56 protein-coding genes and 1 riboswitch (2 of these 57 only partly in view) are annotated in these 54,784 nt (G+C 74.2%); of the genes, 27 read left to right on the plus strand and 29 right to left on the minus strand.

Going from position 1 to position 54,784, the window contains the following annotated elements:
* The 6 genes from meaB to F593_RS0103785 form a co-directional block, all read left to right on the plus strand.
* On the plus strand, positions 1-447 hold the final stretch of the coding sequence (gene meaB, locus F593_RS0103760; protein WP_022927424.1) for a methylmalonyl Co-A mutase-associated GTPase MeaB. The gene continues 564 nt to the left of window position 1, outside the view; 447 of the gene's 1,011 nt are visible here — the last part of the coding sequence; its start codon lies beyond the left edge, outside the window; its stop codon occupies positions 445-447.
* A 57-nt stretch (positions 448-504) separates the two neighbouring features.
* Positions 505-1,605, plus strand: coding sequence for a DUF11 domain-containing protein (locus F593_RS0103765; RefSeq protein ID WP_022927425.1), 1,101 nt, complete (start codon positions 505-507; stop codon positions 1,603-1,605).
* Positions 1,606-1,760: 155 nt separating this feature from the next.
* On the plus strand, positions 1,761-2,531 hold the full coding sequence (locus F593_RS22250) for a type 1 glutamine amidotransferase domain-containing protein (protein ID WP_022927426.1): 771 nt from the start codon (positions 1,761-1,763) through the stop codon (positions 2,529-2,531).
* Positions 2,532-2,818: 287 nt separating this feature from the next.
* Positions 2,819-3,688, plus strand: a complete 870-nt coding sequence (locus tag F593_RS0103775; RefSeq protein WP_022927427.1) for an ABC transporter substrate-binding protein — start codon at positions 2,819-2,821, stop codon at positions 3,686-3,688.
* A 39-nt stretch (positions 3,689-3,727) separates the two neighbouring features.
* Positions 3,728-4,621: an amino acid ABC transporter permease gene (locus F593_RS0103780; RefSeq protein ID WP_084629427.1), complete on the plus strand. Its 894-nt coding sequence runs from the start codon at positions 3,728-3,730 to the stop codon at positions 4,619-4,621.
* Positions 4,618-5,400 carry an amino acid ABC transporter ATP-binding protein gene (locus F593_RS0103785; RefSeq protein WP_022927429.1) on the plus strand — a complete coding sequence of 261 codons (783 nt, stop codon included), beginning with the start codon at positions 4,618-4,620 and terminating at the stop codon, positions 5,398-5,400. The genes F593_RS0103780 and F593_RS0103785 overlap by 4 nt, the downstream gene beginning before the upstream one ends.
* 57 nt (positions 5,401-5,457) lie before the next feature.
* On the opposite strand, the gene F593_RS0103790 is transcribed toward F593_RS0103785, so the two are convergent.
* On the minus strand, positions 5,458-5,715 hold the full coding sequence (locus tag F593_RS0103790; RefSeq protein ID WP_022927430.1) for a KTSC domain-containing protein: 258 nt from the start codon (positions 5,713-5,715) through the stop codon (positions 5,458-5,460).
* A 79-nt stretch (positions 5,716-5,794) separates the two neighbouring features.
* Between F593_RS0103790 and F593_RS0103795 the strand changes: the two genes are divergently transcribed.
* From F593_RS0103795 to F593_RS0103810, 4 genes are all read left to right on the plus strand, one after another.
* A complete protein-coding gene (locus F593_RS0103795; RefSeq protein WP_022927431.1) occupies positions 5,795-6,373 on the plus strand; it encodes an RNA polymerase sigma factor in 579 nt (192 codons plus the stop codon).
* Complete coding sequence (locus tag F593_RS0103800; protein ID WP_022927432.1) at positions 6,366-7,109, plus strand: hypothetical protein; 744 nt, start codon at positions 6,366-6,368, stop codon at positions 7,107-7,109. The genes F593_RS0103795 and F593_RS0103800 overlap by 8 nt, the downstream gene beginning before the upstream one ends.
* 75 nt (positions 7,110-7,184) lie before the next feature.
* Positions 7,185-7,574, plus strand: a complete 390-nt coding sequence (locus F593_RS0103805) for a hypothetical protein (protein WP_022927433.1) — start codon at positions 7,185-7,187, stop codon at positions 7,572-7,574.
* Positions 7,574-8,131: a hypothetical protein gene (locus tag F593_RS0103810; RefSeq protein ID WP_022927434.1), complete on the plus strand. Its 558-nt coding sequence runs from the start codon at positions 7,574-7,576 to the stop codon at positions 8,129-8,131. The genes F593_RS0103805 and F593_RS0103810 overlap by 1 nt, the downstream gene beginning before the upstream one ends.
* A gap of 54 nt (positions 8,132-8,185) precedes the next feature.
* On the opposite strand, the gene F593_RS0103815 is transcribed toward F593_RS0103810, so the two are convergent.
* A complete protein-coding gene (locus F593_RS0103815) occupies positions 8,186-9,067 on the minus strand; it encodes a MerR family transcriptional regulator (protein ID WP_022927435.1) in 882 nt (293 codons plus the stop codon).
* Positions 9,068-9,201: 134 nt separating this feature from the next.
* On the opposite strand from F593_RS0103815, the gene F593_RS0103820 reads away from it, so the two are divergent.
* On the plus strand, positions 9,202-9,984 hold the full coding sequence (locus F593_RS0103820; RefSeq protein WP_028721408.1) for a PRC and DUF2382 domain-containing protein: 783 nt from the start codon (positions 9,202-9,204) through the stop codon (positions 9,982-9,984).
* Between the two features lie 123 nt (positions 9,985-10,107).
* On the opposite strand, the gene F593_RS0103825 is transcribed toward F593_RS0103820, so the two are convergent.
* Positions 10,108-10,896: an SDR family NAD(P)-dependent oxidoreductase gene (locus F593_RS0103825; protein WP_022927436.1), complete on the minus strand. Its 789-nt coding sequence runs from the start codon at positions 10,894-10,896 to the stop codon at positions 10,108-10,110.
* Positions 10,897-10,974: 78 nt separating this feature from the next.
* Here F593_RS0103825 and F593_RS22255 point away from each other — a divergent pair, with 78 nt between their 5' ends.
* The gene (locus F593_RS22255; protein WP_022927437.1) at positions 10,975-11,517 is read left to right on the plus strand and encodes a TetR/AcrR family transcriptional regulator; all 543 of its coding nucleotides are present in this window, start codon (positions 10,975-10,977) and stop codon (positions 11,515-11,517) included.
* 73 nt (positions 11,518-11,590) lie between these two features.
* Here F593_RS22255 and F593_RS22260 read toward each other — a convergent pair whose 3' ends face one another.
* Complete coding sequence (locus tag F593_RS22260; RefSeq protein WP_022927438.1) at positions 11,591-12,508, minus strand: LysR family transcriptional regulator; 918 nt, start codon at positions 12,506-12,508, stop codon at positions 11,591-11,593.
* 147 nt (positions 12,509-12,655) lie between these two features.
* Between F593_RS22260 and F593_RS0103840 the strand changes: the two genes are divergently transcribed.
* Together F593_RS0103840 and F593_RS0103845 are read left to right on the plus strand one after the other, a co-directional pair.
* Positions 12,656-12,868, plus strand: coding sequence for a hypothetical protein (locus F593_RS0103840; RefSeq protein WP_022927439.1), 213 nt, complete (start codon positions 12,656-12,658; stop codon positions 12,866-12,868).
* A gap of 53 nt (positions 12,869-12,921) precedes the next feature.
* On the plus strand, positions 12,922-13,521 hold the full coding sequence (locus tag F593_RS0103845) for a flavodoxin family protein (protein ID WP_022927440.1): 600 nt from the start codon (positions 12,922-12,924) through the stop codon (positions 13,519-13,521).
* 170 nt (positions 13,522-13,691) lie between these two features.
* On the opposite strand, the gene F593_RS0103850 is transcribed toward F593_RS0103845, so the two are convergent.
* Together F593_RS0103850 and F593_RS0103855 are read right to left on the minus strand one after the other, a co-directional pair.
* On the minus strand, positions 13,692-14,630 hold the full coding sequence (locus F593_RS0103850; RefSeq protein WP_022927441.1) for an alpha/beta hydrolase fold domain-containing protein: 939 nt from the start codon (positions 14,628-14,630) through the stop codon (positions 13,692-13,694).
* A 100-nt stretch (positions 14,631-14,730) separates the two neighbouring features.
* Entirely contained in the window at positions 14,731-15,582 is an 852-nt protein-coding gene (locus F593_RS0103855) for an enoyl-CoA hydratase/isomerase family protein (RefSeq protein ID WP_022927442.1), read from the minus strand.
* Positions 15,583-15,626: 44 nt separating this feature from the next.
* On the opposite strand from F593_RS0103855, the gene F593_RS0103860 reads away from it, so the two are divergent.
* Positions 15,627-16,016 carry a winged helix-turn-helix transcriptional regulator gene (locus F593_RS0103860; RefSeq protein WP_022927443.1) on the plus strand — a complete coding sequence of 130 codons (390 nt, stop codon included), beginning with the start codon at positions 15,627-15,629 and terminating at the stop codon, positions 16,014-16,016.
* Between the two features lie 142 nt (positions 16,017-16,158).
* Here F593_RS0103860 and mmsB read toward each other — a convergent pair whose 3' ends face one another.
* The 4 genes from mmsB to F593_RS0103880 form a co-directional block, all read right to left on the minus strand.
* On the minus strand, positions 16,159-17,100 hold the full coding sequence (gene mmsB / locus F593_RS0103865; RefSeq protein ID WP_022927444.1) for a 3-hydroxyisobutyrate dehydrogenase: 942 nt from the start codon (positions 17,098-17,100) through the stop codon (positions 16,159-16,161).
* Positions 17,097-18,212, minus strand: coding sequence for an enoyl-CoA hydratase/isomerase family protein (locus F593_RS22265; protein WP_022927445.1), 1,116 nt, complete (start codon positions 18,210-18,212; stop codon positions 17,097-17,099). Before F593_RS22265 ends, mmsB begins: the two co-directional genes overlap by 4 nt.
* Positions 18,213-18,285: 73 nt before the next feature.
* Positions 18,286-19,455 (minus strand): acyl-CoA dehydrogenase family protein, encoded by a 1,170-nt coding sequence (locus F593_RS0103875; RefSeq protein ID WP_022927446.1) that lies wholly within the window; start codon positions 19,453-19,455, stop codon positions 18,286-18,288.
* Between the two features lie 4 nt (positions 19,456-19,459).
* Positions 19,460-20,986 carry a CoA-acylating methylmalonate-semialdehyde dehydrogenase gene (locus tag F593_RS0103880; RefSeq protein WP_022927447.1) on the minus strand — a complete coding sequence of 509 codons (1,527 nt, stop codon included), beginning with the start codon at positions 20,984-20,986 and terminating at the stop codon, positions 19,460-19,462.
* A gap of 155 nt (positions 20,987-21,141) precedes the next feature.
* Here F593_RS0103880 and F593_RS0103885 point away from each other — a divergent pair, with 155 nt between their 5' ends.
* A complete protein-coding gene (locus tag F593_RS0103885) occupies positions 21,142-21,576 on the plus strand; it encodes a VOC family protein (protein WP_022927448.1) in 435 nt (144 codons plus the stop codon).
* Positions 21,577-21,689: 113 nt separating this feature from the next.
* A complete protein-coding gene (locus F593_RS0103890; protein WP_022927449.1) occupies positions 21,690-22,235 on the plus strand; it encodes a DapH/DapD/GlmU-related protein in 546 nt (181 codons plus the stop codon).
* Between the two features lie 42 nt (positions 22,236-22,277).
* Here F593_RS0103890 and F593_RS22270 read toward each other — a convergent pair whose 3' ends face one another.
* Genes F593_RS22270 through F593_RS0103905 form a run of 3 tightly spaced genes read right to left on the minus strand, consistent with a single transcriptional unit; the run spans position 22,278 to position 24,566 of the window.
* A complete protein-coding gene (locus F593_RS22270; protein ID WP_084629326.1) occupies positions 22,278-23,414 on the minus strand; it encodes a Gfo/Idh/MocA family protein in 1,137 nt (378 codons plus the stop codon).
* The gene (locus F593_RS0103900) at positions 23,411-23,716 is read right to left on the minus strand and encodes a DUF4286 family protein (protein ID WP_028721412.1); all 306 of its coding nucleotides are present in this window, start codon (positions 23,714-23,716) and stop codon (positions 23,411-23,413) included. Before F593_RS0103900 ends, F593_RS22270 begins: the two co-directional genes overlap by 4 nt.
* A 34-nt stretch (positions 23,717-23,750) precedes the next feature.
* Positions 23,751-24,566 carry an alpha/beta fold hydrolase gene (locus F593_RS0103905; RefSeq protein ID WP_022927451.1) on the minus strand — a complete coding sequence of 272 codons (816 nt, stop codon included), beginning with the start codon at positions 24,564-24,566 and terminating at the stop codon, positions 23,751-23,753.
* A gap of 168 nt (positions 24,567-24,734) precedes the next feature.
* Between F593_RS0103905 and F593_RS22275 the strand changes: the two genes are divergently transcribed.
* Positions 24,735-25,319: a TetR/AcrR family transcriptional regulator gene (locus tag F593_RS22275; protein ID WP_022927452.1), complete on the plus strand. Its 585-nt coding sequence runs from the start codon at positions 24,735-24,737 to the stop codon at positions 25,317-25,319.
* Between the two features lie 328 nt (positions 25,320-25,647).
* A complete protein-coding gene (locus F593_RS0103915) occupies positions 25,648-26,991 on the plus strand; it encodes a hypothetical protein (protein WP_022927453.1) in 1,344 nt (447 codons plus the stop codon).
* A 12-nt stretch (positions 26,992-27,003) separates the two neighbouring features.
* On the opposite strand, the gene F593_RS0103920 is transcribed toward F593_RS0103915, so the two are convergent.
* On the minus strand, positions 27,004-28,176 hold the full coding sequence (locus tag F593_RS0103920; RefSeq protein WP_022927454.1) for a helix-turn-helix domain-containing protein: 1,173 nt from the start codon (positions 28,174-28,176) through the stop codon (positions 27,004-27,006).
* Between the two features lie 101 nt (positions 28,177-28,277).
* Between F593_RS0103920 and F593_RS27730 the strand changes: the two genes are divergently transcribed.
* The 3 genes from F593_RS27730 (at position 28,278) to F593_RS0103930 (ending at position 32,232) form a co-directional block, all read left to right on the plus strand.
* The gene (locus tag F593_RS27730) at positions 28,278-29,750 is read left to right on the plus strand and encodes a proline dehydrogenase family protein (protein ID WP_051160388.1); all 1,473 of its coding nucleotides are present in this window, start codon (positions 28,278-28,280) and stop codon (positions 29,748-29,750) included.
* Positions 29,747-31,327: an aldehyde dehydrogenase family protein gene (locus F593_RS27735; protein WP_051160389.1), complete on the plus strand. Its 1,581-nt coding sequence runs from the start codon at positions 29,747-29,749 to the stop codon at positions 31,325-31,327. The genes F593_RS27730 and F593_RS27735 overlap by 4 nt, the downstream gene beginning before the upstream one ends.
* A gap of 179 nt (positions 31,328-31,506) precedes the next feature.
* Positions 31,507-32,232, plus strand: a complete 726-nt coding sequence (locus F593_RS0103930; RefSeq protein ID WP_022927455.1) for an SDR family oxidoreductase — start codon at positions 31,507-31,509, stop codon at positions 32,230-32,232.
* Positions 32,233-32,297: 65 nt separating this feature from the next.
* Here the strand turns inward: F593_RS0103930 and F593_RS0103935 are convergent, their stop codons facing one another.
* From F593_RS0103935 to F593_RS22285, 3 genes are all read right to left on the minus strand, one after another.
* The gene (locus tag F593_RS0103935) at positions 32,298-32,699 is read right to left on the minus strand and encodes a type II toxin-antitoxin system VapC family toxin (protein WP_022927456.1); all 402 of its coding nucleotides are present in this window, start codon (positions 32,697-32,699) and stop codon (positions 32,298-32,300) included.
* Positions 32,690-32,905, minus strand: coding sequence for an AbrB/MazE/SpoVT family DNA-binding domain-containing protein (locus tag F593_RS0103940; RefSeq protein ID WP_022927457.1), 216 nt, complete (start codon positions 32,903-32,905; stop codon positions 32,690-32,692). The genes F593_RS0103935 and F593_RS0103940 overlap by 10 nt, the downstream gene beginning before the upstream one ends.
* Before the next feature lie 109 nt (positions 32,906-33,014).
* Complete coding sequence (locus F593_RS22285; protein ID WP_022927458.1) at positions 33,015-33,680, minus strand: YigZ family protein; 666 nt, start codon at positions 33,678-33,680, stop codon at positions 33,015-33,017.
* Positions 33,681-33,836: 156 nt separating this feature from the next.
* Between F593_RS22285 and F593_RS22290 the strand changes: the two genes are divergently transcribed.
* Positions 33,837-34,286, plus strand: coding sequence for a MaoC family dehydratase (locus F593_RS22290; RefSeq protein WP_022927459.1), 450 nt, complete (start codon positions 33,837-33,839; stop codon positions 34,284-34,286).
* Between the two features lie 144 nt (positions 34,287-34,430).
* On the opposite strand, the gene F593_RS0103955 is transcribed toward F593_RS22290, so the two are convergent.
* Positions 34,431-38,210 (minus strand): SdrD B-like domain-containing protein, encoded by a 3,780-nt coding sequence (locus tag F593_RS0103955; protein ID WP_033205290.1) that lies wholly within the window; start codon positions 38,208-38,210, stop codon positions 34,431-34,433.
* A 362-nt stretch (positions 38,211-38,572) separates the two neighbouring features.
* On the opposite strand from F593_RS0103955, the gene F593_RS27740 reads away from it, so the two are divergent.
* Complete coding sequence (locus F593_RS27740; protein ID WP_022927461.1) at positions 38,573-40,825, plus strand: LuxR family transcriptional regulator; 2,253 nt, start codon at positions 38,573-38,575, stop codon at positions 40,823-40,825.
* 10 nt (positions 40,826-40,835) lie between these two features.
* Here the strand turns inward: F593_RS27740 and F593_RS0103965 are convergent, their stop codons facing one another.
* On the minus strand, positions 40,836-41,753 hold the full coding sequence (locus F593_RS0103965) for a serine hydrolase (protein ID WP_022927462.1): 918 nt from the start codon (positions 41,751-41,753) through the stop codon (positions 40,836-40,838).
* Complete coding sequence (locus F593_RS0103970; RefSeq protein WP_022927463.1) at positions 41,750-42,661, minus strand: LysR family transcriptional regulator; 912 nt, start codon at positions 42,659-42,661, stop codon at positions 41,750-41,752. The genes F593_RS0103965 and F593_RS0103970 overlap by 4 nt, the downstream gene beginning before the upstream one ends.
* 83 nt (positions 42,662-42,744) lie before the next feature.
* Between F593_RS0103970 and bla the strand changes: the two genes are divergently transcribed.
* Positions 42,745-43,728, plus strand: coding sequence for a class A beta-lactamase (bla, locus tag F593_RS0103975; RefSeq protein ID WP_022927464.1), 984 nt, complete (start codon positions 42,745-42,747; stop codon positions 43,726-43,728).
* A gap of 2 nt (positions 43,729-43,730) precedes the next feature.
* On the opposite strand, the gene F593_RS22300 is transcribed toward bla, so the two are convergent.
* From F593_RS22300 to F593_RS0103990, 3 genes are all read right to left on the minus strand, one after another.
* Positions 43,731-44,501: a CbtA family protein gene (locus tag F593_RS22300; protein ID WP_022927465.1), complete on the minus strand. Its 771-nt coding sequence runs from the start codon at positions 44,499-44,501 to the stop codon at positions 43,731-43,733.
* A 31-nt stretch (positions 44,502-44,532) separates the two neighbouring features.
* Positions 44,533-44,760: a CbtB domain-containing protein gene (locus tag F593_RS0103985; protein ID WP_022927466.1), complete on the minus strand. Its 228-nt coding sequence runs from the start codon at positions 44,758-44,760 to the stop codon at positions 44,533-44,535.
* Between the two features lie 32 nt (positions 44,761-44,792).
* Positions 44,793-44,909: riboswitch (cobalamin riboswitch) on the minus strand.
* A gap of 69 nt (positions 44,910-44,978) precedes the next feature.
* A complete protein-coding gene (locus F593_RS0103990) occupies positions 44,979-46,214 on the minus strand; it encodes a GNAT family N-acetyltransferase (RefSeq protein ID WP_022927467.1) in 1,236 nt (411 codons plus the stop codon).
* A gap of 58 nt (positions 46,215-46,272) precedes the next feature.
* On the opposite strand from F593_RS0103990, the gene F593_RS27745 reads away from it, so the two are divergent.
* Complete coding sequence (locus F593_RS27745; RefSeq protein WP_022927468.1) at positions 46,273-48,399, plus strand: MFS transporter; 2,127 nt, start codon at positions 46,273-46,275, stop codon at positions 48,397-48,399.
* Between the two features lie 100 nt (positions 48,400-48,499).
* Here the strand turns inward: F593_RS27745 and F593_RS0104000 are convergent, their stop codons facing one another.
* Positions 48,500-49,198: an SDR family oxidoreductase gene (locus F593_RS0104000; protein ID WP_022927469.1), complete on the minus strand. Its 699-nt coding sequence runs from the start codon at positions 49,196-49,198 to the stop codon at positions 48,500-48,502.
* Positions 49,199-49,315: 117 nt separating this feature from the next.
* Between F593_RS0104000 and F593_RS22310 the strand changes: the two genes are divergently transcribed.
* Positions 49,316-50,323, plus strand: coding sequence for an AraC family transcriptional regulator (locus tag F593_RS22310; RefSeq protein WP_022927470.1), 1,008 nt, complete (start codon positions 49,316-49,318; stop codon positions 50,321-50,323).
* Here F593_RS22310 and F593_RS0104010 read toward each other — a convergent pair.
* The 5 genes from F593_RS0104010 to F593_RS0104030 form a co-directional block, all read right to left on the minus strand.
* A complete protein-coding gene (locus tag F593_RS0104010) occupies positions 50,310-51,221 on the minus strand; it encodes a MaoC/PaaZ C-terminal domain-containing protein (RefSeq protein ID WP_022927471.1) in 912 nt (303 codons plus the stop codon). The two genes, F593_RS22310 and F593_RS0104010, sit on opposite strands and share 14 nt — an antisense overlap.
* A gap of 4 nt (positions 51,222-51,225) precedes the next feature.
* A complete protein-coding gene (locus F593_RS0104015) occupies positions 51,226-52,638 on the minus strand; it encodes a 3-oxoacyl-ACP reductase (RefSeq protein WP_022927472.1) in 1,413 nt (470 codons plus the stop codon).
* 25 nt (positions 52,639-52,663) lie between these two features.
* Positions 52,664-53,947, minus strand: a complete 1,284-nt coding sequence (locus F593_RS0104020; protein WP_022927473.1) for an acetyl-CoA C-acetyltransferase — start codon at positions 53,945-53,947, stop codon at positions 52,664-52,666.
* Between the two features lie 502 nt (positions 53,948-54,449).
* Entirely contained in the window at positions 54,450-54,782 is a 333-nt protein-coding gene (locus tag F593_RS0104025) for a hypothetical protein (protein WP_022927474.1), read from the minus strand.
* Positions 54,779-54,784 carry the end of an RHS repeat-associated core domain-containing protein gene (locus tag F593_RS0104030; RefSeq protein WP_022927475.1) on the minus strand. 3,033 nt of this gene lie beyond the right edge of the window, so only the last 6 of its 3,039 coding nucleotides appear in the window; the start codon falls outside the window, past its right edge; the stop codon is at positions 54,779-54,781. Before F593_RS0104030 ends, F593_RS0104025 begins: the two co-directional genes overlap by 4 nt.

Below are 54,784 nucleotides of genomic sequence, written 5' to 3' on the forward strand. Positions count from 1 at the left end.
CGCGGGATCGTCGAGGTCGCCGACCTCATCGTCGTCAACAAGGCCGACGGGGATGCCGTCCGGGCCGCCAAGCGCGCCGCGGGCGACTACCGCCACGCGCTGCGGATGCTCCCCGAGGCTACCCCGGGCTGGAAGACCCCGGTCCTCACCGCGAGCGCCGCCGAGGGGATCGGCCTGGCCGAGACCTGGCAGGCCGTCGAGGACCACCGCACGCACATGGAGTCCTCCGGCGAGCTCGAGCGCCGCCGCGCCGCCCAGCAGCTCGGCTGGCTGCGCCAACAGGTCGAGGAGGTCGTGCTGGCCGCGTTCCACGCGCGCCCGGGCGTCAAGGAGGCCCTCGACGACGCCCGCGAGGCGATCACGAACGCGACGGCGACGGTGCCGCAGGCCGCCGCGCGGGTGCTCGAGGCCGGGTTCGGGGTCGAGGGCGCGCCGCCCGTGGAGTAGGCCCCGTACACCCAAATCCGATTCATGCGGGAGCCCGCGGATGCCGATGAATGGCGCATGCCCTTCTCCCGGCCCATCGTGGTCGCGTTCGCGTCCGCGATGTTCTTCGCCACCCCCGCGCTGGCCTCGGCCGCCACGGCCGACCTCGGCGTGACGAACCCCGTCATCACGGGCGAGACCCGGCCGGGCGCCGAGATCACGCTCGCCTACACGGTCTCCAACGCCGGCCCCGACGCCACGGCCGTGACGGTCGACGACGCGCCCAGCGAGGGCACGCAGCTCCTCAGCATCACGCCGTCGCAGGGCTCCTGCACCCCGAACGCCGGTCGCTCGCTGTGCGACCTCGGGGTCGTGGCTCCCGGCTCCACGGTCGCCATGGCCGTCAAGGTGCGGCTCGGCGCGGCCGGCAACTACCAGCACGTCGCGTGGGTCCGGCCGACGAACGCGGACCTGGAGAACCAGACCCAGGACCCGAACCGGGACAACGACTCCGGGGGCATCAACTTCAACGTCGAGGAGCCCTACGTCGAGCCGGTCGAGGTCCAGACGCCCGCCGTGTCGATGAGCGCCGGCTTCCGCCGCACGCAGACCACCGTCGGCGTAGGCGCCGAGCTGACGCCCTACGGCGCCGGCACCCTCCACTTCGAGTACGGCACGACGAAGACGTTCGGCAAGAAGACCGCCGCCGTGAAGATCAGCGGCGACAAGCTCGAGCGCAAGGCCACGATCCGCGGTCTCGGGATGAAGACCAAGATCTACTGGCGCGCGGTCATGGTCGTCGGCGGCAAGACGTACCGCGGCAAGACCCACAGCGAGACGACGCTGGGCAAGCTCCTCTTCCCGCTGATCACCCTGAAGGCGACGAAGCGCACCGCGTCGAGCACCACCTACGTCGGCACGATCGGCGACGGCTTCGCCGACGCGCCCGGGGCATGCAAGGGCACCATCCAGATGGACGTCTACACCGCGTCCGGTGGCGACGTCCTGCGGCGCCGGACGACGGTCAACGCCAAGACCTGCAGCTACAAGATCACCATCCCGTTCGGCACGAAGGACGCGCGCAAGTACGGCCGCAAGGGCAAGGGCGTCTACGTCCAGGCCGGCTTCTCGGGCTCGAAGGCCGTCGCGGCCACGCGGTCGAGCGCCGAGCGCCCGTAGGCGACGCTCCCCCGGGCCGCCCCGGGGGAGCCGTCCCGGCACCCCGCGGTCCGCGCGAACCGCCCTGCTACGGTCGTTCTCTCGGCAACCACCGCGTCGGCGCCCGGTCTCCACGACCGCGACGCCGCCGCGCATCACCGCCCCCGGAGGACCCCATGACCAAGCTCCTGATGCTCCTCACCGGCGCCGACGAGTGGACCCTCGTCGACGGCTCGAAGCACCCCACCGGCTTCTGGGCGGAGGAGTTCGTCGCGCCGCACAAGATCTTCCGCGAGGCGGGGTGGGACATCACGATCGCGACGCCCGGCGGGGTCGTGCCGCCCGTCGACGAGGGCAGCCTCGCGCCCGAGACGGTCGGCGGGCACGACGAGTCCGACGCCCTGCGCAAGTACCTGGACTCCGTCGCCCTCGAGCTCGCCACCCCGGCGAAGATCGAGGCGATCGACCCGCTCGAGTTCGACGTCGTGTTCGTGCCCGGCGGCCACGGGCCGATGGAGGACCTGGCCGTCCACGAGCCGACCGGCCGCATCCTCACGCGGATGCTCGACGACGACATGAAGCTCGTCGCGGCGGTCTGCCACGCGCCCGCGGCGCTGCTGGCGGCGAAGCGCGGCGACGGCTCGTGGCCCTTCGCCGGCTACACGCTGACGGGCTTCACGAACGAGGAGGAGCACCAGGCGGGTCTCGGAGAGATCGCAGTCTGGCTGCTCGAGGACCGGCTCCGCGACGGCGGCGCGCAGTTCGAGTACGGCGACCCGTGGAAGCCGTTCATCACGGAGGACCGCAACCTCCACACGGGCCAGAACCCCGCGTCGTCGGCCCCGCTGGCCGAGCGGCTCGTGGGCATCGTGCAGGCGCGCGAGGAGGCCCTGAAGGCCGCTGCCGAGGCGGAGGCCGCGGAGGCCGCCGGGGGCAACGAGGGCTGATCGGGACGCGGGACGCGCGACCTCGGCCACCGGGGCCGCTCGCCCTGCCCCGCCAGGCGCGGCTCAGGCCGCTTCCCGATCGCCCGTCCACCCGGGGGACGCCGTACGCGCCAGCGCGCCCCCGATCGCCCGTCCAGGACGGGCGATACCGCCCCTAGGGGCCGGCCCGCACCGCGGTACGCTTGCCTGCCGAAACCGGACCGGGGGTACGTGGAGCTCGACGCCTCGTCGACCGCCGCGCGGGGCCGCCCGCGGCCCAAGCACCGGTCACCTCGATCGAGCCTTCCATGCCGCATTCACGCCTCCTCGCCGTCCTCGCCCTGGTTCCCGCCCTCGCCCTCGCGGCGTGCGGCGAGCCGAAGGACGACGCCTCGACCTCGTCCACCGAGACCACCGCCGCCGCGTCCGCGCAGACCTGCACGAAGGACCAGCTCGCCCTCGTCTCGGGCGGCAAGCTCACGATCGGCACGGACAAGCCGGCGTACCCGCCGTACTTCGAGGACGACGATCCGACGAACGGCAAGGGCTTCGAGAGTGCCGTCGGCTACGCCGTCGCCACGAAGCTCGGGTTCGAGAAGAGCGAGGTGGAGTGGAAGACCGTCCCCTTCAACTCCGCCTACGCGCCGGGCAAGAAGAGCTTCGACTTCGACCTCAACCAGGTCTCGATCAGCGAGGCCCGCGAGAAGGCCGTCGACTTCTCGTCCCCGTACTTCGAGGCCCCGCAGGCCGTCGTGGTGCCGAAGGGCTCCAAGCTCACCGACGCCACGCTCGCGGCCCTGAAGGACGCGCGCCTCGGCGTGCAGATCGGCACCACGAGCCTGGCGGCCGTGAAGGCGTCCATCGCCCCGAACGACGAGCCGAAGGTGTTCGACACCTCCAACGACGTCGTCACCGCGCTGAAGCAGAAGCAGGTCGACGCGGTCGTGGTCGATCTGCCGACCGCCTTCTACCTCACGGGCGCGCAGGTCGAGGGCTCCTCGATCCTCGGCCAGTTCGAGTCCCCGGGCGGCGACCGCTGGGGCGCCGTGCTCGCGAAGGGCTCGAAGCTGACCCCGTGCGTCACGTGGGCCGTCGACGAGCTGCGCTCGAGTGGCGAGCTGCAGAAGATCAACGACCGCTGGCTCAGCGAGGGCGCCGACGCCCCGACGCTGCGCTAGGCGGATCGGGACGCGGGGCGACCGGCCGTGTGGTCGATGATGCGGCCGGACCCCCAGCGGGCCGGTGAGGACCCGGCGGGCGACGCGTCCGCCGGCGGCCCCACGCGCCAGGAGGTCCGCGCGGACGCGAAGCGCCGCCGGGCCACCCGCGACCGGCTCGTCGCGTTCGTCGCGGCGGTCGTCGTGCTCGGCGGTCTCGCGGCCGTCGTCCTGACGAGCCCGGGCTGGCCGAGCGTGAAGGAGCTGTTCTTCAACCGGCAGCAGTTCTCGGAGCACTTCCCCGACGTCCTCGGCGGGTTCTGGCTCGACATCAAGCTGTTCGTCGTCATCGAGATCGGCGTGCTGCTGCTCGGGCTGCTGCTGGCGCTGATCCGCATCACGCGCCTGCCCGTCCTCTTCCCGCTGCGGCTGCTCGCGACGGTCTTCATCGACGTCTTCCGCGGCGTGCCGACGGTGCTGCTCGTCTACCTCTTCGGCTTCGGCATCCCGGCGCTCGAGCTCTCGGGCCTGCCGACCGACCCGATGATCTGCGGCGGCATCGCGCTGTGCTTCTCCTACAGCGCGTACGTCTCCGAGGTCTACCGCTCCGGCATCGACTCCGTGCACCCCGCCCAGCGCTCGGCCTCCCTGGCGCTCGGCCTGTCCGAGTCGCAGACGCTGCGCCACGTCGTGCTGCCGCAGGCCGTGCGGCGCGTGATCCCGCCGTTGCTCAACGACTTCATCGCCCTGCAGAAGGACGTGGCGCTGCTCGGCATCGTCGGCGTGATCGAGGCGTTCCGCCTGGCGCAGATCGCCGCCGCGGAGCAGTTCAACTACACGCCGCTGCTGGCCGCCGCGCTGCTCTACCTCTGCGTGACGATCCCGATGGCCCGCGGGGTCGACGTCCTCCAGAAGCGGCGCGCCCGCCGCCAGAACGCCGCGGGAGCCGCATGAGCACCACGGACGCCGACCTGCAGCACGGCCACGGAACCCCGGTCCTCGAGCTGCGCGGGGTGACGAAGGCCTACGGCGGAACCCCCGTGCTGCGCGGGATCGACCTGGCGATCCACGAGCACCGCGCGGTCGTGCTGATCGGCGCCTCCGGTTCCGGCAAGTCGACGCTCCTGCGGGTGGCGGACCTGCTCGAGGAGCTCGACGACGGCGACGTGCTCGTCGACGGCGAGGTCGTCACGGAGCCCGGCGTGCGCCCGCTCGAGACGCGCCGCAAGCTCGGGATGGTGTTCCAGTCCTTCAACCTGTTCCCGCACCTGACGGTGCTGGAGAACATCGTGCTCGCGCCCGTCAAGGCGCACGGGATGGCGCGCGCCGACGCCGAGGAGCACGCCCGCACGCTGCTGAGCCGGTTCGGCCTGGCGGGCCGCGAGGGCGAGTACCCCGACCGGCTCTCCGGCGGCCAGCAGCAGCGCGTCGCGATCGTGCGCGCGCTCGCCACCCGCCCCCGAGCCCTGCTGCTCGACGAGATCACGAGCGCCCTGGACCCGCTGCTGGTCGGCGAGGTCCTCGAGGTCGTCCGCGAGCTCAAGCGGGAGGGCATGACGATGGTCATCACGACCCACGAGATGCACTTCGCGCGCGAGGTCGCCGACGAGATCTGCTTCCTGCACGAGGGCCAGATCGTGGAGCGCGGCGCCCCGGACCAGCTGTTCGTGGACCCGCAGCGGGACGAGACGAAGCGGTTCCTGCAGCGCCTGCTCGAGGCGCAGCGGCCCTAGCCGCACGGGCCCACGGGACGCACGGGCGCGACGGGACGCACCCGCGCGACGGTCGCCCTACGACAGGACGGGCACCACGCGCCGACGGCGGAAGCGGTAGCGGCCCTTCACGTGCGCGCGGAAGTAGCCGTGGACCGCGTCGCCGCCGGAGCCGTCGCCGCGGACGGCTTCGGCGGTGAGGCCGTCGAAGATCTCGCGGGGGACGTCGACGAACTCGTAGGTGCCCACCCAGCGGAAGACGACCTGCAGGGTGCCCGTCGCGGCGTCGAACCCGACCTCGGCGATGTTCCGCGAGCCGACGGGGGTGCGTTCCATATCTGGAGTTCGCTCGGCGACGGGGGAAAGTTCGCGGCCGCGTCGAACTTTCGGTGCGCCCCGAGCGAAGTACAGCCAGATGTCCGCCCACTCCGAAGACGCTCGAGCGATCGAGCGGTCGCTGCACGAGCCTGAGGCGTTCGCGGCGGTCTACCGACGTCACGCGGGCACGATCCTGCGGTACACCCGATCGCGGTTGAGCGCCGAGGTGGCGGAGGACGCGGCGCACGAGGTGTTCGTCCGCGCGTTCCGACAACGCCGGACGTACGAACCACGGTCGGCGACGGCGATGCCGTGGCTCTACGGCATCGCGGCGAACGTCATCGCCGACCTGCACCGGCAGGAGGCCCGGCACCTGCGCGCGCTGGAGCGCATGGTCTGGGACCGCGTCGACGACGCCGCACCCGAGGGTGCGGGCCCCCGCCGGCCGATCGCGCCGGAGCTCGTCGCCGCGCTGCAGGACCTGTCGTCCGCGGAGCGCGAGACGCTGCTGCTCGCCGTCTGGGGCGAGCTGTCCTACGACGAGATCGCCACCGCGCTCGACATCCCGTCGGGCACCGTCCGGTCGCGCGTATCCCGCGCCCGGGTCCGACTGCAGGCGGCGCTGGGCCGCCCCGAGACTTCCCCCGCCCAAGAGAACGGAGAGGCGCATGCCTGACGACCATCTCGACGACCTGCTGCGTGAGCTGCGCAGCGTCGCCGACCCGGACGGACCGGGGGCCGACGCGGAGCGCCGGCTCGTGGACCGCCTCGACCGCACCCTGGGGGCGCAGGATCGCTCCCTGCGTGCCGGGTTCCGCAACGCCCGCCGCGCGGTGCTCGCGATCGTCGCGGCCGCGGGCATCGCCGCGGGCGCGGCCGGCGGCGCCGCCGTCGCCCTCGCCGCCGGGGGGACCGGTGCGACCGAACAGGCGCAGGGCGAGGAGCTGCGCGCCGACGCGGCCAACCCCTCCCGGGTCGCCTACACCGCCGTCACCCGCAGCGAGGTCCGCCCGACGGGCCGCACCCGCGTGCTGCTGCGCGTGCTCGCCCGGCGGTTCCCGGACGTCGACCTCGCCGCCGCCCGCGGCATCGAGGCGGCGGACGGCACCCGCGCCTGGGTCGTCCCCGGCCGCAAGCACACGTGCTTCGGGGCCGAGAACGACGACGGCACCGGCTACACCTGCGTGACCAACGCCCGCGCCCGGCTCGGAGCCCTCTCGACCGCCGCGGTCGGACCGGACGGGCGCATCCGTGCGATCTACCTCGTGCCCGACGACGTCGACCGGCTCGAGGCCGACGGCCAGGCGTTCCGGCCGCGCGGCAACCTCGTGATCGCCACCTACGGCGAGCAGGCCCCCGTCACGATCGTGACCGGATCCGGGCAGGCCACGACGATCGAGGGACGCCCGTGATGCCGCGCCACCCCGCAATGGACACTCGTCCGGTGTGTGTCCCGTACACCCGGCGAACGGGAATAGCTTCGCGCCATGTCCCGCATACGCACCGTCCCACGCCTCCTCGCCCTGCTGCTGATCGCCGTGGCCGCCAGCCTCGCCACCGGCCTGACCTCCGCCCCGCCGAGCGACGCCTACTGGGTCTGCGCCCCGCACGCCCCCGTCGTCCGCGCCCCCGACTTCCGGTGCAACGGCGACTACAACCCCGGCATCGCCTACGTCGAGAAGAACAGCTCGCCGCGCGCCTACGGCGTGTACCGCTCCAGCACCTTCGGGGGTGGATCCGTCTCCGGGCAGGAGTACTTCAGCGGCAGCAGCGACTACTTCATGCAGGACTTCGGCTGCGGCGCCGGCTTCCCGAACGCGCACAACCGCAACACGACCACCAACACCGTCCAGTACACCCACGCGGGGAGCTGCTGATGCCGCTGCGAAGCCGCGTGCGGTTCGCCCGCACCGCCGTCGTCGTCGCCGTGGCCTCGGCCGGCGGCACCCTCGCCGCCGGGGCCCTGGCTACCGCGGACGCGCCCTCCGGGCTGAACGCCACCCCGTCCTACTCCGCCGTCGAGCGCAGCACGCAGGGCCCGACGGACCGCGTCGAGGAGATGGTCGCGGTCATGGCTCGACGGTTCCCCGACGTCGCCGGCGTGGAGCCGCAGGGGGTGCAGGCCGACGACGGCACCCAGGCCTGGGTCGTGGCCGGCGAGCGCACCACGTGCTTCGGCGCCGAGAACGACGAGGGCACCGGCTACACGTGCGCCCCGAACGCCGTCGCCGCCTCGACCGCCCTCTCCGTCATGGAGCGCGGCGACGACGGGGCCACGCGCGCGGCCTTCCTCGTGCCCGACGCCGTGCGCGCCGTCGCCGTCGACGGGCGGCAACTCGCCCCGTCGCACAACGTCGTGGTGGTCGAGTTCGGGAAGACCGCGAAGGTGCAGGCGCTGCGCCGGGACGGAACCGCGGTCACCCTCGGCCACTGAGCAGAGCGGGGCAGGCGCCGGGGCCAGCCCGCCCGAGCGGGTTGGCCCGCCGCTTCAGGCGGCGAACTGCGCGGCCGCCGTCACCGGGTCCTCCGCGAGCCGCCGCGCGCCCAGGTCGCGCGCCAGGTCGTCGTCGGCCCCGGCGCCCGCGATCGCGCACGGCCAGCGGCCCGCCAGTCGGCGCAGCGCGTCGTCGGCGCGCAGGCGGTCCGGGTCCGCGGCGGCCAGCACCACGAGGTCGGGGGTCAGGCGCCCCGCCGCGCCCTCGACCATCGAGACGGGCGTGTCGGCACCGAGCCAGACGATCCGCCAGCCGCGGGCGTGCAGGGCGATGCCGAACGCGAGGAGCCCGAACGTGTGGCGCTCGCCGCCGGGGCAGGCCAGCAGGGCCCGCGGGCCGGTGCCGCGGTCCCAGCCCCGCGACAGGGCGGAGAAGCGCGACTCGAAGAACGCCGTCGCGAAGTGCTCCTGCGCGACGGACACGTGCCCGGACGCCCACCGGTCGCCGACCTCGCGCAGGTACGGGAGCACGACGTCGCGCAGCACGGCCAGCGGCTGGTGCGCCGCGAGCAGACTCTCCAGCACGCGCTGGGCCGCGGTCTCCTCGAACGCGTCGAGCGTCGTCTGCAGGCCGTGGTGCGCGCGCTCCACCTCGGCCGCCGGCACGGCCGGGTGCTCCCCCGGCGGCACGCCGAGCCGCAGCGACGACGTGAGCTCCGCGGCCTGGGCGGCCGAGCGCCCCGCCTCGAGGTGGCGCAGCATCACCCGCACCCGGTGCTCGTCGACGGTGGAGTAGAGCCGCTGGTTGCCCGCGGTCCGCCGCGGCCGCAGCAGGCCGTAGCGGCGCTCCCAGGCGCGCAGGACGTCGGTCGTCGTGCCCGTCCGCCGGGCGAGCTCGCCGATCTTCAGCCACTCCGTCGCGCGCTGCTGGGGCACCCCCATGCGATACCCGGACAAGACCTGGACGATGCGGATGCACCCAAAGTCGCGGGGTAGCCGAACCCCCGAACGACGCGTCGCCCGACCGGGCGGCGCACCTCGCAAGAGCAGTCACAGACGGAGGAAACGCCATGCCGAACACCACCGACGTGCAGCACTGGGAGGGCCAGCACCTGCTCGGCCAGGACGGCTCGAAGATCGGGAAGATCGACGCCATCTACCTCGACGACCACAGCGGCGAGCCCGAGTGGGCGCTCGTGAACACGGGCCTCTTCGGCACCCGCTCCTCGTTCGTGCCGATCGCGCAGGCGTCGTCCAACGGCGATGGCGTGACGGTGCCCTTCGACAAGGACAAGGTCAAGGGCGCCCCGAACGTCGACGAGGACGGCCACCTCTCCCCGCAGGAGGAGGCCGAGCTCTACCGCTACTACGGGCGTGACGACTACGACCGCGCCGGCGGGACCGCAGGCACGACCGGCACGGCCGACCACGACCGCGCGGCGGATCGCGGCGACGCACACGGCACCGTCGGCCACGACACCTCGGGTACGAACACGGACGACGCGATGACGCGCTCCGAGGAGGAGCTGCGCGTCGGCACCCGCGAGCGCGAGACCGGCAAGGCCCGCCTGCGCAAGTACGTCGTCACGGAGCAGGTCACCAAGACCGTCCCGGTCTCCCGCGAGGAGGTCCGCGTCGAGCGTGAGCCCATCACGGACCAGAACCGCGACGCCGCCACCGACGGCCCCGCGATCTCCGAGGAGGAGCACGAGGTCACGCTCCACGCCGAGGAGCCCGTCGTCGAGAAGACCGCCGTCCCGAAGGAGCGCGTGCGCCTCGACAAGGACGTCGTCCAGGACGAGCGCACCGTCACGGAAGAGGTCCGCAAGGAGCGCATCGACACCGATCGGTGAGGGGGTCGGCGTCCGACACGTCGCGCGCCGGTCGGATCCCACAGCCCGCGCGTGCCGCACCGGTACGCGACGGGCAGTGGTTGCCCATGACGATCAGCGCGATCGTCGGCGGCGCGCCCGCGCTCAGGCCTTGTGGCGCATCATCCGCTCGGCCGTGCGCAGGCCGAAGCGCTTCGGAAGGATCCGTGTCGAGACGGTGGCGAGGATGCTGTTCGCACGACCGTCCACGACCGACGGCTTCCGGCCGGAGAAGGCCTTCCACGTCGTGTCGACGACCTGCTCCGGCTGGCGCTTGTTCTTCGCGGGCCCCGCGTTCATCGGCGTCTCGGTGTCGCCGGGCGACACCGCGAAGATGCGCAGTCCGTGGGCGCGGTTCTCCTCCGACAGCGCCTCGGTGAGCATCAGGACGTAGGACTTCGACGCCGCGTACGCCGCGAGATGTGGCATCGGCTGGTGGGCGGCGGCGCTGGCGACGTTGACGATCGTCCCGTGGCCTGCGGCGCGCATGCGGACGACCGCCGCGCGCGTCAGCAGGGTGAGGGCGGTGACGTTCAGATCGACCATTCGACGAAGGGCACGCTCGTCGGCGTCGGCGAGGTCGCCCTCGGGGGAGACGCCGGCGCAGTTCACCAGGTGGTCGATCCGGGGGAGGTCGTCCGCGATCCTGACGGTGAGGGCCGCGACGTCCGCGGCGTCGGCGAGGTCGGCGCCGTGCACCTGGACGGCGACCCCGTGCTCCGCGGCGAGGCCGTCGGCCAGGGTCTGCAGCACGTCCACGGAGCGGGCGACCAGGACGAGGTCGTATCCCTCTCGGGCGTAACGGCGGGCGAACTGCTCGCCGATGCCGGAACTGGCGCCTGTGACGAGGGCGACGGGGCGCGCGGGTGTGGGCGGGTCAGTCTGGTGGGCCATGCCGACATCCTAACCGGAATATGTATCCGAATAGATTATTCATCCGTTCGGATTCGCCATCCGGGTAAGATCTGGGTCATGGACGGACTGCGGAAGGACGCGGCGCGCAACCGCGCACGGATCGTCGAAGCCGCGGGCGACCTCGCGGCGCGAGGCGAGCCCCTGGCGTTCAACACCGTCGCGCGCATCGCGGGCGTGGGTGTCGGGACCGTCTACCGACACTTCACGGCGATCGAGGAGCTCGAGGAGGCTCTCGTCTGGGAGCGGTTCGACGACCTCGACCGGATCCTCCGCGACACAGGACCAGCGGAGCTTGAACGCGTGCTGACGGCGCACTTCACCCTGCTCACCGAAGATGCCCTCTTCGAGAAGGTGACCGAGCGCCCAGAGCCGGCCCTTGAGCAGACGGTGACGAAGCGGACGGCCCTCATCGGCCGACTGTCGGAACTGATGGGACGCGCCCGGGAGCACGGGGACCTGCGCGCCGACATCGACGCGCAGGGGGTGTTGCTGCTCGTCTGCGGACTCGCTCATGCGGCGCGCAGCGCCGGCGTCGCGGCCGACAGCCCGGAGGCCCGGATCTTGCTGCGCGTGGCGTTCGACGGACTCCGCGTGCCCTGAGCCCGCGACGGTCGCCCCGCACGCGGCCACCGGCCGGGTCCGGGCGCACGCGCTTACGCCCGATGCGCTCCGTTCAGGCGCGGGTACCGTGAGCGAGCGCCGGGAGTCGGCCGGCCTCGGCCGCCTCGCGCGCGACGGCGATGAAGGCTGCGGCCGGCGCACTCGGCCCGACGCCGCGCCAGACGAGAGAGACGCGGGTCTCGGGCTCGGGCCTGGGGAGCCGGCGCACCGCGAGGCCCGGGACGTCGAGGGGAGCGTTGTCCTCGATGGTCAGGAACCAGCCGGCACCGGTGGCGACCAGGGCCTCTGCCTCCTGGAGCTCGCGGAGCGGCGGGCCCAGGGTCGGCTCGACCCCGAACGCACGGCACAGGTCGAGGATCTCGTCGTGCATGGCGGGGTTCGCCCGACGGTCGAGCAGGATGAGCGGCAGCGTGGTCAGCTCCGAGGGGTCCGCGACATCGCCGGCGGCGGCCGCGTGGGAGGCCGGGATGACGGCGAGCATCCGCTCGCGCCACAGCAGCTGCGTGCGCAGGCTCCCGTCCCGGATCGGAGCGCGCACGAACGCCAGATCCAGGTCGCCGGCCTTCAGGGCGGCGAGCTTGCGGTCCGTGGCCGGTGTGTCGAGGTCGACGCTGACCCGGGGGTTCCTCGCACGGAAGGTCGCGAGGAGCAGGTTCAGGCTCGGCCCGATCCCGGGGGTCGTTCCGATGCGGAGCCGGCCGGCGCCGCCGGTCGCAATCGCTGCCGCTGCTTCGGTGAGCTCTTCGGCCGCGGCCAGGATGCGCCGCGCGAGGGGCAGCAGTTCGGCGCCCGCCGACGTCAGGGTGACGTGATGGCTCGAACGCTCGAACAGCGGAACGTCGAGGGCGCGCTCCAGGCGGCGCACCAGTTGGCTCACGGCGGGCTGGCTGATGTCCAGGCGCTCCGCGGCGCGGGCGAAGTGCAGCTCGGCCGCGACGGCGTCGAAGGCGGCGAGCTGACGGAGGTCCACGACGCCGACGATAACCATTCGTGATCGCCACCAGAGGATCCGACCCATTGCCCGGCGCGACGCCGGGCCGTTCAATGGGTTCACCGGAACGTCGGACTCGGCGCTGACCGCTTCGGTCTTCCACTGGATCACTCAAGGAAAGACGCCATGCAGACGCGCATGATCGGCACGCAGGTGCTCGCGCAGGGCGACGACGTCGTCGCGCTCCCGGGCACCGAGCGCCGCGCCTACCTCGAGCAGAACGTCGCGGCCGCCGCGATCGACCTCGACGCGGACACCCTCGCCGCCCTGGACGACGCGATCCCGCCGGCCGCCGTCGCGGGCCAAAGGTACGCATCGATGGACGAGATCGACGCATGAGCAGTGCACCCACCCTTCCCAGTCACATCCGCAGCAACAACGGAGTTTCCACCATGAGTACCGTTTCGATCGCCATCCCGTACTTCTCGGGCTACGGCCACACCGCCCGATTCGCCGACGCCGTCCGTGACGGCGCCGCGAGCGTCCCCGACAGCGTCGCGCACCTGGTCAACGTCGCCGAGCTCGACGACGCCGACTGGGCGCGGCTGGACGAGGCCGACGCCATCATCTTCGGCTCGCCCACCTACATGGGCACCGCCGCCACCGCCTTCCACGCCTTCGCCGAGGCGACGAGCAAGCGCTGGATGGAGCGGGCGTGGCAGGACAAGCTCGCCTCGGGCTTCACGAACTCCGGGTCGATGAGCGGCGACAAGCTCAACACGCTCCAGTACTTCGCGATGCTGGCCAGCCAGCACGGGATGCACTGGGTGAGCCTCAACCTGATGCCCACCTGGAACACCACGGGCGGCAGCGATCTCGAGGACAACCGGCTCGGCTTCTACCTCGGCGCGGGCGCCCAGACCCCGGTGGACGCCGCTGCCGACGCCGTTCACCCGGCCGACCTCAGCACCGCCCGGCACCTCGGCCGCCGCGTAGCCGAACAGGCCCACATCTATACCCGCGGGCGGGAGGTGCCGGCCCTGGCCGCGTAGACGTCGGCCGGGCCGTGTCACAAACGGTCGCTAGCGAGACGAACGACCATGGGATGACCTCGCACACCGGCGAGTCACAAACGGGCGGTTGAGCGACGGATTCGAAACCGCCTCAGAACGGTCCCTTTGTGACGCTTCGCTCGGCCTGCCAGCCGCTTCTGAGGCCGGTGTCAGAGGGAACGAAGGACGCGGTAGCGGTCTTGCAGGGCGCGCTGAGTGACGCCTGCGTGCTCATCCAGCCATTCGTAGGCGTGCGGCGTCCCGGGATGAACGTGGAGCTCGAGCGGGACGTCAGCGGCCGACAACTTCAGCGCGTAGGCGATGCTCTCGTCCCGCATCAGATCGAGATCGCCCACCTCGATGTACGCAGCCGCCAGACCACGGGCGTCGACCAGGCGCGCGGGAGAGGTCGTCTCCGACACCGGGCCGTCGGCACGTGCGTTCCAGGAGGTCGCGTTCATGGTCGCGGTCCATGCGAGGAAGGGCGAGAGCGCCTCGCTGGCGGTGGCTACCCGGTCGTCGAGCATGGCGTAGATCAGGATCTGCTGGGCGATTGCGATTCCACGATCCCTGGCCATCACGGCGGCAGCCGCCGCGAGCCCGCCGCCGCCGCTGTCACCCATCACAGCGATGCGGGCATGATCCACCCCGAGCTGGTCTGCGTGCTCGATGAGCCACGTCACCCCGGCGAAGACGTCCTCGCTGAGCTGCTGACCTTGACCTTCGGGGGCCACGCGGTAGCCGACCGACAGGATCGGGACGGACGTCTCAGCGACGTAGACCCGCATTCTGCGGTCGTAGTGATCGAGGGTGCCAGCCACCTGGCCGCCGCCGTGGGCATAGACGACGGCGGAACCGGGACGGGCGTCTCCCTTGGTGTACCAGCGGGCCTCGAGCGTGGCGCCGTCACCGACCGAGAGAGTGACGTCCTCTCGGTCGACACCCTTCGGGACGGGCGGCGCGAGCTTCCCCATCTCCGTGTACTGGTAATTGATCACGTCTCGCAGCGCCTCCACGTCGTTCGCCGGAGGCTCCGGCGTGTTCATGAACTCCGGAGGCAGTTGAGCAATCGCCTGGGCGAACTGCTCATCAAGCTGATATCCGGTCATTGGTCGTTCTCCTCAAGTTTTTGGGTGGCGGAAGGGTCCGCCAACCGGGGTGGAGCTCCGTTCACCCCGGGCGGAGATCCGTTCACCCCGGGGTGGGGTTTCAGACCTTTCGGGCGAGGTTTGCCCGCAGGACCTCTTCAAGGTTGAGCTCGACCTCGCGGGTGTGCGCGCCAGCCGCAAGTGCGGCCTTCGCGAGTTCCCCGGAGGCAGGGGTGAAGGTCTCTCCGAGGTAGCGGTCCTCTGCGCGAAGTGCATCTTCGAGGGGACCGTCGGCAGCGTCGATCGCCTTGGTCGCTGCGACACGCACGCCTTCGGGCAGGTTGGCGATGGTCAGTGCGACCCAGTCGACGTAGGCGTCCAGCTCCGCGGCGGGCAGGGCTCGGTTCACCCATCCCCAACGCTCAGCTGTCGCCGCGTCGACGAGGCCGCCGGTGAGCACGATCTCGAGGGCTCGAGCGCGCCCCACGAGACGGGGCAGGTGGGCAGTTGCGCCAGCGCCGGGGACGATTCCCGTGAGGGTCTCGAACTGGCCGAAGGCGGCGGTCTCGAGGGCTGCGAAGCGGAGGTCCAGGCTGGCGATCATCTCGGGACCGCCGCCACGAGTGAGCCCCGCGACCTTCGCGATCGTGGTCTGGGGCAGGCGCCGCCAGCGCTCGTGAAGCCGCATCATCGGGCCGGTTCCCACGAGCGTCTCCTCTGCGATGGGCAGGGCGGCGTACGACTCAGGGTTCTCGACGAACGTCAGGTCGCCGTGGGCCAAGAAGAACTCCGGGTTGGCGCTCTGGATGACGATGACGTGCAGGTCGGGGTCGTTCTCGGCCGACGCAGCAACGGCGTCGAAGTCGAGGAGGAGCTGGGCCGTCATGAGGTTGATGGGCGGGACATCGATCGTGACCCACAGCACGCCGTCCTGGCGCTTCAACCGGAGGGTGCTCAGAGACTGCTCGGACATGAATTTCCTTTAGTCAGGGGCGGGATCTTTGTTATACCTAGTGCATGACAGGTACTTCAACGAAACCTGGTACCCCTGGAGTTCAGACCGTTCCGGGCACCATCGTCGGTCCGCAGCGCGAGCTCTTGGATCAGCTCCTCGACAAATGGGGTCAGCTGATCCTGACGTTGCTGTGTCAGCGGCCGCGACGCTTCAACGAGCTCAAGCGTGACCTCGACGGGGTCACGCAGAAGTCACTGACGCAGGCGCTGCGCCGCCTCGAACGCAACGGGCTCGTCGAACGTCACGTGCTGGAGCAACGTCCCATCGCCGTGGAGTACCGCATCACGCCGCTCGGGCGCACGCTCGACAAGCCGTTCTTGACGCTGCTTGCTTGGACCGCCGATCACCTTGCCGAAGTCGAACAGCACAGGAAGGCGTACGACGAAGGCTGAGACCTGCCTCGATAGCCGATCCTCCCCGGGGCCCCGTCGCAGGCTCGCTTGTCGGCTGCGCCGGCATCTCGACCGCCGACCGCAACCCTCTGCCAACGGGAGCGCTAGTGAGCAGGCGCGAGCAGGCGTGGCGGCGAGCGCCCTACGCCTCCGTGATCCCCGAGCGCTGCGCGATGTCGCGGTAGACGACGGAGAAGTCCTTCGTCGACGCCTCCCCCTCGTTCAGCGCCGCGTAGACGTCGCGGGCGTGGCGGCCGAGCTCGGCGTGGACGCCGTTCTTCTCGACGGCGGCGATCGCCAGGCCGAGGTCCTTGTTCATCAGCCCGACCGCGAAGCCCGGCTGGTAGTCGCGGTTGGCCGGGCTCGTCGGCACCGGGCCGGGGACGGGGCAGTTCGTGTTCAGCGCCCAGCACTGGCCCGTGGCGACGGAGGCGACGTCGAAGAACGCCTGGTCGTCGACGCCGAGCTTCTCCGCCAGCGCGAACGCCTCGCCCACGCCGATCTGGTGGATCGCCAGCAGCATGTTGTTGCAGAGCTTCACGGCCTGGCCCGCACCGGCCGCACCGCAGTGCACCGCGCGGGCGCCCAGGACGTCGAGGACCGGCTGCGCGGCCACCACGGACGCGTCGGGCCCGCCGACCATGAACGCCAGCGTGCCGGCCTCGGCGCCGACGACGCCGCCGGAGACGGGCGCGTCGATGGCCAGCAGGCCCGCGACCTCGGCCTCCGACGCCGCCGTGCGCGCGTCGTCGACGTCGATCGTCGAGGTGTCGATGAGCAGCGCACCGGGCTTCGCGTGGGCGAGGATGCCGTCCTCGCCGCGGTAGACGCCCAGGACCAGCGAACCGTTGGGCAGCGACGTCAGCACGACGTCGGCGTCCGTCGCCGCCGCGGCCACGCTGTCGACCGCGACGACCCCGCCGGCCTCGGCCTTCGTGACCGCCTCGGGCACCAGGTCGAATCCACGGACCGCGTAGCCGGCCTTCGCGAGGTTGATCGCCATCGGCCCGCCCATGTGGCCGAGGCCCACGAAGCCGATCGTCGTGTCCGCCGCGTTCCCGGTCGGTGCGCTGCTCGTGCTCATGTCGTCTCGTCCCACCCGATGTCGAAGTTCAGGTCGTGCTCGCCCAGCGGGGCGAAGAAGCGGTCGATGCTCGCGGCGTCGACGTCCTGCAGCCGCGCGGGGTTCCAGCGCGGCTTGCGGTCCTTGTCGACCACCTGCGCGCGAATGCCCTCGACGAAGTCGGGGTGCCCGAGGAATCCGCAGGAGACGCGCAGCTCCTGCACGAGCGCGTCCTCCAGGCTCGGCAGCTCGGCCGCGGCGCGCAGCGCGCGCAGGGTGACCTTCAGCGACGTCGGCGACTTCGCGAGGATGCCGATGGCCGATGCCTTCGCCGGCAGCTCGCGGCTCGACTTCAGCTCGGCGACGATCTCCTCGACCGTGTCGTGGCTGTAGCACTCGGCGATCCAGCGCCGGGCGGCCACGAGGGTGCCGGCGGGCAGGTCGACCTCGACACCCTCGGCGGTCTCGATCGCGGCGTCGACGTCGCCGTCGCGCAGGTCCAGCAGCAGCTCCGGGACCGACTCCGCGGCCACGATCCGGTCGGCCAGGCCGGCGGCGATCGCATCGCGGGCGCCGATCCGGGCGCCGGTGAGCGCCAGGTGCGTACCGAGCTCGCCGTCCTGGCGGGAGAGCAGCCACGTGCCGCCGACGTCCGGTGCGAACCCGATGCCGACCTCGGGCATGGCGGAGACGAGGCGCTCCGTGGCCAGGCGGTGGCTCGCGTGGCCGGCCAGGCCGATGCCACCGCCCATGACGACGCCGTCCATGATCGCGACGATCGGCTTGGGGAAGTCCGAGATCCGGGCGTTCAGGCGGTACTCCTCCGTCCAGAAGATGCGGGCGTCGTCCGTGCCCTGCTTCGCGGACTCCTGCAGCGCGACGATGTCGCCGCCCGCGCAGAACCCGCGCTCGCCGGCGCCGTCCAGCACGATCACGGAGACCTGGTCGTCGAGCTCGAAGCGGTCGAGGCCGGCGTTGATCAGCCGGACCATCTCGAGCGTCAGCGCGTTGATCGCCCTCGGCCGGTTCAGGGTGATCCGGCCCATGGCGCCGTCGGCGCGGACGAGGACGGGCCCGTCCTCGGCGGCCGCGAGGCCCGTCTCGGCGTCGGTGGGATCGGTGGGGTCCGTCATGCAGGGTTCCTTCCGGGGCCTTCCGGATGTGCCGCCCCGTCCCGCCCGCCCGCGGCGGGCGGGACGCCGTGGCTCATCCCTTCCGCCCCAGGACGTCGCGAGCGACGATGACGCGCATCACCTCGTTCGTCCCCTCGATGATCTGATGGGCCCGCAGGTCGCGGACCAGCTTCTCCAGACCGTACTCGCTGAGGTACCCGTAGCCGCCGTGTAGTTGGAGACCCTGATCGGCCACCCGGATCGTGATGTCGGTGACCGTGCGCTTGGCCATCGCGCACAGGCGGGACTTGTCGGCGTCGCCCGCGTCGAGCGCCGCGGCCGCGCGCCACAGGAACGTGCGGGCCATCTCGAGCTCCGTCGCCATGTCGGCGACGGTGAACGCGACGCTCTGGAAGCCGCCGATCGCCGTGCCGAACTGCTCGCGCTCGCCGACGTAGCGGACCGTCTTCTCCAGCGCCGACTGCGCCCCGCCGACGGAGCACGCCGCGATGTTCAGGCGCCCGCCGTCGAGCCCGGCCATGGCGATGCGGAACCCGGTGCCCTCGTCCCCCAGCCGGTTGGCGGCGGGGATCCGGCAGTCGTCGAGGTTGACCGACGCCGTCGGCTGGGCCCGCCAGCCCATCTTGTGCTCCTGCTTGCCGAAGGACAGGCCCGGCGTGCCGTCCTCCACCACGAACGCCGTGATCCCCTTCGGTCCCGGCCCGCCGGTGCGCGCCATCACGACGTAGAGCCCGGCGGTGCCGGCGCCGGAGATGAACTGCTTCGCGCCGTTGAGCACGTACTCGTCGCCGTCCCGCACCGCGGTCGTCTTTAGGGCCGCGGCGTCGGAGCCCGCGCCCGCCTCGGTCAAGCAGTACGCGCCGAGCGTCTCCATCGTCGCCAGGCCCGGAACCCACCGCTCGCGCTGCGCGTCGTCGCCGAACGTGTCGACCATCCACGTCGCCATGTTGTGGATCGACGTGTAGGCGGCGATCGTCGGGCAGCCCGTGCCGAGCGCCTCGAAGATCAGGGCCGCGTCCAGGCGCGACATGCCCGAGCCGCCGAAGCGCTCGTCGCAGTAGATCGCGCCCAGGCCGAGCTCGGCGGCCTCGCGCAGCACGTCGACGGGCAGGTGGTGGGTCTCGTCCCACTCCACCGCGTGCGGCGCGATCCGCTCGTCGGCGAACTGCCGCGCCATCGCGGCGATCTCGCGCTGGTCGTCGTCGAGGTGGAAGGGCAGCGTGCCCGGGGTCGTCGTCGCCATCCGGTCAGTCCATCGTCGGGATGACGAAGGACGCGCCGCCCGCCGTGGAGTCGCTGTCACTCGCCGGCTTGGGCCAGCGCTGCGTCACCGTCTTCGTGCGCGTGTAGAAGCGGATGGAGTCCGGGCCGTGCTGGTTGAGGTCGCCGAAGCCGGACTTCTTCCAGCCACCGAACGTGTGGTAGGCGATCGGCACCGGGATCGGCACGTTCACGCCGACCATCCCCGTGTCGACGCGGCGGGCGAACTCGCGGGCGGTGTGCCCGTCGCGGGTGAAGATCGCCACGCCGTTGCCGTAGTCGTGCTCGCTCGGGAGCGCGATCGCCTCGTCCAGCGTGTCCACGCGCGAGACCGACAGCACCGGGCCGAAGATCTCCTCGCCGTAGATCCGCATGTCGCGCGTGACGTGGTCGAAGAGGGTGCCGGCGACGTAGAAGCCCCCGTCCTCGCCCGCGACCCGGCCCTGGCGGCCGTCGACGACGGCCGTGGCGCCCTCGTCGATGCCGATCTGGATGTAGTTTTCCACGCGCTTCTTCGCGTCGGCGGTGACGAGCGGGCCGTAGTCCGCGTCGGGGTCCGTCGGGGAGGAGATCTTCAGCGCCTCGACCCGCGGCTTGAGCGCCGCGACGAGCCGGTCGGCGGTCTCCTGCCCGACGGGCACGACGACGGAGATCGCCATGCAGCGCTCGCCGGCCGAGCCGTAGCCGGCGCCGATGAGCGCGTCGACGACGTCGTCCATGTCGGCGTCGGGCATGACGATCGCGTGGTTCTTCGCGCCGCCGAAGCACTGCGCGCGCTTCCCCGTCTGGGCCGCGCGCTCGTAGATGTACTGCGCGATCGGGGTCGAGCCGACGAAGCCGACGGCCTTGATCGTCTCGGAGTCGAGGATCGCGTCGACGGCCTCCTTGTCGCCGTTGACGACGTTGAGGATGCCCGCCGGCAGCCCCGCCTCGAGCGCGAGCTCGGCCAGGCGCAGGGGCACGGAGGGGTCGCGCTCGGACGGCTTGAGGATGAACGCGTTGCCGCACGCGATCGCGGGCGCGAGCTTCCACAGCGGGATCATCGCCGGGAAGTTGAAGGGCGTGATGCCGGCGACGACGCCGAGCGGCTGGCGCATGGAGAAGACGTCGATGCCCGTGCCGGCGGCGTCGGAGAACTCGCCCTTGAGCAGGTGCGGGACGCCCGTGGCGAACTCCGCGACCTCGAGGCCGCGCTGGATGTCCCCCTTCGCGTCCGGGACGGTCTTGCCGTGCTCGCTCGAGAGCAGCTCCGCGAGCTCCTGCATGTGCTCGTTGATCAGCCCGACGAAGCGGTTGAGCACGCGGGCGCGCTTCTGCGGGTTCCTGGCCGCCCACGCGGGCTGGGCCTTCGCGGCGTCGGCGATCGCGGCGTCGACCTCGGCCTTCGACGCGAGCGCGACCTGCGCCTGCACCTGCCCGGTGGACGGGTCGAACACGTCGGAGAACCGCTCCGACGTGCCCTCGACGCGGGTGCCGCCGACGAAGTGCGGGATGACGGTGGAGATCGAGCTCATGCTGGGCCTCTCGAGGTTGCGCGCTCGCGGGCGCGGGGGACGACGCCCCGGGGTGACCGGGGACACACGAGAGAGGATAGGCGGAAGTCCGACTATCGGCAAGGCGCGCTTGCCCTCTGCCGATGAGTTCGGCCGCCGCCACGGGTCCTGGGTGCATGACCGACTCCCCCACCGTCCGCCTGACCGCGGTCGGCACCGTGTTCGTCCCCGTCACCGACCAGGAGCGGGCGATCGCGTTCTACGTCGACGTCCTGGGGTTCGAGCTGCGCGTCGACGCGCCCTACGGTGGCGGCCACCGCTGGGTCGAGGTGGCGCCGCCCGGCTCGCCCGTCGCCCTCGCCCTCGTCCCGCCGACGGAGGGCCGGGCCGCGGCGAGCGACCGGACGCTCTGTGCGCTCGCGTCGGCCGACCTCGACGCCGACCACACGGCGCTCCGGGAGCACGGCGTCGCCATCGACGCGGTCGTCGGCCGCGCGGGGACCTCCCGCCCGGGCCTGATCTCGCCGTCGATCGCCGTACCCGACCCCGCGCCGCCGCAGTGCTGCTTCCGCGACCCCGACGGCAACCGGTTCCTGCTCGTCGGTGCATGACGGGGAACCGCCCGGCGGGCCGACCGCGTTCGGCGGAGGTGCGACCGGGGTTTCGCATCCCGGGCGGTCTAGGGTCGCCGCATGCCACACGCCCCCGAGCCGGAAACCCGCCCGTGAAGGACGAGCGCCTGCTGGCCAAGGGCAGCGACGAGCTGCGCGAGGCGATGGTCCGCGTGCCGCGCGCGTTCGCGTGCTGCGAGGCGCTGAACCGCCTGCCCTACGCCGACCAGGACGCGATCGGGGCCGCGTGGGCGGAGCTGACCGGCCGGCCGGCCCCGGAGCGCTTCCGCCTCGTGCCGCCGGTACACAGCGACCACGGTCTGCGGCTGCGGGTCGGCACGAACGTGTTCGTCAACCAAGGCTGCACGCTGAACGACATCGGCGGCATCGAGATCGGGGACGACACGATGCTCGGGCCGAACGTCACGCTGCTGTCCTCCGGCCACCCGACGGCCGTGGCGGAGCGACGCGCGGGGATCACCGTCGCGCCCATCGCGATCGGCGCGGACGTCTGGATCGGCGCGGGCGCGACCGTGCTGGGCGGCGTGACGATCGGGGACGGGGCCGTCGTGGCGGCCGGGGCCGTCGTCACCCGCGACGTGGCGCCCGCGACGCTCGTCGCGGGGGTGCCCGCGCGGGTGGTGCGTGACCTGGGGTGAGGGCACGACGGGGCCGCCCGGCTCGCCGTCTCCGCCGGCCCCTCAGGCGTCCGGGTGGTGTCCGGGCCACCCGCGGTCGACCGTGGCACGCTCCCCGGAGGCCGCGGCGCGCTCGATCGTCGCGATCAGCCGGTGCGGGGCGAGCGCCTGGGCGAAGTCGGGCGCATCACGCGAACCCGTCTTTCGGTCCCGGTCGAACGCCTCGTACATGCGCGCCACGTTGCGGGCCGGCGTTCCGCGCAGCGCGGCCAGCTCCGGGGTTTCGGAGGCGGCGACCTGTGGCGGCGGGAGGACGGCCAGCGGCTCGCCACCCCGCGACCCCGCGAGAGTGAGCGGGAAGTGGCCCGGATGCCCGCCCTCCGCCCGGAGCTGCAGCGTGCCGTGCGTGCCGTTGATCTCCCACAGGAACCCCGTCCCGCCGTGGTGCCCCTCCCGGAAGTGCACGGCGGCCGTGACCCCGGACGCCAGCCGACCTACGACCCCGAGCTGGTCGGGCGCGGTCTTCGTCAGGATCTCGCCCGTCTCGTCCACCCCGATGGCGGGCCGGCGGGTGTCGAGCACCGCGGACAGGTCGCGGAAGTCGCCGAGGACGAACGCCATGGCGTCCAGGCTGTGGGCGGCCGCGATGTCGAGCATCCCGGCGGCGTTGCGGCGTTCCAGGGTGTAGGCGTTCCCCCGATCGACGGTGCCCCCCGTCCGGGACGACCCGACCATCGTGGTCGACAGGACCGTACCCAGGTACCCGTCGGCGATGAGCTCCCGCACGCGCAGGACGGTGGGTGACACGCGCGGCTGCAGGCCGACGAGCGTGCGGACCCCGCGATCCGCGGCCCGGTCCACCATCGCCCGCGCGTCGGCGAGGCCGCGTCCGAGGGGCCATTCGCAGTACACGTCCTTGCCCGCCGCGAGGGCCACGTCGACGATCTCGCGGTGGTGGGGAACCTTGACGGTGACGACCACGAGCTGCACCTCGGGGTGCGCCACGAGGTCGACGTGGTTCGCGAACGTCAGCGGCACGCCGAACGCCCGGCCGGCCGCCTCGGCCGACTCCTGGCGGGTCGTGCTCAGCGCCGCGAGCCGGTAGCCCGGGAGCGCGCGGAGCGCGGGCACGTGGGCGTCCGCCGCCCAACCCCGCTCGGCGTTGACCCCGACGATTCCGACGCCGATCGGGGTGCTCATACGCCGACCCGCTCGAGGACCTCGACGCGGGTGGCGGGCGCGTCCATGGCGTCGCTGACCACCATCCCGGCGCTCGCGGCCCGCAGCACGGCCTGCGTCGCGGGCAGGTCGTCCGTCTCGATGCCGTAGACGCAGAGGTACTCCTCGGGCGCCCCCTCGCCGACCGGCCGGTAGAGGTCGGCCGAGGCGAAGCCGTCGACCGCGAGCACGGCGGGGATGTGGACGGTGACGTACCACTCGTGGAACTCGGCGTCGCGGCCGGGGAGGGCACGGGTGCGCACGGTGTGGATGTAGCGGGTCATTCGGGGACTCCCTGTCCGGTGCCGGCTCGACCCCTCAGCCCTTCGCGCGCGCCGCGCGCACGATGACCTTCGTGACGGCCGCGGGGTGCGCGTGCATCACGGAGTGCGCCGAGGCGACGGAGCTGGTGTGCGCCTTCGAGCGCTTGGCGAGGAACCGCTGGGCCGCAGGCGGGACGAGGCGGTCCTTCGTGGCCACGAGGTACCAGGACGGCAGCGTCTTCCACGCCGCGGTCTTCGCGGCGTCCTCGACCGTGCCCGAGAACAGCGGACGCTGCGTCGCCGCCGGCGCCAGGCCCTTCGCCCGGCTGGTGCCCAGGACGACCGGGCCGTAGGACGCGGGGTCGATGGACAGGTCCGCGCCCTGCGTGCCGTCGGGGAGCGTCGTGGGCACGGGGCGCGCCACCTCGCCGAACGCGCTGCCGGGGTACTCCGAGGGGACCGTGTTGAACGTCTCGCCGACGTCGGGCTGCATCGCCGCGATGTAGACGAGGCTCTTCACGTTCGGCGTAGTCGACGCGGCGCTCGAGATGACGGCCCCGCCGTAGGAGTGGCCGACGAGGACGACGTCGCCCTTGATGCTCGCCACGACCGACGCGACGGACCCCGCGTCGGAGGCGAGGTTGCGCAGCGGGTTGGCGACGGCGACGACGCGGTAGCCGCTGCGCTGCAGCTGCGGCACGACGCGGCCCCAGCCCGAGGCATCCGTGAAGGCGCCGTGGACGAGGACGATGGTCGGCTTGGAGGACGCCGGCGGCGAGTCCGGGCCCTCGACGGCCTGCGCCGCGGAGGCCGACCCGAACAGCGTGGCAGCGGAGAGCAGGAGGGTGCGACGAACGGCGTGGAAAGTCATGGTCTTCAGTCTTGGTGGGGTGCCGACGGGTGTCGGCGGGTCCGCCGGTGGGCGGCTGGATGGCGGGCGGCTCGTCGCTGCAGGTCGCCCGGCCCGTGGAACATAGAACGTTCTTTCTCTCTTTACAAGCGCATTGGGAAAGAATGTTCGTTCTGTATCGTCGGAAGCATGGACTCGTCGCCCCCGAGCACCCCGACACCGCGGCCCTCCCCCGCCCGGGATCGCCTGCTCACGACGGCGTCGCGGATCTTCTACGCCGAGGGCATCCACGGGGTGGGGGTCGAGCACGTGATCGCCGAGGCCCAGGTGACGCGGGCGACGTTCTACCGGCACTTCGCCGGCAAGGAGGCGCTGATCGAGGCCTACCTCCGCACCACGGACGAGGGCATGCGGGCGCGCGCCGCGGAGGGCTCCGCCGACGGCGCGCCCCCGCGGGAGCTCGTGCTGGCCCTCATGGGCAAGATCGGCGACCACCTCTGCACGGACGGGTTCCGCGGCTGCCCCTTCATCAACGCCGCCGCGGAGTACCCCGACCCGGAGAGTCCGGTGCGCCGGATCGTCGCGGACCACCGGGCCTGGTTCCACGACACCCTCCAGGGGCTGCTCGAGGACGACGGCCACCCCGACCCGACGAAGGCGACGCGCGTCCTCGTGCAGCTGCGCGACGGCGCGATGGTCGGCGGGTACCTCGACGATCCCGCGGGCGCGCGCCGGACGCTCCTCGACAGCACCGAGGACGTCCTGGCGGCCTGACCGCCGCGGCCGTGGTCCGCGCCGGCCGCCGACCCCGGACGCTCGTTCGACGACCGCGAGGACGACACGAGGGACCGTGCATCCACCCGCGTCCCTCCGTCGTAGAACTCTGCACCTCCGGCTTGCGACGCACGCCGGAGGAGGGTGCTTCCCCAGGGACGCGCCGTAGGCGGACGGTCCGCCATCGTCAAGGGACGGGCGATCCGGGGCTGCTGCGGGACGGCAGCGGCCCCGGTGCGGCGTTCCGTCGTGGGGCCGAACGCCCGGGAGGCCGGACACGCCGCCGCCGCTACGCTCGCGGGGTCCCGCCCGTCCCAGGAGCTCCCCGATGTTCTCATCCGTCCCCCGGACCGCCGGCGCTCGCCCGGCCGTACCCGACTCCCTCCGCCGCCGTCGTCGGGTGCTCGCCACCGCCCTCGCCGTTGCGGTGCTGCCGACGACACCCGCCTCGGCCGACGTCCTGCGCTTCACGTACGGGGAAGGCGACGACGGGACGTCGGAGCCCGTGCTGATCCGTCCGGACGGAGCGCGCGTCACCCTCGCGCCGTTCCCGGAGCCTCCAAAGTCGTCGGGTCCCCGCCCCGCCGCGGTGGACCCGACGCGCCGGTTCGTCGCCCGCATCCTCGGCACCCGGATCGCGGTGCTGCCCCTCGACGGCTCGCCAACGCGCGTCGTACGCACGCCCGGTGTCCGCGCCGCCGAGGACGCGTCGGCGTGGTGGTCGGCCGACGGCTCGGTGCTCACCGCGGGCCCCGTCCGCACCCCGGACGGCGCCGCGGCCGTCCGCCGGTGCACGATGCCCGCGCTCGAGTGCACGGTGGTCCGTACCGGGCGCTGGGTCACGGTCGGCGGCGCGCCCGGCGGCGGGACCCTGCTGACCCGCGACGGCGCTCGCGGCACCGCGGGGCGCATCGCGCGAGACACGGACGGCGAGTGGCACCCGCGCAGCGCCGCCTGGGTGCGCCGGACCCGCGCCCTGCTGAACCGGCCGCTGCCCGACGCCCTGCGGCTCGACCGCGGCGACGGGACACCGGCGCGCACGCTGTGGCGCAGCGCCCGTCCGCTGGCCGAGCGGACCACGACGATCGAGCCGCTCGCGCCGACCGGCGAGGCGAGCGGCGCCCTCCTGCAGTGGGCGGACTCTCGCGTCGCGCTGAGCATCCGCCGGCGCGACGGCGTCCTGTCGGCGCGCCTCAGCCCCGTGCGCCTCTATGCCGCCGGCTACTGGCAGGTGACCGCCGACGGCCGACGGCGGTCCCTCGGCCGCCTCGCGTCGACGCCCACCGTCCCGCAGTTTCCGACGCCGGACGGCGACTGGGTGGCCCTCCTCGACCCGCTCACGAAGTACGGCGACCACCGCCTCGGCACGGTGACGGCGGACGGTGCGGTCCGCAGCCTCACGGTCGGCGGGCGGCGGGTCACCTGGCGCAACCTCCACACCGCGCTCGGCCTTCCGCGCTCGACGCGGCTCCCCGTGCCGAACCCGGATTTCGGCCCCGACCAGTACGAGTGGGTCCCCTTCGGTGTCGAGGCCGCCACCCGAAGCGTCGTGGTCCTCACCGCCGACCGCCGCGACGCCGTGATCCTCGCGCGCGTCTCGCTGGACGGGGCCCGGCCGACGATCGTCGACCGTCAGAGGACGTTCGACCTCACCGAGGTGCTCGTCTGGTGACGTCCCCGCGCTTCAACCCCCGTCCGCCCCGCCCGGCGCCGACCCCGCCAGCCGCCACGCCTTCAACGCCATCCCCAGCCGCAGCACGTCGTCGCCGCGACGCAGGCCAAGCCCCGTGACCTCCTCGGCCCGGGCCAGGCGGCGGTAGAGGGTGGCGCGATGGACGTGGAGGTCCGCGGCAGCGGCGGCCACGTCGCCCGCGCGCTCCAGGGTCGCCTCGACCGCGGCCGCCAGCTCCGGGCCGTCGCGGCGGCTCAGCAGCGGGCCGAGCAGGTCGGGGCGCGGCGGGCGGCCGTCCGCGACCCACAGGCGCGCGGCCAGCGGCCAGGCGCCCAGCGCCGACCACGCCGCCGTCGGGCCCAGCTCGGGGCGTGCCGCGCAGACGACCAGGGCGTCCTCCGCGTCGGACCGCGCACGCCGGGCGCGCAGCAGCGACGGCGAGCGGGCCTCCCCGGCGTGGCCCGCGCCGGCGCGGGCGAGCGTCCCCGCAAGGGCGCCGTCCGCGTAGCCCGACGGGGTGCGGACGAGCACCACGAGCCGGTCGGCGGACTGGCGCCAGAGCAGGTCCCCGGCGTGCCACCGGCGCTCCGCGCGGGCGCCGACGTCGGCCGGCTCGTCCCCCGACCCCGCGGCCACGGTCGCCACCGCGACGACGCACCCAGGGTCACGGTCCCAGCCTCGTCGTCCGCGCAGCTCGTCGGCCGCGGCCCGGCGCTCCTCGGGGTCCTCCGCGTCGAGCAGGGCGCCGAGCAGCCGGCCGACGGTCTCGTGCTCCTCGGCCGCCGAGGCGCGGCGGCGCCACAGCGTGGCGGCCACCGCGACGGCCGCGCCGACCACGGCCTCGCGCTCGCGGTCGTCCAGCGGCGCCGCGCCCGGGATGACCCAGAGGAACGCCAGCAGGACCCCGCCGTGGCGGACGGGCGCGCACGTCCGCGGGCCGATCCCGATCTCGGGGTTCGGCGCCGTGTCGACCAGGACGTCGGCCCCGGGGAGGTCGAGGCCCTTGAGCCACTCCACCACCTCGGGCGGGGCGGCGCGGGCGAGGATCGACGCCTGTCGCACGCGGTCGCCCGGGTCGGTGTAGGCGCTGTAGGCGAGCAGGCGCCAGCGGCGGTCCTCGAGCGAGACCGGGCGGCCGAGCAGCTCGGCGAGGTCGTCGATGATGTCCTGGACCTCGGCGCTCACGTGCCCCCACCGTACTCCCTGCGACAGGTGTCGCACCCGGTGTGCCGCAGGCGCGGCGAAACGGCGCAGACCCGGGCTCCGCGCGCGGCCATGATCGCTCCATGTCCACGACGATCCCGCCGACGCCCACGGGTGCCGCGGTTCCCCCGGGCGCGGACCGACCGTCCGCGCCGGCCGGTCCTCCGAGCCCGGCGCCCGGCGGCTCCGGGACCACGGCGCCCTCGGGCGGCGCGCAGCCGCACAGCCCCGCCGAGCGCGAGGCCGCGATCCGTCGCGTCGGCGCCGAGCTGGACCGGGCCCTGCCCCGCCCGAGCCGGTCCCCGATGGCGTTCGCCGAGCGGCGCGCGATGGCGCAGCTCATGGACGACCCGGAGCTCAAGGCCGCCGTCTTCCGGTTCGTCGACGTGCGTCCCGCCTGCGCCGACGCCCCCGCGCTGGCCCGCCACCTGGCCGAGCTCCTCGAGGACGCCGAGGGCTCGCGGCTCGGTCGCCGCGGCGCCAAGATGGCGTCCGGCCGCGGCACCCGTCGTCTGACCGCCGGCGTCGCGTCCGTCGGCGTGCGCGGCATGGCGCAGCGGTTCATCGTCGGCGAGGACGCCGCGACGGCCGTCCCCGGGATCGAGCGCATGTGGCGCGACGGCGCCGCCTCGACCGTCGACCTGCTCGGCGAGACGACGGTCACCGAGGCCGAGGCCGAGTCGTACTACGCGCGCTGCGCCGAGACGCTGCGCACGCTGCACGACGCGGCGCAGACCTGGCCCGCGCAGCGGCTGCTCGAGGTCGACGCCGCCGGCCCGATCCCGCGGGTCAACCTCTCCGTGAAGGTCTCCGCCCTCACGCCGCTGCTGCGCGCGCACGCCCCGGAGCGCGGGATCGCCGGCGCCACCGAGCGCCTGCGCGGCCTGCTGCGGATCGCGCGCGACACCGGCGCGCACCTGCACGTCGACATGGAGTCCTTCGACACGCGCGAGTCGATCACGGAGCTGACGCTGCGGCTGCTGTCGGAGCCGGAGTTCCAGGCCGGCCCGTCCGCCGGCATCGTGCTGCAGGGCTACCTGACCGAGTCGCCCGAGCACCTCGAGCGGCTGCTGAGCTGGGCGGGGAGCAGCAACCGCTCCAGCCCGTTCACGATCCGCCTGGTCAAGGGCGCCTACTGGGACCACGAGGTCATCGACGCCACGCGCCACGGCTGGGCACCCCCGGTGTTCCAGGACCGCCGGGCCTGCGACCGCAACTACGAGGCGCTCTCCCGCCGCCTGATCGACGCGTCGCTGACCGGCCGCGTCCGGGCCGCGATCGCGTCCCACAACCTGCGCTCGATCGCCGCGGCCGCCGCGTACGCCGACGAGGTCGGGGCCGACATCGAGTTCCAGGTCCTCCGCGGCCTGGGCGACGAGACGATGCAGGCGCTGGTCAAGACCGGCCGTCGGGTGCGCTGCTACAGCCCCGTCGGCGACCTCGTGGCCGGCATGGCGTACCTCGTGCGCCGCCTGCTCGAGAACACGAGCAACGACTCCTTCCTCTCCGCCCAGGCCAAGGGCACCGACCTCGACACCCTCCTGGAGGCCCCGTGACGTTCATCAACGAGCCCGCGCTCGAGCTGCGCCGCGCCGAGGTGCGCGACCGCGCGACCGCGGCCCTGGCCGACCTCGACGCCCGCCTGCCGATCGACGTGCCCGTCCTCATCGACGGCCGTCCCGCGCCCGGCACGCCCTTCGACTCCGTCGACCCCGGGAACCCCGCGACCGTCGTCGCCCGCGTGCAGGGCGCCTCGGCCGCCCAGGCCGACACCGCCGTGGCGGCCGCCGCCGCGGCCTACCCCGAGTGGTCCGCCCGCACGGGCCACGAGCGCGCCGAGATCGTCCGCCGCGCCGCCGCGCTGCTGCGGTCGAACCGCCTGGGGGCGGCCGCGCTGGCCGTCCGCGAGTGCGGCAAGCCGTGGGCCGACGCCGACGCCGACGTCTGCGAGGCCATCGACTTCCTCGAGTACTACGCCAACGGTGCCGCCGCGATGGACGACGGCCAGCCGCTGCTCCAGATGCCGGGCGAGCGCAACGCCCTGCGCTACGTCGGCCGCGGCGTCACCGCCGTCATCGCGCCCTGGAACTTCCCGCTCGCGATCGCCACCGGCATGGTCTCCGCCGCGCTCGTGACGGGCAACACCGTGGTCTTCAAGCCGGCCGAGCAGGCGCCCGCGTGCGCCCGCCTGGTCGTTGACGCGCTGCACGCCGCCGGCGTCCCCCACGGTGCCCTCGCGCTCCTGCCGGGCGGCGACGAGCCGGGCAAGGCGCTCGTCGCCCACCCCGGCGTCCACACGATCGCGTTCACCGGCTCGTGCGCCGCGGGCCTGTCGATCCTGGAGACGGCCGCCCGCCTGGCGCCCGGCCAGCGCCACATCAAGCGTGTGGTCGCCGAGATGGGCGGCAAGAACTGCGTCGTGGTCGACGAGGACGCCGACCTGGACGACGCCGTCCCGGGCATCGTGGCCTCGGCCTTCGCGTTCGCGGGCCAGAAGTGCTCCGCCGCATCCCGCGTGCTCGTGCACGAGGCGATCGCCGACGACCTGATCGAGCGGCTCTCCGGCGCGATCGCGACGCTGCAGGTCGGCCCGGCGGAGGACTTCGCCACCGATGTGCCGCCCGTGATCGACCGCGAGGCGCAGGAGCGCGTGGCCTCGTACGTCGACAAGGGCGGCGCGCCGGCCGCCCAGGCCCCGGCCGCCGGCGACGCGGCCGCGGACGGCGGCCCGGCCGTCTCGTCCGACGGCTACTACGCCCGCCCGACCCTGTTCGTCGACCTGCCGGAGGACCACCCCGTCGTCACGGAGGAGATCTTCGGGCCGGTCCTCGCCGTCCAGCGCGTGCCGAGCATCGACGCCGCGTGCGAGATCGTCGACGCGGGCACGTTCGCCCTGACGGGCGGCATCTACTCGCGCAGCCCGCGCACGATCGAGTCGTTCGTCCGCCGCTCGCCGGTCGGCAACGTCTACGTGAACCAGCCCATCACGGGTGCGATGGTCGGCCGTCAGCCCTTCGGCGGCGGCCGCCTCTCCGGCACCGGCCCGAAGGCGGGCGGCCCGGACTACCTCCTGCAGTTCGTCGAGGCCCGGTCCGTCAGCGAGGACACCGTCCGGCACGGGCTGGTGGTCTGAGGCCCCCGGGAGGGCCGGGCTCGCCGTCGCCCAATAGGCCGTCCCGCTCGCACCGTCGAGTGGACCGGCTCGTAAATGAACACCCTCTCCGCTAGGATAAACGGAGAGGGTGTTCGCATCGTGCGGGCACCCGTCCCAGAACCACACGTCGGCCCTCTCCGGGCCGGACGGGAGAACGCATGAGCAGCAAGAAGGTCGCCCTGGTCACCGGGGCCAACAAGGGCATCGGCTACGCGATCGCCACGAGCCTGGGGGCTCAGGGCTTCCGGGTCGGCGTCGGCGCCCGCGACGCCGGGCGCCTCGCCGACGCCGTGGAGCGCCTGCGGGCCGACGGGGTCGACGCGTTCGCGGTCCCGCTCGACGTGACGGACGCCGCGAGCGTCGACGCCGCCGTCGGCGTGGTGCGGGAGCAGGCGGGTCGCCTCGACGTGCTCGTCAACAACGCCGGCATCACGGGCGGCGGGCCGCAGGCACCCACGACCGTCGACCCGGACCGGGTGCTGGCCGTGGTGCAGACGAACGTCATCGGCGTCATCCGCGTCACGAACGCGATGCTGCCCCTGCTGCGCGACGCGCCGTCGCCGCGGATCGTCAACGTCTCGAGCACTGTCGGGTCCCTCACCCGGCAGAACGACCCGGAGGCGCAGACGGGGCCGATCGCCGTGGCCTACTCGCCGTCGAAGTCGTTCCTCAACGCCGTCACCGTCCAGTACGCCAAGGAGCTCGCGGACACGAACGTGCTGATCAACGCGGCGTGCCCGGGCTTCGTGGCCACTGACCTCAACGGGTTCCGCGGCACGCGGACCCCGGAGCAGGGCGCCATCGCCGCCGTCCGGCTGGCGACGCTGCCCGACGACGGCCCCACCGGTGCGTTCTTCGACGAGGACGGGACCGTGCCGTGGTGACCCGGGGGTGACGGAGCAGGGAGTGGCCGACCCCCCCCCCACCGCGCAGACCCCCCCTCCGCACCTCACGCGTGCAGGTCGGCGTGGGCCTTGAGGACCCGCTTGTCGAAGGTCGCCAGACGCACGTCGGTCCTGCCCCGGTGCTCCAGGTCGATCGCGGTGGCGAGCGCGTAGGCATCGGGGAGCTTCAGGTTCGTACGGGCACGCACCACCGCGGCGCGCTCGGCCAGTTGCGTGTCGACCGGCGCTGTGGCGATCGAGAGGCCTCCCAGCATGGCTTTGACGTGCTCGTGCATGCCCCGGCGCATCGGCCCGATCAGGAGCTCCGAGTAGTTCACCGCGCTGATCCACCGCTCGGTCTGCGGGCGCGTCGCCTCACGTATCCAGGCCACCGCGTCGGTGTGATGAGCGTCCTCGGGGTCCACGAACCCGATCAGCACGTCGGAGTCGAAGACGACTACTCCCATTCGCCGCGCAGCTCCTTCAGGTAGCCCGGACCGTAGACGCCCGGCATGCTGCCGGCGTACTTCGCGATGAGGGCGTCCGTCTGGACGATCTCGATCCGACCCGGGGCCGGCGACACGACCTGCACGTCGTCCCCGGGGGCGAACCCGGCAGCACGCATGACCTCGACCGGCAGCGTGAGCTGGTGCTTGCTCGAGATGATGCTCATGCCTTTACGGTAGCTCGCCGAAGTAAAGGGGTCCAGGGCGCGTTCACCGAGCCTGGTCGGCGCGGTGTGGCGCGGGATCGCGGCCACCTCGTGCGACCGCGCGCCTCGTTCAGCGCCGCAGCGGCCGGTCCACGTGGTCCACGCCGCCGTCCGTCGCCCGCAGCCCGCGCGCGTCGAGCCACGCCGTGAGCGCCGCGTCGCCCTCCGGGGTCACGCCGACCACGAGTGTCGCGCCGTCGGCCGCGTGCTCCACGCCGCGGACCACCGCGTCCGTGCGTCGCAGCTCGTGCTCCAGCCGTCCGGCGCCCGCGTGGTCGACCGCGACGCGCCGCAGCAGCACCCGCTCGCGGACCAGGAGCGGGGCCTCGTCCAGCGCGGCGGAGACGGCGTCGGAGTACGCGCGCACCAGGCCGCCCGCGCCGAGCAGCACGCCGCCGAACCAGCGGACGACGACCGCCGCGACGTCGCTCAGCGCCTCGTCACCGGGGCCCGGGGCGTGGCCGTGCAGGACCGCGAGCATGGGCGCACCCGCTGTGCCGGACGGCTCGCCGTCGTCGCTCGAGCGCTGCAGGCCGCGGTCGGCACCGATGATCCACGCCGAGCAGTGGTGCCGGGCGGCGTGGTGGGCGCGGCGCGCCTCGGCCAGCAGCGCGCGGGCCGCCTCCTCGTCCGGCGCGCGGCGCAGCAGGCAGAGGAACCGGCTGCGACGCACCTCGATCTCGTGCGCCACGTCGACGCCGTCGGGGAGGGTGAGGTAGCGGGACGGGACGCTCATGCCGGCTCACGCAGCCTGTCACGCGCACCCTGCGGACCGCGTGCGCCGCCGGTCGCGGTCGTCGCGGCTCGCGCCCCGCCGCGCCCCGTCGCGCCCCGCCCCGTCGCGAGCGCGTGACCCGCCCGCCGCCCGCGGCCCCCACTAGCCTCCCCCGGCGTGACCACGCTGACGTTCGAGGACCTCGCGATCGGGGAGGTCGGCGAGTTCGGGCCCTACCGGGTCGACGAGGCGGAGATCGTGGAGTTCGGTCGCCGGTTCGATCCGCAGCGGATGCACGTCGACCCCGAGGCGGCGGCGGGAACGATCTTCGGCGGCCTGATCGCGAGCGGCTGGCACACGTGCGCGATCGCGATGCGGCTCGCGGTCGACGGGTGGCTCTCGCGCATGGACGTCATCGGCGGGACGGGGATCGACGGCGTGCGACTGCTGCGACCCGTCCGGCCCGGCGACGCGCTGCGCGCCCGGGTGGCGGTGGAGGAGCTCCTCCCCTCGGCCCCGCCGCGCTCCGGCGGCTCGGTGCGCTGGTCCTACGCGTTGCACAACCAGGACGACGTGCTCGTCATGGAGGGCGCGACGACGATGCTCGTGGCGGGCCGGCCGGGCTGAACGGCGCGGCAGCGGCCCGTTCCGGCCGCCCCCCGCGGAGGGACGGACGGCCCGGGCCACCACGTGCTCGCCGTTCCGTCCCGCGCGCCCGGTCAGAGCGCGCGGGCCGGACGGGGGCCGGCGCGGCGGCCGGCCCGGACGGGCTCAGCCCGTCACACCGCCGCCGTCGACGCGGGCCGGCGCCTCCCGCACGCGCACGGCGCGCGCGGCGTTCGCGGCCTTCGCCCCCGTGGCGGTGACGCGGGCGCGGTTGACCAGGCGGCCCGCCGCGGCGTCGCGGTCGACCCGCAGCGTCAGGGCGACCGTGGTGCTGCGGCCGGGCGCCAGGCGGCGGACGGTCCAGCAGACCTGACCGGCGCTGAGGCGACCGGCGCCGCGGCGCACGACCGTGGTCCCGTCGGGCAGCGTGTCGCAGACCCGCACGTTCGTCGCCGCCGCCGTGCCGCGGTTGCGGACGGTGAGGCGGTAGACGACGGTCCGCCCGGCGCGGACGACCTTCGCCGACGCGGCCTTGCGCAGGGCCAGGCGCACCGTGCGCTCCTTGCCGGCTCCGGCGACGCCGTCCGGCGCCGGGGCCGGCGGGACGACGGGCGGCGTCGGCGGCGTGACCGGCGGGGCGGGCGGCGTCGTCGGCGGCTGCGGCGTGGTCGGGGTCTCCGGCTGCTCCGGCGGGGCGGGCGGCTCGCCCGGCCCGATGACGATGCCGGCGTCGAGAGTCAGGTCCTGGCCGTCACGGCCCGTCGGGGACGGGTCGGGCAGCACGAACTCGGCGCTGCGGCCCGTCGTGACGTCGGCGTCGGAGTCGTCCTCGGCGCCCACGCCCGGGGCGCGCGTCGTGGTGAACGTCGTGCCGGCCGGCAGGCCGTCCTTGTGGAACTGGACGACGTAGCGCCCGGACACGAGGTCGAGCACGCCGGCGTCCTGCCCGGCCTGCGTGGAGCTCGTGAACAGGTACTTGCCGTCGGCGTCCGTGCGGGTCTGGAGGGCGATCTGACGACCGTGCTTGTCGGTCCCCGTCAGCGTCACGCGGACGTCCTTCAGCGGCTGCTCGTCGGCGTCCTGCGTGCCGTCCTTGTCCGTGTCGTTCCAGACGTAGTCGCCGATGCTGCTCGCGACGACGCGGATCGTCGCGACGTTGGAGACCGCGCCGAGCGAGCCGCCGGTGTAGCGGATGGAGGCGGTGTTGGAGTAGACGTCGGCCGAGGCGTTGCCGCGCGGCTGCAGGCGGACGCGCAGCTGCACGTCCTCGCCCGACGCCAGGGGCGTGGTGCGCTGCACGCGGATCGCCGTGGCGTCCTCGAGCTTCGCGGGGCAGCCGGCGTCACCGAGCTGGGCCTCCAGGCACCACTGGCGGCCGGCGGGCAGCGGGCCGTAGCCCGTCGTCGAGCGCGGGTCCGTGGCGGCGTAGACGTCGACGGGCGGCGCGTCGGTGTAGCGGACGGTCTCGCCGTCGGCCACGTCGACGCCCGCGAGCGGGACCGTGCCGCGCAGGGCCGTGGCGGGGTCGCGGCCGACGGTGCCGCCGTGCGTGGTGCCGTCACCCTCGAACGGCAGGACGTCGATCACGTCGAGGCCGTTCACCGGGTTCTCGGTGAGGTTGGCGTAGGTGACGGTGTAGCGCAGGGCGTCCTCGGGCTCGACGAACAGCTGGTCCGTCTCCTTCGAGATCTGCACGCCGCCCGGCGACTGCAGCCGCACGGTCTGGCGCGAGAAGTGCTGGTCGCCGGCGGGCGCCGTGCCCGCCGGGAACTCGTCGACGCCGGCGAGGTCCTCGGCGCTGTCGACGATCGCCTGGTTGACGAGGTCGCCGGCCTTCGTCGAGGCGGTCGTGGCCCAGTACGTCAGCTGCGGCTCCTGGCCGCGGGCCATGCGCGGGATGCGCCAGGTGAGGATCTGCCGGCCGTCGGCGTCGGTGGAGACGGTCGGCGCGAGGCCGGCCGGGCCCGTGGGCGCGCTCGCGTCGAACCGCATGCCCTCCGGCAGGCGGTCCTTGACGACGACGTCCGTGGCCGTCGGGTCGATCGTGGCGTCGGTCGGGGTGGTCACCCGCGGGGACAGGCCGAACTGCACGCGGCCGCCGGAGACGATGGACACGGGGCTGCCGGGCGTGGCGGCCGGGGTGAGCGCCACCTTCGTCAGCGCGACGGTGATGCCGTTGACGCGGGCGCGGTCGCCGGTGTTGCGGTTGTCGTGGCGGACCGGACCGTACGTGCTGGCCTGCCACGTGCCACCCTCGGACTGCGTGCCGAGGAAGTTCGCGAGCAGCGTGCCGCTCGGCGCATCGGCGGCGACCCGCATGTTGGCGAGGAACGTCAGCGTGACGTTCGTGCCCTGCTCGGGCAGGTCGCGCAGCAGGCGGATGCGGATCTTCGTGACGGTGCCGAGGTCGGCGGGGGCGGTGTCCGTCCACGTGTCCGACGCGTCGGTGCAGGCGGTGCGGGCGCGGTCGGCGGCCCAGCGGGTCTCGTCGTCACCCGTCGGGGCCTCAGCGGTGCCGTACTCGACGACGTAGTCGTCGCCGGCGGTCCAGCCGGCGGGCACCGAGGTCGGGCGCACGGGGGCGTCGCCGGCGCCGAGGCCGTCGCGGGAGAGGCTGAGCCAGCGGCGGTCCCAGACGTCGCAGAGCGCGCCGGTCTGGCGACGACCCGTGATCTGCAGGCGCGTCGAGATGCGCTGCCCGGCGAGGACCTGGCCGTTGCCGTCGTCGTCGTTGGTCTGCGTGGCGAGCTGGCCACCCGCGGCGCTGCGTAGGCGCTTGCCGAAGCTGATGCCGCCGAAGTCGACGCCGCTGTTGGCGGTCAGGTTGTAGGAGCGGGTGTTGTTGCCCGCGTCGTCACCGTCGAACGGCACGCGGCTGCCGTCGGCCGCGGCCGAGGAGGCGTCGAACGTGTCGATGACGTTGACCGTGTTGCGCTGCGTCTGCGCGCCCGAGATCACGGCAGTGAGCGGCACGCGCACGCGGAGCGTCAGGTGGGCGACGTTCGGGTTCGTCGACGAGGCGCCGCTGCGGAGCTTGGTGACGGTGATGCGCACGCGCTCCCCGTCGAGCACGCAGGTGGCCTCGGTGCCGTCGCGGTTGCCGCAGCTCACGAACTGCGCGTTGGGGCTGATCCCGGAGAGGTCGTCCTCGAACGTGAACGGGACGTCGGGGAGGGCGAAGCCGCGCTGACCGAACGTGCTGCGCCGCGACTGCGGCACCACGACGTCGAGCGGGTAGGAGATGTCGTAGTCGTCCGCGCTCGAGTTGTTCGCCCGCGAGATCGTGGGGGCGTTCTTCTGGAAGTCGAGGAACGGCGCCGAGCGGATGGTGACCGGGCTCGGGGTCGCGGTGGCCGGGGGCGAGGCGGCGGCGCCGTCGTACGCGACGACGGAGACGGCGTCGGCCGGCGGGGTCGCGACGGTGCCGTCGGCCACGCCGTCCGCGGCGGCGGAGAGCGTGAAGTTCAGGGTGGTGCCGGTCTGGCCCTTGCCGCCGGCCGGGACGAACACGCAGGTCAGCGCGCGGCCGTCGATCTTCCAGTCCGGCCCCTTGCAGTACGCCGGCACGTCCGCAGCGCGCCAGGACAGGCCCTGCGCGAGCGTCTGGGTGAACGCGACGCGGTCGAACGTGCCCTGCACGCCGCGGGTCTCGTTGACGTTGACGCTCCAGCGGTACGACACGGAGTCGTTCGCGCGGACGACGTCGTCGCCCGCCGTCGTGTCGCGGCCGGGGCCGGCGGTGGCGTCCCACGGCGCGGTGCCGGTCGCGGACTGGTCCAGGGCGACCTGGGTGCTGAGCGCGGCGTTCGCCACGGTCGGCGTGGCCGCAAGGGCGGCGACGGCCAGCAGCGGCGCGGCGACCCGGAGCAGCCGTCGGCGGTGCGGACGTGAGGGACGGGACGGCGGTGACGCGAGGCGCGTCACCCGGGGTGACTGGACGGACATCGGTTCTCTCTCTGGGGACGTTCGCGCTGCGTCGTGCAGCGCTTCCGGGGCCTTGTCGGGACGGACGGGGGACTTCCCCCCCCCTCCGTTTCGGGCGCCCCGGAGACCGCCGTGCCGCGGCGGACCGGGACGGGTCGTCGGGCGCGGCGGGGCTCGCGACGGATGGCGCCACCCGCGCGAGCGGACGACGCGCCGTGGGCACCGGCCGCCGTCCAGATGACCACGGCTGCGGGCTCCGGAGGGTGAAACGGGCCCCGATCACCCGGGTGAAGCGGCGCGCTTTGGCCCGAACGTCCACGGTGCGAGACTCCGTGTCTCGGGACGGTGCCCGCGCAGGCCGGGCGCCGCGCCGTGCTCCCCCCATGAACGTCTCCTCCGCGTCCGTCCGTCCCGACCCCTCCGCGCCGTCCGCGCCCCGCGTCGGTCGTCTCGTCCCGCCGCGGCTGCGGGCCGAGACGATTCCGCGGCCGCGCCTGGACCGCGTGCTCGAGGCGGGCCGCGACCGGCGGCTGACGATCATCACCGCCGCCGCCGGGTACGGCAAGACGACGGCGCTGGCCGCGTGGTCGGCGTCGCGCCCCGGGCCTCGGGCGTGGGTGACGCTCGACGCGGCCGACAACGACCCCGTCCGGTTCCTCGCCGCGGTGGCGGACGTCCTGGACGACGCGGTCCCCGGGTCGGGCGTCGACGCGCAGCGGTTGCTGCGCGGCGGCTCGGACCCGGTGTCGACCGTCGTCCCCCGGCTGGCCGCGGCGCTCGCCGACGTGCCCGCCGACCGCCGGCCGGTCGTGGTCCTCGACGACGTCCACCTGCTCTCCGACCCGGACGCGCTCGCGGCGCTCACCGCGCTCGTCGACACGCTGCCGGACGGCACGCGGTTCGTGCTCGGGTCGCGGGGGGACGTCCCGCTCGCGCTCGGCCGCCGGCGGGTCACGGGCGAGCTGCTCGAGGTCGGCCAGGACGAGCTGCGCTTCGCCGGCACGGAGATCGCGCGGTACCTCAACGGCTCGCTCGGCCTGGGCCTCGACGGCGCGACGCTCGGCGCGGTCGAGCGGCGCACGGAGGGCTGGCCCGCCGCCGTCTCGCTCGTCGGCCTCGCGCTCCAGGCGCGGCCCGACGCCGTGGGCTTCGTGTCGGCCGGGCCGCTGGGCACCTCCGGCCCCGTCGCGGAGTACCTGACGCAGGAGGTGCTCGCCCGCGTGCCCGACCGGACCCGCGAGTTCCTCGTCCGCACCGCCGTCCTGCACCGCATGAACCCGGAGCTCTGCGCCGCGCTGCTGCAGGACCCGGAGGCCGCGCAGGACTACGCCGACGCCCGCCGGTCGAACCTCCTCATCGCCTCCGTGGACGACCGCGGCGAGTGGGCCCGGCCGCACGCGCTGCTGCGCGAGCTCCTGCTCTCGGCCCTCCGCGCCCGCGGCGCCGACGGCGACCCCCGCTACGACGCGGCCGCATTGCACCGCCGCGCCGCGGAGTGGTTCGAGCAGGCGCGGCTGCCGGAGGACGCCGTCGAGCACGCGATCGAGGCGGACGACGGGGTGATGGCGGCCCGCATCGTCGCCCAGCAGTGGTGGAGCGAGAGCGTGCGTCTGTACCGCCACCGCAGCGTCCTGCGGATGATCGATCGGATGCCGCGGGAGCGCGGCCCGTACGCCAACGTCGTCGCGGCCATCGGCGGGCTGTTCACGGCCATGAGCGGCGGCCGCGAGCCCGACGTCGAGGCCCATCTGAAGTGGATCGACCCCGACGACCGCTCGCCCGAGTCCGCGTTCGCGCCGATCCTCGCCGCGGGCGTGTGGGTCGCCTACGTCTTCGGCGACGTCGGCCGCGCGGTGCGCGCGGGCGAGGCGCTGCCGCACGGGGCGCCGGAGAGCACGGGCCGCGGGCTGCTGGCCCTCGCCATCGCCCGCTGGTACGCCGGCGACGTCGAGGGGATGCGGGCCGACCTCGACCGGCTGCCGGCCACGCTCGAGACGATGCCGGTGATGGCGCCGTGGCTGTGGGCCGCGCGGGCGCTGCTCGCGCTCGAGGACGGCACGCCCGAGGTCGCCGTCGCGCACGCGACGCGGGCCGAGGGGTTCGCCCGGCTCTCCGGCGCCGAGTCGGCGCCGTCGTCGCGGGTCGTGTTCGTCGCGCTCGGGTCGGCGTTGGTCGCCGCCGGGCGGCTGGACGAGGCCGTCGAACCGCTCCGTCGCGGCCTGACGCTCTCCGCCACCCCGGCCGGAACGGTCGCCCACGCCCACGCCCACATCGCGCTGGGCACGCTCCACGCCGCCCGCCGCGAGACCGCCGAGGCACGCCGCCACGCGACCGCGGCGCGGGACATCGTCGACGGGTGCGCCGACCCGGGGGCGATCGCCGCGCGCGTCGACGCCCTCGAGGCCCGGATCGCCGCCCGGCCGACGCTCGACTCCACCGCCGGCTCCGCGCCGACCGAGGCCGAGCTGCGGGTCCTGCGCCACCTGCCGAGCGACGCGAGCCTGGCCACCATCGCCGGCGAGCTCTTCCTCTCCACGAACACGGTGAAGAGCCACGTCCGACGCCTGTACCGGCGGCTCGGGGTCGGCAGCCGCCCCGAGGCGGTCGCGGAGGCCCGGCGCCGCGGGCTGCTCTGAGGTGGCGGGGCTACGCCGGGCGACCGGCAGCGTCGCGTAGGTGGTCGTGCAGGTCGCGGGCCGCGCGGGCCAGCTGCGCCTCGGCCGCCGGTTGGCGGGCGGCGGGGACGGAGGACTCCGAGAGGGCGACGACGGCGATCCGCTGGCCGTCGGCGTGCTCGACGACCCCGATCTCGTGGCGCAGGTTCAGGAGCGTCCCGGTCTTCGACGCCCACGTCATGTCGTCGGCGGTGAACTCGGGTGCCAGGCGGTGCCGGACGACGTTGGCCCCCAGCAGGTCGCGCACGGTGGCCGCCGTCCCCGGGTCCAGCCGGGCCGGGGCCCAGAGCTCGGCGAGGAGCGCCATGCAGGCCTGCGCGGTACCGATGCTCGCCCGGGCCACGTCGAGCTGGGCGAGCGGGTGCCCGCGCCCCTCGTGTCCGGCGGTGATCGCCAGCGCCTGGGCCAGGTGCGTCTCGTCCGTCGGCAGGCGCTCGGCCGGGGTGTCGGCCAGGACGGACATGCCGTGGCGCACCGTCAGGCCGGCGACGTCCAAGTCGTCCAGCGTGCGCATGACGGCCTCCGGCGGCACGAGCCCGAACAGCACGTCGGCCGCGGCGTTGTCGCTGACCGCCGTGCTCAGGTAGAGCAGGTCCTCGACCGCGATCCGCGCGGGGTGACGGAACCGGCTGATGCCCATCGGCCCGGGCGTGGTCACCCGGCCGGGCGGCACGTCGAGGAGGGCCGCGCCGTCGAGCTCGCCCGTCCGGATCCGCTCGAGCACCGCGACGGCCAGCGGGACCTTCGCCAGCGACGCGAGCGGCAGCTCGATCGCGGGGTCCAGGCCCAGCTCGGACCCGGTGTCGAGGTCGCGCACGAGGAGCGAGCCGCGCAGGCCCGCGTCGCCCAGCCGGCGGCGCACGTCGTCGAGGAGGGCGAGGGTGCTCATGCGGACGGCGCGCCCGTCGGCGGGACGCCGAGGCAGCCTGCCACATCGACCCCGAGCCGCTGGCGCAGGTCCCTTGCGTCGTCGCGGACGGCGGCGCTCACGACGTAGCCGCGCGCCACGTCGGGGTCGCCGAGCGGGTGCCAGGACAGGCCCAGCTCGCCCGCCTGCACCGCCGAGCAGAGCAGTAGATCGGTCGTCCGCAGCACCTCGGCCACGGCCGCCGCCAACGTGCGGGCGACCGCGACCTGCGACGGCAGCAGCCCGGCGCTCTGCCCCTCGCGCACCATGCGGTCGCGGACGTGCGGCACGTCGTCCTCCGGCTGCAGCCACACCGTGCGCGACGACCGCTCCGTGCGCGACGGGCGCAGCGCCTGCAGGCGGACGACCGGGGCGACCGGGGCGTCGGGTGCCCTCGTGGCGTCGGGCGCCGTCGCCAGCCCCAGCGGGACGGTCCAGACGGCGTCGGCGGCCGGGGCGGGGACGAGCGCCGCACGGACCTGGGCGGTCTCGGCCAGCCGTCGCCGGGCCGCCGGTCCCGCGGGAACGAGCTCCAGCGCGGAGTACCCGTGCGCCCGTGCCGCCACGTCGAGCGCCGCGAGGTCGCGCGTTGCGATCGTCTCGGGCACCGCCAGGCTCAGCGGCCGGAGGGCCGCGCGCGCAGCGTCGTGCTCCAGGGCGTCGGCCAGCTCGGCGAGCCGCCGGGCGGCCGGCAGCACGTCGCGGCCGAACGGCGTCAGCACGATCCGCCGGGTGGTCCGGTCGAACACGCGCTGGCCCAGGTGCCGCTCGAGCGCGGCGACCCGGCGGCTCGCGACGGACTGCGGGACGCCCGCGATCGCGGCGCCGTCGGTGAAGCTCCCACGCTCGGCGACGGCGACGAAGGCCCGAGAGGCGGCGACGAGGTCCACGGCCCAAGATTATGCCGAGAGCGCATCAATGAGGCACTCCCAGCATTGGACCGCATGAAGGGGCCCCGGTATCCCTTTGGGGCATGGCTTTGCGCTCCCTCTCCCTCATCCCGCTCTCCCTCGTGGCCGTCGCAGCGGCCACACCCCTGGTCGCCTGCGCTTCCGCCTCGGCTCCGGCCACCACGTCCGCCGCGGTCGCCCCGATCTCCGCCGCCGCGCCGACGCGGCCCGCCGACCCGTCCGCCCCGCGTGCGCGTCCCGCGGATCGCGCCGAACCCTCCCGGCAGGCCCGTCCGGCTTTCGCCCGGCTCGAGCGCGAGCACACGGCCCGCCTGGGGGTCATCGCGACCGACACCGGCACCGGCCGCACCGTCTCGTACCGCGCGGGCGAGCGGTTCGCGTTCGCGTCGACCAGCAAGGCGCTCACGGCCGGGCTGCTCCTCCAGCGCGCGAGCGATCGCGACCTGCGGCGCGTCGTCCGCTACCGCCCGTCCGACCTGCTCGAGTACGCGCCGGTGACCCGCCGCCACGTCGCCACGGGGATGACGCTGCGCGGGCTCACGATCGCCGCGCTGCAGCACAGCGACAACACCGCGGCGAACCTCGTCATGCGCGAGCTCGGGGGCCCGCGGGGCGTCGAGCGCGGGCTGCGCGCCCTGGGCGACCGGACGACCGAGGTCGAGCGCACCGAGCCCACGCTGAACACGGCGATCCCGGGCGAGCGCCGCGACACGACGACCCCCCGGGCGATCGCCCGCGACCTGCGGTCCTTCGTCCTGGGGACGGCCCTCACGCCGCCGCGCCGTGCCCTGCTCGCCCGCTGGATGGTCGGCAACACGACGGGCGGCAAGTACGTCCGCGCCGGGGTGCCGGCGGGCTGGGTCGTGGCGGACAAGACCGGCTCGGCCGGCTACGGCACCCGCAACGACATCGCCGTCGTCTGGCCGCCGCAGGGCCGCCCGATCGTCGTCGCCGTGCTCTCCGACCGGCGGCGGGACCCCTCGCGGGCGTCCGACGACGCGCTCATCGCCCGGGCGACCCGCACCGCGGTGCGGGCGGTGCGCTGACGTCAGCGCGAGGGCACCGTCGCCCGCTCGCCCGCGCCGCGCCGCGCCAGCAGCGGCCGCCCCTCGACCGCGGCCTCCGCCGCCAGCCCGAAGCCGAAGGCCAGGGCGCTCCACAGGATCGCCTGCGTCCCCAGGTTGGCCAGGCGGAAGTCCCACAGGACCTGCGGCGGGAAGCCCGCACGCACCTCGTTCTGCGCCGGCAGCGCCACGTGCGCCACCCCGATGAGGACGACGAACAGCAGGACCGCGGCCGCCAACGCGTTGCCCGCGCCGATCCGCGGGGCGAGCTGCCGGCCGAGCCGCACGGCCGCCACCGCGGCCGCGAGGGCGATCATCACGAGCACGAAGAAGAACCCCGTGCGCTCGTCGATCGTGTCGCCGCTGCCGACCGCGGGCGGGTTGGCCGGGTACTTCGTCAGGGGCGCGAGCACGATCGCGACGAAGCCGATCGCGCAGATCGCCAGCACCGTGCCCCGCGCCCGCAGCACGCCGACGCGGCCGTAGACCATCGCGAAGACGAGGGCCAGGAACCCGCCGATCGCGACGGAGAAGAGGACGACGCCGACGCCGAGACCCCACGTCTCCTGCGTGCTGCGGGTGATCGCCGGTGCCTCTTCCGCGGCGCCGGTGACGGCGGTCTTGGCGGCCGCGGCCTCCTCGACCGCGATCGCGGCGCGGACGGGCGGCTCGCCGACGAGGTGAGCCCACAGGAACGCGAGGACGCCGGCCAGGAGGCCGGCGAGCATCCCGCGCACGAGGAGGGTGCGCATCATGGTGTCTGCTCCTTCCGTGGCTGAGCGGGGCTCAGTGGCAGGGGAAGCCGAGGAGGTGGCGCGCGTCGTGGACGAGCTCGTGCACGTTCGAGCCGGCGAAGACGGACGTCGCTCCCTCCTCCGCCCCCACGAAGTAGATGGCCAGCATCAGAACGATGCCGGCGAAGATCCAGTACGGCAGCAGCCCCCGGAGGGAGACGACGGGGACGGGGACGGTCGTCGGCGCGGTGCGCGGCTCGACGGCGGCGGGCGTGCTCATGGGGCGTCCTTCTCGGGATCTCGCGTCCCGGGTTGGGTGGATGCGGGGCGGCGGAGTCTCTGGCTCCCGGGCCTCTCGACCCGATCACAGTGGCGCGACCGCGCCGGACTCTCACCGGCTTCCTCGCTGCCGCCCTGCGGACGATGTAAGCCTATCGCGGCGGAGCGACCGGCGGCAGCCGCCCCGAGGTCGCACGGCGGCCCGCCCCGGCCCCCCGGCTAGAACGTCCCGAGGGTCCAGGGCGCCCGCTCGACGTGCAGCGCGGCGTCGAGAGCCGCGCACGCTCCCGGGGTCTCCTCCGTCACGACGCCCGCGTCGCGCAGGGTCGACAGGGCCACGCCGCCCAGGTAGACCGAGCCCAGGTCGCGGGCGTGCAGCCGCAGGTCGGCGGGGCGCTCCGTGCGCTCGGCGGCGCCGCCGTCGGGGCCCGCGCGCAGCGCCCAGCGGCCGGCGACGAGCTCGTCCTCCGGGTGCTCCACGTCGAGAACGACGTCGACGGGGGCCGCCCAGGCGCGCGCGGCGACGGCCTCGGGCAGGTCGAGGATCCGCAGCCACAGCGCCTCGTGCTGCTCGAGCGGGCGGACCGCGCGGGCGTCGACGGGGGCGAGCGCCAGCGGGTCGTCGACGGGGCGCTGGCGTAGGACGAGCTCGTCCGCCAGGTCGATCCGGGCGACGAACGTGAAGAGCGCCCGCTCGGCCTCGGGTGTCGCCGCCACGAGCTCTTGGACCTCGACGGTCGTGAACGCCGCGACGGGGTGGGTCTCGCGCCCCTCGCGCACCCGCCACAGCGCGTAGCCCTCGTCGCCGGCCGCCACCGCGACCCGCAGGGGGCTGGCGCCGCCGCGGTCCTCGGGCTCGTCGGCCAGGACCCGGTCGGCCCACCACCGCTCCGGGCGGCCCATGATCCCGGGGCGCCGGCCGCGGGCGCGCTCGTGGATCGCCGGCAGGACGGGCAGCGCCTCGGCGGCGTCGAGCAGCCGCACGCCGAGCGGCTCGGGCGCGGGCTGGCGGAGCACGGGCTCGGGGACCACGCGGACGTGCTCGTCGCGGGACCACGTGGCCGGCCCGAACCCGAAGCGCCCGTAGATCGTGCCCTCGGACGCCCACAGCGCCGCGACCGGCTCGCCGCGCTCCCGCGCCCGCTCCGTCAGCTGCGCCATCAGCGCGCGCAGCACGCCCCGTCGGCGGTGCGTCGGGCGCACCGTCACACCCGTGACCGCCGCGCACGGCACTTCGCCGCCGCCCGGGACGACCATCGGCCACGGGAACGCCGCGGCCGTGCCGACGATCAGGCCGTCGTCGTCCGCGACCACGGTGTCGACCTCGTCGGCGGCCGCCAGACGGCGCTCCCGCCCGAGCGGTGTGGACCCCCGGTGGAACGCCAGGTCGGCGAGGTCGTGGACCGCGTTCAGCTCGGACTCGTGGGCGGGACGGATGGTCGGACGTTCGGCCATGGCCGCGACCCTATCGGGCACCGCACCGCGTCCCCGCGGCGCCCGTCAGACTGCCCGCATGGCCGCCCGGCGCCCCTCCCCCGCCGCCCTGCCCGCGCGGGTGCTGCTCGCGATCGGCGTCGCGCTGGCCCTGGCGGACGCGTCGGTCGTGACCCTGGCGCTCCCCGAGATCCTCGATCGCCTCGACACGACCGTGGAGGGGCTGGCGGCGGTCATCGGCGTCTACACCGCGGTGCTCGCGGTCGCCGTGCTCGTCGCGGTGCCGGTGCGCCGGCTGATCGGCAGCCGCGTGCTCGGGCTCGTCGGCATGGTGGTGTTCTCCGCCGCCTCCGTCGTCTGCGGCGGGGCCGACGACCTGAACACGCTGCTCTGGGCCCGCGGCGCCCAGGCGGTGGGCGCCGGCGCCGCGCTCGTGGCCGCCTTCGCGCTCATGGGCCGCGGTGCGGACGGCCGCCCGTCGGGCCTGTGGGTCGCCGCGGCGGTCTTCGGCACCGCGATCGGACCGGCGCTCGGCGGCGCCCTCACCCAGCTCTTCGACTGGCGCGCGATCTTCCTGGCCCAGGCGCCGATCGGGCTGCTCGCCGCCGCGGCGGCGCTCGTCCGCCAGCCAGGGGCGGCCGACCCGCGGGACGCCGACGGGACGACCGGCGCGGTCGGCACCCGGGACGGCCTCCGCCCCCGTGATGCCCCCCGCCCCGACGGTGCAGCAGGCGCCCACGACGCCGCCGGGGGCACGCTGCCCGCCCCGTCCGCCTGGCCGTCCCGGCCGCCCGCCGGTCCGCCCAGCGCGAACCGTCCCGCGCCGCCCGAGGCGCCGACGCGGGTGCACCGCCCGGCCGAGGCGGAGACCGTCGTCGACCCGTTCGGCGACCGGCCCCGGGCGCCCGTCGGACCAGCCGCGCCGCGCGCAGGTGCGGAGGGCGTCCGCCCCGCCGGCGCCCGTCCGGCCGACGACCGTCCCGCCGCCGCACCCCCTGCCGACACCCGTCCGGCCGCCGCACGCCCGGCCCGCCCCCGCATCACGTTCGCCGGCGTCCGCGCCGGCGTCGCGTTGGCCCTCGTCTCGGCCGCGCTCACGTCCGTCGTGTTCCTGCTCGTCCTGCTGCTCGTCTCGGGCTGGTCCGTCGAGCCGCTGAAGGCCGCCGTCGGCGTCAGCCTGCTGCCCGCAGCCGCCGTCGTCGGCTGGCGGATCCCCGGCGACGCGTGGGTCCGCGCGTGCGTCGGCTGCGGGCTCGTCGGGGCGGGCGTGCTGGCGCTGGGCACGCTGCCGACCGCCGGCTGGGTCTGGGTCGTGCTGCCGCAGGTCCTCGCCGGCGTCGGCATGGGCCTGGCCCTCCCGGCGCTGGCGGGCGAGCTGCTGCCCGAGCGCACCCCGGCCCAGGCCGGCGGCCTGCTCTCGCTGCGCCACGTCGGCATCACCGTCGCCCTGCTGGCTCTCGCGCCCGTCACCGCCCAGCAGCTCGAAACGACCGTCGACGACGTGCGCGAGCAGGTCGCCGCCCTCGTCCTCGACGCGCGCCTGCCGCCGCGGGAGAAGCTCGCGTCCGTCGGGGGCGCCCTGGGCGACGTCTCGACGGACGACCCGCGCGCCTCGCTGCAGGCCGCGCTCGACAAGGAGGCACCGCGGTTCGCGAAGGACCGCGAGGACGCCGCCGTCTACGCGGGGCTGACCGCGCGCGCCGACGACACGCTCGTGACCGCGATCAACGGCGCGTTCCGTCCCGCGTTCCTGATCACGGGCGGCCTGGCGCTCCTGGCGGCGCTCATCGCCCTGCCGCCCCTGACCCGCCGACCCGTGCTGGCCGCCGCGTCGGTCGGCGCCGTCGCGGTCGCCCTCGGCCTGGCGGGCGGCCAGGCGCTGCTCGCTCGCGACCACCGCCCGGAGCCCGTCGTCATCGCCGACCCGTGCCAGGACCGCGACCTGCCGAGCACCGGCGGCCTCGACGGCCTGATCCAGGACGGCGCGCTCAAGCTGCTGGACCGCGCGGCGTGCCGCTACGGCTCCTCCCGCGAGGAGCTGGCGCTGGCCATCGGCGACGACGCCGCGGCCCGCGAGTACGAGCGCCAGCACGGCACGAACCCGCGCAAGGTCCCGGGGCTGCTGGGTGGCGCGGTGGCCGGGGGCGACGGCGGCGGGCGCGGCCGGGTCGAGGAGATCCTCGACGGGATCGCCGGGCTGTTCTAGCCGGGCCGGTGGCCCGCAGGTGCGGCTGACCCGCGGTCCGACCCGCCCCGTCCGGGCCGGCGGCAGGCCGGTGGCCCAACCGCCGACCGGGCCCGCGCCCTCAGGCGACCGGCGTGGTCTGCTTCGGGTCGAGCGCCAGCGCGGCCTTCGCGCCGGCCGTGTCGGCGTCGGCGATGACCTCGAACTCGCCGGCCTGCACGCCGTCGAGCGCGGCGCGCGCCACGTCGGCGGGGTCGTTCTTCGGGATGTCCCAGCCGGCCATCATGTCGGTGTCCGTCGCCGCCAGGTACACGCCGGTGACCTGGGTGCCCTGCTCCGCCAGCTCGACGCGCAGGTGGTTGGTCAGGCTCCAGGCCGCCGCCTTCGACGTGGCGTAGCCGCCGGCCCCGTTCGCCGTCGCCCAGGAGAGCGCGGAGAGCACGTTCAGCATCCCGCCGCCGCCGTTGCGGGCCAGCACGGGCGCGAACGCCCGGGCCATCGAGAGGATGCCGAAGTGGTTCGTCTCCATCTCGCGCCGGATGACGTCGAGGTCGCCGGTGAGCAGCGATCCCCCCGACGTGTAGCCGGCGTTGTTGACCACGAGCGTGGCGTCGCTCGCCGCCTCGGCGGCCGCGGCCACGGAGGCGGGGTCGGTGACGTCGAGCTGCAGCACCTCGACGCCGGGCAGGTCGATCGACGACGCGTCCCGCGCGGTGGCGTAGACCTTCGTCGCACCGCGCTCGAGCAGCTGTGCGGCGAAGTGGCGGCCGATGCCGCGGTTGGCGCCCGTGACGAGGGCGACGCTTCCGGTGATGTCCATGCATTCACCGTACGACCGCCCGATGCGCGGAACAATGCCTGTTCGTCGCCCATCTGTAGCCGATCGTCTCACGGCGATGGTCGCCAAACCACGGTCGATCCGCGCTACTGTTGACCGATGGACGTGCTCGCCGAGGTGCTCGCGGTCTCCGGGGTGCGCGGCACGGTGGGCAACCGGGTCGACGCCGGCGCGGACTGGGCGTGGTGGTTCCCGCAGGCGCCCGCCGCGGCCTTCCACGCCGTGACCGCCGGGACGATGTGGGTCGCGCTGCCCGGCGAGGACCCGATCCAGCTCATGCCCGGCGACGTGCTGCTGCTGCCGGGCGGCGCGGCGCACGCGCTCTCCGGCGACCCGGAGAACCTGGAGCGCGCCCGGGCCGGCGTGTCCGACGGCTACGAGCGGACCGGGGCGGGCACGGTGCGCCTGGGCCACGGCCCCACCCGCACGCACGTGCTCTGCGCGCACTACGCGCACGACCCGGCCGTCACCACGCAGGTGCTCGAGACGCTGCCCGCGGTCGTCCACCTGCGCGCCGACCACGCCGGCGGCGCGCTCGACGACACCGTGCGCCTGCTGGCCCGCGAGATGGCCGAGCCGCAGCTGGCGACGAACGTCGTGGTCGACCGGCTCGTCGACATCCTGCTCGTCCAACTCCTGCGCGTCTGGCTGGCCAGCGGCGAGGGCGTGCGCGACCGCTGCTGGCTGCACGTGCTGGGCGATCCCGTCGTCGGCACCGCCGTCGCCAAGCTCCACGAGGACCCGGCGCGTGCCTGGACGACGGAGACGCTCGCGAGCGAGGTGTCCGTCTCGCGCGCCACCCTGGCGCGGCGGTTCCCGGAGCTCGTCGGCGAGACCCCGGCGGCCTACCTCACCCGCTGGCGCATGGACCTCGCGGCCCTGCGCCTGCGCGACACGGACGAGCCGCTCGAGACCGTCGCCCAGGCCGTGGGCTACACCTCCGTCCACGCGTTCAGCCGGGCCTTCAGCCGGGCGCGCGGCGAGGCGCCCGGCCGGTTCCGCATCACCGCGCGGGCGGCCCGGGCGCAGGCCGAGGCGGTCGACGGGGACCCCGTCGACACGCCGCCGGCCACCCGCGAGCGGGAGCCCGCCCTCAGCGCGGGGTGACGAGCCCGCGCAGGTGCGGGACGGGGGGGCGGGACGACGATTGCCCGTCCTGCAGCGCGAACCCGACGCGCCCGTCGCCGGCCTCGACCGAGCCGTACTCCACCGTCGCCGGCAGCAGCACGGGCTTCTGGAACCGCACCTCGACGTTCACCGCGTCGGGGATCAGGTCCTCGATCGCCGCGAGCGAGCGGGCCTTCGTCCACATGCCGTGGGCAATGGCGCGCGGGAACCCGAACGCCTTCGCCGACAGCGGGTGCAGGTGGATCGGATTGACGTCGCCCGACACCGCGCCGTAGCGGCGGCCGATGTCATCCGGCACGTCCCACCGCGTCGTGGTGAGCGCGGAGAGGTCGACCGCGACGGCGTCGATCGGGTCCGCGCCCTTCTCGGCCGCGTCACCGGAGCCCTTGCCGCGGCGGAAGATCGTCGCGGTGCACGTCCACACGGTCTCGCCCGCGACCTGCACGTCGGTCTGCAGCTCGAACGTGCGGCCCTTCGGGTGCGGCTGCAGCTTGCCCGCGCGCACGCGCACGTCGAGCGGCTCGTCCGGGCGGATCGCCCGGTGCTGCTCGATGCGGTTGCGCATGTGGACCAGGCCGATCGCGCCGAACGGGAACCGGCCGTCCGTCATCAGCGCCATGTGCAGCGGCGCCGCGAGCACGAACGGGTAGGTCACGGGCAGCGCGTCCGTGCGCAGGAACCCGCAGACGGCGTTGTAGCGCCGCAGCCGCTCGGCGTCGACCCGCAGCTCGGGCACGTGCAGCTCGAGGTCGGGGATCTCCTTCGCCCCGCCCGCGACGAACGGCAGGCGCGAGGCCAGCGGGATCATCGGCAGCGCCGCGCGGCCGTAGAGCAGCGCGGCATTCGGGACGGACTTGAGCTCGCGGACGGTCGTCATGGGCTCAGGCCCCGATCAGGCCCTGGCCGCAGACGCGGACGACGTTGCCGTTCACGCCGCCCGACCCGGCGGACGCGAACCACGCGATCGTCTCGGCCACGTCGACGGGCTGGCCGCCCTGGCCCAGGCTCGACAGGCGCCGGCCGGCCTCGCGGATGCCGATCGGGATCGCGGCGGTCATCTGCGTCTCGATGAACCCCGGCGCGACGGCGTTGATCGTGGCGCCCGCGGCGGCGATCTCGTCCTCGAGCGCGTCGACGAATCCGATGACGCCGGCCTTCGACGTGGCGTAGTTCGTCTGCCCGTTGTTGCCGGCGATGCCCGCGATGGAGGACACGCCGACGATGCGCCCGCCGCGGTGGAGCGCGTCCTGCTTGAGCAGCTCGGCCGTGATCCGCTCCGGGGCGATCAGGTTCACCGCGATGACCTGGTCCCAGGTCTCGGGCTTCATGTTCGCCAGGCGCTTGTCGCGCGTGATGCCAGCGTTGTGGACGACGACGTCGACCCCGCCGTGCTCCGCCTTGAGCTGCGCGACGAGCTTCTGCGGCGCGTCGTCCTCGGTGACATCGAAGGTCAGCGACGAGCCGCCGATGCGCTCCATCACGCGGTTCAGGTCGTCCGCCAGCGGCTCGATGTCGAGGCCGACGACGTGCGCGCCGTCGCGGGCGAGCGTCTCGGCGATCGCCTCGCCGATCCCGCGCGAGGCGCCGGTGACGAGCGCGACCTTCCCCTTCAGCGGGTGCTCCCAGTCGACGGCCGGCACGGCGCCGCCCTTGCCGATGCGCGTGACCTGGCCGGAGACGAAGGCCGACTTCGGCGAGAGGAAGAACCGCAGCGTCGACTCGATCTGGTCCTCCGCGCCCTGGCCGACATAGACGAGGTTCGACGTGGAGCCCTTGCCGAACTCCTTGCCGGTCGAGCGCACGAAGCCCTCGAGCGCGCGCTGGGCGACGCGGGCGGCCCCGTCGAGGTCCTCCGGCGGCGTGCCGAGCACGATGACGCGGCCCGACGGGCGCAGCTTGCGCGCGACGGGATGGAAGAACGCGTGGAGCGCCTTGAGCGACTCGGCGTCGCTGATGCCGGTGGCGTCGAAGACGAGCGCCTTGAAGCGCTGGTCGCCGGCGGCGGAGGAGCCGTCACCGTTGACCGAGAAGATCTTGGGCGACAGACCGGCCTCGCCGGCGGCCTCGCGCAGCTCGCCCTCGGCCGTCCAGACCTCGGCCTCGGCGTCCTTCAGCACCTTCGCGAGCTGCGGCACGAGCCGCCCGCCGGGGGCCGCGCCGACGAGGACGGCGCCCTCGACGGTGCGCTGACCCGGGCGGTAGCGCTCGAGGATCGGCGGCTGCGGCAGGCCGAGCCGCGGCGCGAGCTGGCGGCCGACGAAGGAGGTGGTGAACTGCTGGTACAGGTCGGGCATTCGGGTTCTCCTGTCGTTCCGAGGATCAGCGCTCGACGATGGCGACGACGCCGATGCCGCCGGCGGCGCAGATCGAGATCAGGCCGCGGCCGCCGCCCTTCTCGTCCAGCGCCTTCGCCAGGCTGGCGACGATGCGGCCGCCGGTCGCGGCGAACGGGTGCGCGGCGGCGAGCGAGCCGCCGTTGACGTTCAGCTTGGAGCGGTCGATCGGGCCCAGCGGCGTGTCGCGGCCGAGCTTGACCTTGTTGAAGGTCGGGTCCTCCCACGCCTTCAGCGTCGAGAGCACCTGGGCGGCGAACGCCTCGTGGATCTCGAAGAGGTCGAAGTCGTCGAAGGTCAGGCCGTGGCGGTCGAGCAGCTTCGGCACGGCGTAGGCCGGGGCCATCAGCAGGCCCTCCTCGCCCTTGACGTAGCCCACGGCCTCGGTCTGGGCGTCCGTGAAGTACGCCAGGACGGGCAGCCCGTTGGCCTTCGCGTACTCCTCGCTGGCGAGCAGCACGGTCGACGCGCCGTCGGAGAGCGGGGTCGAGTTGCCGGCGGTCATCGTGCCGTCGGGGCCGCCGAAGACGGGCTTGAGCTTCGCCAGCTTCTCGAGCGAGGAGTCCGGGCGCAGGTTCTGGTCGCGCTCCAGGCCCTCGAAGGGCGTGATCAGGTCGTCGAAGAACCCACGGTCGTACGCGGCGGCGAGGTGCTGGTGCGACGCGACGGTCAGCTCGTCCTGCGCCTCGCGGGTGATCCCCCACTCCTTCGCGGTGATCGCCTGGTGCTCGCCCATCGAGAGGCCGGTGCGCGGCTCGCCGTTCTTGGGCGCCTCGATCGAGATGTCGCCCGGGCGGATCTGCAGCAGCGCCTTCACCCGGTCGCCGTTGCCCTTGGCGCGGTTGACGGCCATGAGCTTCTTGCGCAGCTTCTCGCCGATGGCGATCGGGGCGTCGGACGTGGTGTCGACGCCGCCCGCGATCCCGACGTCGATCTGCCCGAGGGCGATCTTGTTGGCGATGTAGATCGTGGCCTGCAGGCCGGTGCCGCACGCCTGCTGCAGGTCGACGGCCGGCGTGGCCTTGTCGAGCCGCGAGCCGAGCACGACCTCGCGCACCATGTTGAAGTCGCGCGCGTGCTTGAGCACCGCGCCGGCGGCGACCTCGCCGAGCTTCTTGCCCTCGAGGTCGAACCGGTCGATCAACCCGTCGAGCGCGGCGGCGAGCATGTCGCTGTTGGACGCCTGCGCGTAGGGGCCGTTCGAGCGGGCGAACGGGATGCGGTTGCCGCCGACGATGGCGACACGACGGACGGTCTGGGTCTCGGGCATGGCTGACTCTCCGGGGCGATTCGTACCGTCGGTAGGACGGAGGATGCATCAAGGGTAGCGGGCCGGGGGTCGACGCCCGCCTCGGGCGGGCGTGATGGTCGCTTTCGCCTCGCTGAGCAGCGGATGCCCGAAGACCTCGCGCTGACGCTGGGGCGTTGCCGGATCAGCCCTCCGATCCCGGGAATCCGCACTCTGCTGGCCCTCATGCGCCGCGTGACTTGCCGGCACGCGCATGCCCGCCACCCGCGTCTCCGGGTGCCCACCAGAGCAGCAGGGTTGCCGGCACGCTCGGGCACACGGGAGCCCGAATCCATCGCGGACAGTCGGGAGACCCGAGCGCACCCGGCGCAGGGCCTGAAATGACCTCGGGCCGACAACTCGACGTGGCCGGTCGGCCGGCCACCCCTGCGACGGCAACCTCGAACGCCCTCATCAACCCGGCAGGCGGGACGGTCCGCACAAAGATGTCTCGGGGCCGAGGCTCGTTCGGTCAGGTTCGCGCCTAGTCCCTGCCTCCAGAGCCAGTGCGCCACGGAAGATGGTCCCGATTCGTCCCGGAGCTGTAGTACTGGACCTTCGACCCGTCACCCACCGCATCCGCGATTCGGTCCGCCAGATGGAGACCCGCGTCGTCTAGTGCGAGGATCCGTTCAAGATTGGTGCCGGATGGCGCCTTGAGGCTTCGCGGAAGCAGAGGCTCGTACTCGTCCTGCCAGCGAAGGATGTCCCTCTGGAGATCATCGGGAAGGCCCAGTTCGCCCATGTCAACAGGGCCCTCACCAAGTTCAACAATCGAGACTTCATAGAAGTCGGCGAACAGAGTCAGGTACTTCACCG

The sequence above is a fragment of the Patulibacter americanus DSM 16676 genome, assembly GCF_000420025.1.
Lineage (GTDB): Bacteria > Actinomycetota > Thermoleophilia > Solirubrobacterales > Solirubrobacteraceae > Patulibacter > Patulibacter americanus.

Coding starts and splice junctions, on each gene's coding strand:
- F593_RS0103765 (WP_022927425.1), top strand. CDS start 505: ATGCCCTTCTCCCGGCCCATCGTGGTCGCGTTCGCGTCCGCGATGTTC.
- F593_RS22250 (WP_022927426.1), top strand. CDS start 1,761: ATGACCAAGCTCCTGATGCTCCTCACCGGCGCCGACGAGTGGACCCTC.
- F593_RS0103775 (WP_022927427.1), top strand. CDS start 2,819: ATGCCGCATTCACGCCTCCTCGCCGTCCTCGCCCTGGTTCCCGCCCTC.
- F593_RS0103780 (WP_084629427.1), top strand. CDS start 3,728: ATGCGGCCGGACCCCCAGCGGGCCGGTGAGGACCCGGCGGGCGACGCG.
- F593_RS0103785 (WP_022927429.1), top strand. CDS start 4,618: ATGAGCACCACGGACGCCGACCTGCAGCACGGCCACGGAACCCCGGTC.
- F593_RS0103790 (WP_022927430.1), bottom strand. CDS start 5,715: ATGGAACGCACCCCCGTCGGCTCGCGGAACATCGCCGAGGTCGGGTTC.
- F593_RS0103795 (WP_022927431.1), top strand. CDS start 5,795: ATGTCCGCCCACTCCGAAGACGCTCGAGCGATCGAGCGGTCGCTGCAC.
- F593_RS0103800 (WP_022927432.1), top strand. CDS start 6,366: ATGCCTGACGACCATCTCGACGACCTGCTGCGTGAGCTGCGCAGCGTC.
- F593_RS0103805 (WP_022927433.1), top strand. CDS start 7,185: ATGTCCCGCATACGCACCGTCCCACGCCTCCTCGCCCTGCTGCTGATC.
- F593_RS0103810 (WP_022927434.1), top strand. CDS start 7,574: ATGCCGCTGCGAAGCCGCGTGCGGTTCGCCCGCACCGCCGTCGTCGTC.
- F593_RS0103820 (WP_028721408.1), top strand. CDS start 9,202: ATGCCGAACACCACCGACGTGCAGCACTGGGAGGGCCAGCACCTGCTC.
- F593_RS0103825 (WP_022927436.1), bottom strand. CDS start 10,896: ATGGCCCACCAGACTGACCCGCCCACACCCGCGCGCCCCGTCGCCCTC.
- F593_RS22255 (WP_022927437.1), top strand. CDS start 10,975: ATGGACGGACTGCGGAAGGACGCGGCGCGCAACCGCGCACGGATCGTC.
- F593_RS0103840 (WP_022927439.1), top strand. CDS start 12,656: ATGCAGACGCGCATGATCGGCACGCAGGTGCTCGCGCAGGGCGACGAC.
- F593_RS0103845 (WP_022927440.1), top strand. CDS start 12,922: ATGAGTACCGTTTCGATCGCCATCCCGTACTTCTCGGGCTACGGCCAC.
- F593_RS0103850 (WP_022927441.1), bottom strand. CDS start 14,630: ATGACCGGATATCAGCTTGATGAGCAGTTCGCCCAGGCGATTGCTCAA.
- F593_RS0103855 (WP_022927442.1), bottom strand. CDS start 15,582: ATGTCCGAGCAGTCTCTGAGCACCCTCCGGTTGAAGCGCCAGGACGGC.
- F593_RS0103860 (WP_022927443.1), top strand. CDS start 15,627: ATGACAGGTACTTCAACGAAACCTGGTACCCCTGGAGTTCAGACCGTT.
- mmsB (WP_022927444.1), bottom strand. CDS start 17,100: ATGAGCACGAGCAGCGCACCGACCGGGAACGCGGCGGACACGACGATC.
- F593_RS22265 (WP_022927445.1), bottom strand. CDS start 18,212: ATGACGGACCCCACCGATCCCACCGACGCCGAGACGGGCCTCGCGGCC.
- F593_RS0103875 (WP_022927446.1), bottom strand. CDS start 19,455: ATGGCGACGACGACCCCGGGCACGCTGCCCTTCCACCTCGACGACGAC.
- F593_RS0103880 (WP_022927447.1), bottom strand. CDS start 20,986: ATGAGCTCGATCTCCACCGTCATCCCGCACTTCGTCGGCGGCACCCGC.
- F593_RS0103885 (WP_022927448.1), top strand. CDS start 21,142: ATGACCGACTCCCCCACCGTCCGCCTGACCGCGGTCGGCACCGTGTTC.
- F593_RS22270 (WP_084629326.1), bottom strand. CDS start 23,414: ATGAGCACCCCGATCGGCGTCGGAATCGTCGGGGTCAACGCCGAGCGG.
- F593_RS0103900 (WP_028721412.1), bottom strand. CDS start 23,716: ATGACCCGCTACATCCACACCGTGCGCACCCGTGCCCTCCCCGGCCGC.
- F593_RS0103905 (WP_022927451.1), bottom strand. CDS start 24,566: ATGACTTTCCACGCCGTTCGTCGCACCCTCCTGCTCTCCGCTGCCACG.
- F593_RS22275 (WP_022927452.1), top strand. CDS start 24,735: ATGGACTCGTCGCCCCCGAGCACCCCGACACCGCGGCCCTCCCCCGCC.
- F593_RS0103915 (WP_022927453.1), top strand. CDS start 25,648: ATGTTCTCATCCGTCCCCCGGACCGCCGGCGCTCGCCCGGCCGTACCC.
- F593_RS27730 (WP_051160388.1), top strand. CDS start 28,278: ATGTCCACGACGATCCCGCCGACGCCCACGGGTGCCGCGGTTCCCCCG.
- F593_RS0103930 (WP_022927455.1), top strand. CDS start 31,507: ATGAGCAGCAAGAAGGTCGCCCTGGTCACCGGGGCCAACAAGGGCATC.
- F593_RS0103935 (WP_022927456.1), bottom strand. CDS start 32,699: ATGGGAGTAGTCGTCTTCGACTCCGACGTGCTGATCGGGTTCGTGGAC.
- F593_RS0103940 (WP_022927457.1), bottom strand. CDS start 32,905: ATGAGCATCATCTCGAGCAAGCACCAGCTCACGCTGCCGGTCGAGGTC.
- F593_RS22285 (WP_022927458.1), bottom strand. CDS start 33,680: ATGAGCGTCCCGTCCCGCTACCTCACCCTCCCCGACGGCGTCGACGTG.
- F593_RS0103955 (WP_033205290.1), bottom strand. CDS start 38,210: ATGTCCGTCCAGTCACCCCGGGTGACGCGCCTCGCGTCACCGCCGTCC.
- F593_RS27740 (WP_022927461.1), top strand. CDS start 38,573: ATGAACGTCTCCTCCGCGTCCGTCCGTCCCGACCCCTCCGCGCCGTCC.
- F593_RS0103965 (WP_022927462.1), bottom strand. CDS start 41,753: ATGAGCACCCTCGCCCTCCTCGACGACGTGCGCCGCCGGCTGGGCGAC.
- bla (WP_022927464.1), top strand. CDS start 42,745: ATGGCTTTGCGCTCCCTCTCCCTCATCCCGCTCTCCCTCGTGGCCGTC.
- F593_RS22300 (WP_022927465.1), bottom strand. CDS start 44,501: ATGATGCGCACCCTCCTCGTGCGCGGGATGCTCGCCGGCCTCCTGGCC.
- F593_RS0103985 (WP_022927466.1), bottom strand. CDS start 44,760: ATGAGCACGCCCGCCGCCGTCGAGCCGCGCACCGCGCCGACGACCGTC.
- F593_RS0103990 (WP_022927467.1), bottom strand. CDS start 46,214: ATGGCCGAACGTCCGACCATCCGTCCCGCCCACGAGTCCGAGCTGAAC.
- F593_RS27745 (WP_022927468.1), top strand. CDS start 46,273: ATGGCCGCCCGGCGCCCCTCCCCCGCCGCCCTGCCCGCGCGGGTGCTG.
- F593_RS0104000 (WP_022927469.1), bottom strand. CDS start 49,198: ATGGACATCACCGGAAGCGTCGCCCTCGTCACGGGCGCCAACCGCGGC.
- F593_RS22310 (WP_022927470.1), top strand. CDS start 49,316: ATGGACGTGCTCGCCGAGGTGCTCGCGGTCTCCGGGGTGCGCGGCACG.
- F593_RS0104010 (WP_022927471.1), bottom strand. CDS start 51,221: ATGACGACCGTCCGCGAGCTCAAGTCCGTCCCGAATGCCGCGCTGCTC.
- F593_RS0104015 (WP_022927472.1), bottom strand. CDS start 52,638: ATGCCCGACCTGTACCAGCAGTTCACCACCTCCTTCGTCGGCCGCCAG.
- F593_RS0104020 (WP_022927473.1), bottom strand. CDS start 53,947: ATGCCCGAGACCCAGACCGTCCGTCGTGTCGCCATCGTCGGCGGCAAC.